The following is a 55,323-nucleotide window of genomic DNA, read 5'->3' as shown; positions in this document are numbered from 1 at the left end:
TCGTCACGCCCGCGGTAGCCTCCGCGCTCGTCGCGACCAGCGCCCTCGGACCGGCCACCCGCACGGCCGGAGCCGGCGGTGCGGTCGCGTGACGCGCCTCCAGGCCCACCCGCGCCGTCCCGACGACCTGCGCCGTCCCGGCGACCCGCGCCGTCCCGGCCCGCGCCACCCCGTGGGCCGCCTCGTCGTTCTTCCTCATACGCGGCCATCGGGGATCCCTTCGTTCTGCTCGAAGCCGCCGGCACCGTCGTCCAGGAGGGGCGAGATGAGCGGCAGCTCGTCGAGCGAGTTGATGCCGAGCTGCTGCAGGAGCAGAACGGACGTGACGTAGTTGATGGCGCCGGTCTCGGCGTCGGTGAACGACTCCTCGATGAGGCCGCGCGCGACGAGCGTGCGGACGACGCCGTCGACGTTGACGGCGCGGATCGAGGCGATCTGCGACCGGGTGATCGGCTGCTTGTACGCGACGACCGCGAGGGTCTCGAGCGCGGCCTGCGACAGGCGGGAGGGGCGTTCGGCCTCGACGAACTGCTCGACGACGTCGTCGAGGTCCTGCCGGACGTAGAAGCGCCAGCCGCCGCCGACCTCGCGGAGTTCGAACCCGCGGCGGATCGTGCCGTCGACCCCGTCGAAGTCCGCCACGAGACGCTCGATGGCCTGCCTGACGACGGGGACGGGAGCCCCCACGGCCGCGCCGAGGGACACGAGCGACTGGGGTTCGTCGGCGATCATCAGGATCGCCTCGAGCTGTCGGTCGACGGGGATCTCCGGCCGGGCGGCACGCTCGTGCGCCTCGTGGATCTCGCGCTCGATCGCGCGGGCGTCGGCCATCTCGTCGGCGCCGCCGGGTTCGGCACTGGACGAGTCGTGCACGTCATCCGTCATAGTCGGCTCCCAGGTTGGCGAGGCTCTCGTCGGACCAGTCCTCGGCGGTCCAGCGCAGCGTCAGCTCCCCGAGCGGTTCGAACTGTTCGAACGAGATGGATGCGTTCCGGTACAGCTCCAGGATCGCAAGGAAGCGAGCCACCACGATACCCGTCTCCGAGACACCGGCGACCAGTTCACGGAACGAGACGTCCTCGTCGGCACGCGTGCGGAGGATCGAGACGACGATCGCGGCCTGCTCCCGGATGCTGACGAGCGGAGCGTGCAGGTGGTCGAGTCCGACCGTCGGGAGTTCCCGGGGCGCGAACGCCAGGGTCGCCAGCGCGGCGAAGTCCTGCACCGACAGGGTCCAGACGAGCTCGGGGGTCCGGGCACGGAACCGCTCCTCGAGCCGGACGCTCCGCACGTGGCGTCGGGACTCGGTCAGCCAGCGGGAGCCGAACCAGTCGGCGGCCTGCTTGAACGCCCGGTACTGCAGCAGTCGGGCGAACAGGAGGTCGCGGGCCTCGAGCAGGGCGACGTCCTCGGCGTCGACGAGCTCGCCCTGCGGCAGGAGTCCGGCGATCTTGAGGTCGAGCAGCGTGGCGGCGACGACGAGGAACTCGCTGGCCTCGTCGAGTTCGTCCTGGGACTCGGCCTGGCGCACGTACTCGATGAACTCGCCCGTCACGGCGCCGAGGGAGACCTCGGTGATGTCGAGCTCGTGCTTCGTGATGAGCGAGAGGAGCAGGTCGAACGGGCCGTCGAAGTTGCGGAGCCGGACCCGGAAGCCGGCCGCGGTCTGCGTGCCGACGGGGGCCGGCTGCCCGGCAGGTCCGGGGTCAGGCGACGGCGCCACGCTCGACGAGCTCCCTGGCGAGCTGCCGGTACGCGTGTGCGGCCGCGTGGTCCGGCGCGGTCTGCGTGATCGGCCGCGCCGAGACCGTGGCGTCCGGGAACTTCACGGTCCGGCCGATGACGGTGTCGAGCACGCGGTCGTCGAAGGTGTCCACGACGCGCTCCATGACCTCGCGCGAGTGCAGCGTGCGCGAGTCGTACATCGTCGCGAGGATCCCGTCGAGCTGCAGCGCCGGGTTGAGGCGGTCGCGCACCTTGTCGATCGTCTCGATGAGCAGCGCCACACCACGCAGGGCGAAGAACTCGCACTCGAGCGGGATGAGGACGCCGTGCGCCGCCGTCAGGGCGTTCACGGTCAGCAGCCCGAGCGACGGCTGGCAGTCGACGAGGATCACGTCGTAGTCGTTCGCGACCTTCCGGAGCACGCTCGCGAGGATCTGCTCGCGCGCGACCTCGTTCACGAGGTGCACCTCGGCCGCGGAGAGGTCGATGTTCGCCGGGATCACGTCGAGGTAGGGCGTGTTCGTCGGCTGGATGACCTGGTTCGGGTCCTTGATCGACCCCATCAGCAGGTCATAGACGGTGGGGATGTCGTGGGTCCGCACGCCGAGGCCGGCCGACAGCGCGCCCTGCGGGTCGAAGTCCACCGCGAGGACCTTGCGCCCGTACTCCGCCAGCGCCGCGCCGAGGTTGATCGACGTCGTGGTCTTGCCGACGCCGCCCTTCTGGTTGCACAGCGCGATGATGCGAGCGGGACCGTGGCCGTCGAGCTCCTCGGGCACCGCGAACTGCCGGACGGGCCGTCCGGTCGGACCGTAGGTGGTCTCGCCGGTTCCGGGGGTGGTCGTCGGGTTCGTGCTCACCCCGTCATCGTACCGGCGACCGGCCGCCGGGCCGGGCCGCACCGCCGGGCCGGGCCGCACCGCCGGGCCGGGCCGCACCGCCGCAGGTCGGGGCCAGGAGGCGCGACTCACGCTGGGCGCAGCGCCACCCGCATGCTGTCCACGCGTTCCGCGATGACGGCGTCCGCCGTCCAGCGCTGCTGGAGGCGCCCCACGAGCTCCTGCACCTGCGTCTGGTCGAGTCCGGGGTGGAGCGCCAGCCCCACCGTCAGTTCCGCACCGGCGAACCGTCCGAGCGGGTCCCCCGGGGCCAGCTCGACCCGCGCCACCGCAGGCTCCCCCACGACGGAGTCGGCGAAGGCCCGCGCCACTTCCGGGTCCTCGAAGCAGGGCGTCCACGGCAGGTCCTGCCCGATCGCCCACACCGCGGGGCGACGGAGCACGAACTCGGTCGGCGCCGTCGGGTCGAGGACCACGAGCTGGGTCTCCTCGCTCGCCGCAGCCATGGCCACCCGCCGCGAGTCCGCCGGCACCGGTCGGGCGTCCGCGTCCCAGGATCGCATCGCCTCGACCGAGGTGAAGGCCGGCATGACGCTGCGACCGTCCGGGCCGGCGACCGTCACGATGGAGAGCTCCTGCGTCTTGTCGACGAGCTTGCCGGTCTCAGTGTGCCCGATGTCTCCGGCCTCGGCGATGAGCGGGATGAGCAGCCGGGCGGTGCGGAGCGCGTCGACGACCACCCGCTGCGACCCCCCGTCCGGCAGCGCCGTGATCGCGGCGACGACGGCCGGGTCGGCCAGACCGTCGTCGTCGTCGAACGTCGTGTCGTGCTGGTCGAACGTGCGCCCGGCCCAGGCGAAGCCCGCGGAGTCCGCCGCCCCACCGGGGGTGTGCGCGTCGTCCGGGTGCCCGTCGCCCGCGGGCCCGTCGGGTCCGGTGCCGCGACCGTTCGAGATGCCCGCCACGCGCCTACTCCGAGGCGATGTCGAGCGCGGCCGGGAGCGTGAACGCCCCCGAGTAGAGCGCCTTGCCGATGATCGCGCCCTCGAGTCCGTGCGGCACGAGCGCACGCAGTGCACGGAGGTCGTCGAGCGTCGAGATCCCGCCGGAGGCCACGACGGGCTGGTCGGTGCGGTCGCAGACCTCGCGGAGGAGGTCGACGTTCGGCCCCTGCAGCGTGCCGTCCTTCGTCACGTCGGTCACGACGTAGCGGGCGCAGCCGGCTTCCTCGAGGCGGTCGAGGACCTCCCACAGGTCGCCGGCGTCCTCCGTCCAACCCCGACTCGCGAGCGTCGTGCCGCGCACGTCGAGCCCGACGGCGATCTGCTCGCCGTACGTCCGGATCACGCGGGCCGCCCACTCCGGGTCCTCGAGCGCGGCGGTGCCGAGGTTCACGCGTGCGGCACCGGTCGCGAGGGCCGCCTCGAGCGAGGCGTCGTCGCGGATGCCGCCCGAGAGCTCGACGGCGACGCCCTCGACCTCGCGGATGGCGTGCGCGATGACCTTCCGGTTGTCGCCGCGGCCGAACGCCGCGTCGAGGTCGACGAGGTGGATCCACTCGGCACCCTGGTCACGCCACGTCCGGGCTGCCGACACCGGGTCGCCGTAGGAGGTCTCGCTGCCGGCCTCGCCCTGGGTGAGGCGCACCGCCTGGCCGTCGACGACGTCCACGGCGGGCAGCAGGACGAGGGGCGGGGTGGTGGAGAGCTCGGTCATGGTCCTGTCTTCGTTGCGGGGGTCGTCGGGCGCGTCGTCGTTCGCGACGTGTCGCCGCGGGTCTCAGAGCGACTGCACCCAGTTGCGGAGCAGTCGGATGCCCGGCTCGCCGGACTTCTCGGGGTGGAACTGGGTGGCGGTGAGCGGACCGTTCTCGACCGCGGCGACGAACCGCTGCCCGTGCTCGGCCCAGGTCAGGCGCGGTGCGCGGAACGGCCCGTACGCCTCGAGCGGGAAGTCGGTCACGCCGTACGAGTGCACGAAGTAGAAGCGCTCGTCGTGGAGACCCTCGAACAACACCGAGTCCGCAGGAGCGTCGACCGTGTTCCACCCCATGTGGGGCAGGACGTCGGCCTGGATCTGCTCGACCGTGCCCGGCCACTGACCGAGGCCCTCGACGTCGGCACCGCGCTCGATGCCGCGCGAGAAGAGCACCTGCATGCCGACGCAGATCCCGAGGACCGGACGGCCGCCGGCGAGACGGTGGTCGACGATCTCGCCGCCCCGGACGCCCTCGAGCTGCTCGACGACGGCTCCGAACGCCCCGACGCCGGGGACCAGCAGCCCGTCGGCCCGGAGCGCCGCCTGCTTGTCCGACGTCAGGGTGACGTCGGCGCCGGCGCGTTCGAGGGCCTTGGCGGCGGAGTGGACGTTGCCCGACCCGTAGTCGAGGACGACGACGTTCGGCTTCGCCCCGGCGGTCACAGCGTGCCCTTGGTGGACGGGATGCCGTCCACGCGAGGGTCGAGTTCGACCGCCGTGCGCATCGCCCGGGCGAACGCCTTGAACTCGGCTTCGGCGATGTGGTGCGGGTCGCGGCCCTCGAGCACGCGGACGTGCACCGTGATGCCGGCGTTGAAGGTGATCGCCTCGAACACGTGGCGGACCATCGAGCCGGTGAAGTGGCCGCCGATCCGGTGGAACTCGAAGCCCGCGGGCTCGCCGGAATGCACGAGGAACGGCCGGCCGGAGACGTCGACCACGGCCTGGGCGAGCGCTTCGTCGAGCGGCACGAGGGCGTCCCCGTACCGACCGATGCCGGCACGGTCGCCGAGGGCCTGCTTGAGCGCCTGGCCGAGGACGATGCCGGTGTCCTCGACGGTGTGGTGGACGTCGATGTGGGTGTCGCCGGTCGACCGCACGCGGAGGTCGATGAGCGAGTGCTTGCTGAACGCCGTCAGCATGTGGTCGAAGAACGGCACGCTCGTCGAGATGTCGGACGTGCCGGTGCCGTCGAGGTCGAGGTCGAGTTCGATGCTCGACTCGCTCGTGCTCCGGCTGATCGTGGCGGTGCGCGCGGTCATGCTGCAACCCTAACCGGCGGCTGATCAGCGGCGACGCGGCGCATGGCGTCGAGGAACACGGTGGTCTCCTCTTCCGTGCCGGCGCTCACCCGCAGGTGGTTCGGGATGCCGAGGTCGCGCACGATCACGTCCTGCTCGAGCAGCGCTTCGAACGCGGCGTGCGGGTCGGCGACGCCGCCGAACAGGACGAAGTTCGACCACGTCTCGTACGTGCGGTAGCCCATCGCCCGGAGTTCGTTCACCATGCGATCGCGCTGCTGCGTGATGTCGTCGACCATCGCGAGCATCGCGGGGGCGTGCCGGAGCGCCGCCACCGCTGCCGCCTGGGTCAGCGCGGAGAGGTGGTACGGCAGCCGGACGAGTCGGATCGCGTCGATGACGGCCGGGTGGGCGGCCATGTAGCCCACGCGGGCACCGGCGAACGCGAACGCCTTGCTCATCGTGCGGGACACGATGAGACGCTCCCGCCCGGGCAACAGGGTGAGTGCGCTCGGGGCGTCGGCAGGCATGAACTCGGCGTAGGCCTCGTCGACCATCACGATGCCGTCGGTCGCGGCGTAGGCGGCCTCGATCGTCTCGATCGGGAGCGGCGTACCCGTGGGGTTGTTCGGCCCGCAGAGGAACACGATGTCCGGCTGGTGCTCACGGATGGCGGCCACCACCGTCTCGGGCGCGATGCGGAACTCGTCGTCGCGCTGCGCCGGGATCCAGGTCGTGCCGGTGCCCGACGCGAGGATCGAGTGCATCGAGTAGGTCGGAGGGAACCCGAGCACGGTGCGGCCCGGCCCACCGAAGGCCTGGAGCAGCTGCTGGAGCACCTCGTTCGAGCCGTTGGCCGCCCAGATCTGCTCCGGACCGAGCGCCTGCCCCGGCGCGAGGTCGCGCTGGAGGTAGTCCGCGAGGGACTGCCGCAGCTCGGTGAACTCACGGTCGGGGTAGCGGTTCACGGTCGTCAGCGCCTGGCGGATCGACGACACGATGTCCTCGGCGACGTCGGCCGGCACCGGATGCGTGTTCTCGTTGACGTTGAGCTGCACGCGCACGTGCTTCTGCGGGGCGCCGTACGGGCTCTGCCCGCGCAGGTCGTCTCGGATCGGGAGGTCTTCGAGCGTGAATGCCACCGATCCATCGTAGGCCGCCCGAACGGTCTGGTTACCGGCCGTCCGGACGGTGCTAGTGCGCGGCGGTGTACTGCGCCGGGATCGAGATCTCCTGCCCGGCCTGCAGCCCGGAGCCGTCGAGCGCGTTCAGGCTAACGACGTCCTGCACGAAGTCGCGCGGGTCGGCGTTCGGGGCGGTCTCTTCCGCCAGCTGCCAGAGCGTCTCGCCTGGCTGGATGGTCACGGTCTCGAAGTGGGCGTGCGACTCGGTGTTGCCGGCCGATGCCTGTCCGCCGTTCAGCATGGCGAGTGCCACACCGATCAGCAGCGGGATCGCGGCGAGCGTCGTCAGGACGACCCGGCCGCGACGCGTGAGGCGCAGGCGCGTACGCACGGCGGGCGCGGTGCGCTGGATGTCAGCGATGGCGATGGTGCTCATGTCGTTCTTGCCTTCCCGTTCGGGTGAACCGAAGTCCTGTACCGAACATAGTTTCGAATGACGAGCCGCACAAGTCCTGCGCGGAGATTTCTGGGGGGTTTTCTGCCGACACGCTCGAACAGGTGTTTGTCCGGCGATGACCGGTCGGATACTGTTTCGATCGACTGGGACAAGTCAAGCGGGCACCACCGACATTCCCGCGGGCACGGCCCCGGCACCGACGAAGGGCGAGACGACGTGGCGGACGAACTGCGGGGCCAGAAGCCGCTGACCGCGAAGCAGCAGGCGATCCTCGACGCGATCCGTGCGTCGATCGCCAGCCGGGGCTACCCGCCGAGCATGCGCGAGATCGGTGACGCCGCGGGCTTGTCCTCGCTGTCGAGCGTCTCGCACCAGCTCGGCCAGCTCGAGCTCGGCGGGTGGATCCGCCGCGACCCGAACCGCCCCCGCGCGCTCGAGGTCCTCGTCGACGAGCCGACCCCCGACGTCGAGGGCCCGGACGTCGACGCGACGACGCTCGTCCCGCTCGTCGGTCGGATCGCCGCCGGTGTGCCGATCACGGCCGAGCAGCACGTCGACGAGATCGTGCCGCTCCCCCGGCAGCTCGTCGGCACGGGTGACCTCTTCATGCTCAAGGTCGTGGGCGAGTCGATGATCGACGCCGCGATCTGCGACGGCGACTGGGTGGTCGTCCGGTCGCAGCAGACGGCCGAGAACGGTGACATCGTCGCCGCCATGCTCGACGAGGAAGCGACCGTGAAGGTCTTCCGCCAGCGGGACGGCCACACGTGGCTGCTCCCCCGCAACACCGCGTTCGAGCCGATCCTCGGCGACGCCGCCACCGTGCTCGGCAAGGTCGTGGCGGTCCTCCGCTCGATCTGACGGCGCAGGCGCCGCGTGCCTCTGCGCTGAGCGCAACCAAAGCCGGTTCGAACCACACGATGACGTGGTTCGAACCGGCTTTCGTTGTGCGGCGCCGAACGGAACCGCGCAGCCGCGGTGGGTGCGGGGCGGGCGTGCGCCGCGCCTCCTGGACCGCACGCCGAGCGACCGCACCGCGCGCGACAGCACGCCGCACGACCGCACGCCGCGCGTCAGCGCAGGGCGCGCCTCAGGACGCGACGGGCGCGACCACGAACGGGTCGAGCTCCGCGACCTGCCGCTGGAACACGCGCACCCGCAGGCGCGTGCCGTCCTCGACGTAGTCGACGGTCTCGACCGCACCCGCGTCGTGCAGCGACGACACCAGGTCACCGCGGTCGTACGGGACCACCACGGTGAGCTCGACGTCGGGTTCGGGGAGACGGGCCTCGATCACGTCGAGGAGGTCCTGGATGCCCTCGCCCGTGCGCGCCGAGACGAACACCGCGTCCGGCACGAGGCCGACGAGCACGAGCCGCTGCGACTCGTCGATGAGGTCGGCCTTGTTGAAGGCGACGATCTCGGGGATCTCGCGGGCGCCGACGTCGCCGATGACCTCGCGCACGGTCGCCAGCTGGGCGGCCGGGTCGGGGTGCGAGCCGTCGACCACGTGCACGATGACGTCGGCCTCGCCGACCTCTTCGAGGGTGGAGCGGAATGCCTCGACGAGCTGGTGCGGCAGGTTGCGCACGAAGCCGACGGTGTCGACGAAGGTGAACTCGCGGCCCTTCGCGCTCTCGGTCCGGCGGACCGTGGCGTCCAGCGTCGCGAAGAGCTGGTTCTGGACGAGCACGCCGGCGCTCGTCAGCCGGTTCAGCAGCGAGGACTTGCCCGCGTTGGTGTAGCCGGCGATCGCGACGCTCGGGACGTCGTTGCGGTGTCGGTCGGCCCGCTTCGCCTCGCGCGCGGGGCGGAACCCGGCGATCTGGCGACGGAGCTTGGACATCCGGGTGTGGATGCGACGACGGTCGAGCTCGATCTTCGTCTCACCGGGACCACGCGAACCCATGCCCGCACCGCCGGACACCTGGCCACCGGCCTGGCGGGACATCGACTCACCCCACCCGCGGAGTCGCGGCAGGAGGTACTCGAGCTGGGCGAGCTCGACCTGCGCCTTGCCCTCGCGGCTCTTGGCGTGCTGGCTGAAGATGTCGAGGATCACGGCCGTCCGGTCGATCACCTTGACCTTCACCACGTCCTCGAGCGCGCGGCGCTGGGACGGGGCGAGTTCGGTGTCGGCGATGACCGTGTCGGCGCCGGTGGCCTTGACGACCATCGCGAGCTCTTCGGCCTTGCCCTTGCCGAGGTACGTGGAGGGGTCGGGGTTCGGCCGGCGCTGCAGGAGCCCGTCGAGCACCACGGCACCCGCGGTCTCGGCGAGGGCGGCGAGCTCACGCAGGGAGTTCTCGGCGTCCGAGGCGTCGCCGTGCGGGTACACGCCGATCAGGACGACCTGCTCGAGCCGGAGCTGCCGGTACTCGACCTCGGTGACGTCCTCGAGTTCGGTGGAGAGGCCGCCGACACGGCGGAGGGCAGCCCGGTCTTCGCGGTCGTACTGGTCGCCGTCGCCCGTCCAGGCGTGGTCGTCGACCGATCGGGTCTGGATCGCCTGCGCGGGGGCGAAGATCGAGGAGCTCGCGCGGGAGTCGGCGTTGCGCAGGACCCGCTCGACGACACCAGCAGCGCTGTCGTCGGTGGTCTCTGCGTCTCGGTTCGTGGTGTCCGTCATCTTCTCCACAGGGTACCGCTCGGGGCCTCGGGACACACGGGGTTGCCGGTACGGTTCATCCATGGCGAACGACCACTACTTCTCCGCGAACCCGTCGTCGGACACCCGCGAACGCCAGATCCACGTCACCCTCGCCGGTCGCCCGCTCACGCTGACCACCGCCGCGGGGGTCTTCAGCCCGGACGGGCTCGACCGTGGCACGCGAGTGCTGCTCGGCTCGGTGCCGCCGCCCGCGCACGAGGGGGCACTGCTCGACGTCGGCTGCGGCTGGGGTCCGATCGCCATCACCATGGCCCTCGACTCCCCCGCCGCCCAGGTGTGGGGCGTCGACGTGAACGAGCGGGTGCTCGGTCTCGCCCGTGCGAACGCTGCTGCTGCGGGGGCAGACAACGTCACCGTCGCACTGCCGGACGAGGTACCGGCCGACCTGCGGTTCCGGACGATCTGGTCGAACCCGCCGATCCGGGTGGGCAAGGACGAGCTGCACCAGATACTGCTGACGTGGCTGCCCCGGCTCGAGGTCGGTGGGGACGCGTGGTTGGTCGTGTCGAAGGACCTCGGGGGCGATTCGCTGCAGCGGTGGTTGCGGGAGTCGCTCGACGCTGGGTTCCACGTGTCGCGGGCGTCGACGGACAAGGGGTTCCGGGTGCTGCGGGTGCACCGCGCGGCCGAGTAGGCGCCGCCGGGCGCGTGCCGCGCGGTCCGAGTGGAACCACGATTCCGACATCGAACCAGCGCGGGCGAGCGGTTCGATGTCGGGAACGTGGTTCGACACGTCACGCGACCGGCCAGCGCGGCCAGCGGGCCTCGACCGCGCAGCGCGGCCAGCGCGCCGCAGCCGGCCAGCGCGACCGACCCGCCCGTCCGCACCACGGCAGTGGTCAGGAGGCGCGACCCACGTGACGAGCGTCGGCGCGCCGAACCGCGCCTCCTGGCCGGAAGCCCGCCCGGGTCAGACCGTCAGGTCACCCGAGAACACGAGTTCCGCCGGCCCGGACAACGCGACGTGCTCGCCGTCCTCCGCCGCGAAGATGCGCACCGTGACGACCCCACCCGGCACGCGCACGCGCCACGTGTCCGGCGCCCCGTTGCCCGCCCAGTACCGCGTCGCGAGGGCCGCGGCGACGGCCCCGGTGCCGCACGACAGGGTCTCGCCGCTGCCGCGCTCGTGGACGCGCATCGTGATCTGACCGACGCCGTCCTGCACGAGCGGGTCGCCCGGCAGCACGAACTCGACGTTCGCGCCGGCCGCGGGCACCGGATCGAGCACCGGCACGTACGTGAGGTCGACCTCGGCGAGTTCGTCCTCGGTCGCGACGGCGACCACCACGTGGGGGTTGCCGACGTCGATGCCGAGCCCGGGGCGTGCACCGTCGAGGTTCTTCGCCCGCACGAGCACGTCGTCCGCGCCACCGCCCTCGATGCCGAGCCCCCAGCGTCCGAGGTCGGCGGAGAAGCCGTTGGTCGTCCGCTGGATGTCGACGAGTCCCTTGCGGCTGCCGACCGTCAGGGTCTCGCCGGGGGTCAGGTCGACGAGCCCGGACTCCGTGAGGTAGCGCGCGAACACGCGGATGCCGTTCCCGCACATCTCGGCGACCGTGCCGTCGGCGTTGTGGTAGTCCATGAACCAGGTCGCCGCGGGGTCCTCGGCGACGAGCGCCTGCCCTTCCGGCAGCGCATCGGACCGGACTGCCCGGATGACGCCGTCGCCGCCGACACCGAACCGGCGGTCGGCGATGGCACGGATCCGCTCGGGGGTCAGGTCGACCGACGCGTCGGGGTCGGCGAACAGGACGAAGTCGTTGCCGGTCCCCTGGCCCTTGGTGAAGTGCAGCTCGGTCACGGGACGATCCTACGGGCAGCCGCTGTCAGCGCAGCCCGGTCCGCGCCGGTGACGTCGAGGAGCTCCGCGTCGGCGTACCGCCGGAACCACGACACCTGCCGGCGGGCGTACTTGCGCGTCGCGATGCCCGTCGCCTCGACCGCCTCTTCGACGGTCGCGTCCCCGCGGAGCACCTCGAGCGCCTGCGAGTACCCGATCGCCGCCCGCGCGGTCCGCCCCGACTCGAGGCCCTGCTCGCGCAGCCCCCGGACCTCGTCCACGAGACCGGCGTCGAACATGCGCGCCGCGCGCTCGTGCAGCGCGGCGACGAGCTGCGCTCGTTCGCGGTGCAGGTGCAGGATCCGAGCGGGTCGCCAGGCGCGGGGCGCGGACGGGAGGCTCGGCGTGACCACCTCGGATCGGCTCGCGATCTCGAGTGCACGGATCAACCTCCGCGGGTTGCGTGCGTCGATGGTCGCCGCGGCCGCCGGGTCCAGACCGCGGAGTCGTTCCAGCAGGATGCCCGGCCCGAGTTCCTCGTGCTCGCGCTCGAGGTGGGCGCGGAGCTCGGGGTCGGTCCCGGGGAACGCGAGGTCGAAGAGCACGGCCGAGACGTACAGCCCGCTGCCGCCGACGAGCAGGACGACGTTCCCGCGGCCGTGGATGGCCTCGACCTCCGCCCGCGCATCACGCTGGTAGGCGGCGACACTGGCCTCGTCCGTGACGTCGAGCACGTCGAGCTGGTGGTGCGGGATGCCCCGGCGCTCCTCGACGCTGAGCTTCGCGGTGCCGATGTCCATGCCGCGGTAGAGCTGCATGGCGTCGGCGTTGACGATCTCGGCGGGGCGGCCTACGGCGCGGAGGCGTTCGGCGATCGCGATCCCGAGGTCGGACTTGCCGGTGCCGGTCGCCCCGACGACCGCGATCAGGTCGCCGGCGCCGGCGCGCTCCTCGTCAGCGGCCGACACGGATGCTGGGCAGACCGAGCGACACCGGCCGCGGGCCGTCGGCGGCCCCGACGGGTGCCGGCGTCGGGACGCCACAGCTCTCCGACTGGGCACGGTCCCACGCGTCGCCCGCGCGGGTCCGGCGGATCCGCAACGGTGCGTCCCCGTCGGCGATCAGGAAGTGCGGGGCCGAGCGGGTGACCTCGACGGTGACGACGTCCCCGGGGCGCGGCACGTCCGATCCGCCCGGCACCGAGAAGTGCACGAGTCGGGAGTCCTCGGCGCGGCCCGACAGCCGGTGCGTGGCGTCGTCCTTCTTGCCCTCGCCGGTGGCGACGAGGACCTGGACCGTGCGCCCGACCTGCTTCGCGTTCTCTTCTGCCGTGATGTGCTCCTGCAGGGCGACGAGGCGCTCGTAGCGCTCCTGCACGACGTGCTTCGGCAGCTGCTCGTCCATCGTCGCCGCGGGCGTCCCCGGCCGGATCGAGTACTGGAACGTGAACGCCGAGGCGAACCGCGACTGCTCCACGACGCGCAGGGTGTCCTCGAAGTCCGCGTCGGTCTCGCCGGGGAAGCCGACGATGATGTCCGTCGAGATCGCCGCGTGCGGGATCTTCGCCCGGACGCGGTCGAGGATGCCGAGGAACTGTTCGCTCCGGTAGCTGCGGCGCATCGCCTTGAGGACGCGGTCCGACCCGGACTGGAGCGGCATGTGCAGCTGGGGCATCACGTTCGGCGTCTCGGCCATCGCGTCGATGACGTCGTCCGTGAAGGCGGCGGGGTGCGGGCTGGTGAACCGGACCCGCTCGAGGCCCTCGATCTGACCGGCGGCACGGAGCAGCTTGCCGAACGCCTGGCGGTCCCCGAACTCGACGCCGTACGAGTTGACGTTCTGCCCGAGCAGGGTGACCTCGATCGCGCCGTCGTCGACGAGTGCCTGGATCTCGGCGAGCACGTCACCCGGGCGGCGGTCCTTCTCCTTGCCGCGCAGCGACGGCACGATGCAGAACGTGCAGGTGTTGTTGCAGCCGACCGAGATCGACACCCAGCCACTGTGCGTCGAGTCGCGCTTGGTCGGGAGGGTCGACGGGAAGACGTCCAGCGACTCGAGGATCTCGATCTGCGCTTCGTCGTTGTGGCGGGCACGCTCGAGCAGCGTCGGCAGTGACCCCATGTTGTGCGTCCCGAAGACGACGTCCACCCACGGCGCCTTCTCGAGGATGACGTTCTTGTCCTTCTGCGCCAGGCACCCGCCGACCGCGATCTGCATGCCGGCGTGCTCGCGCTTGATGCCCGCGAGCTGCCCGAGGTTGCCGTACAGACGGTTGTCGGCGTTCTCGCGCACGGCGCACGTGTTGATGACGACCACGTCCGCCTGCTCGCCGTCGGCGGCGACGTACCCGGCGGCCTGGAGCGACCCGCTCAGTCGCTCGGAGTCGTGCACGTTCATCTGGCACCCGTAGGTGCGGACTTGGTAGGTGCGGGGGCGCGCTGCGACGGTGGCCATGGTCGTCCCAGTGTAAAACCGTCGCGACGCTACTCGAAGCGGACGGAGCCGCGAGGTCCCGCCGGCGGACGCCCACCGCCGTCGAGCGCACGCTCGACCGCGATCCGCACGATGCCGCCGTTGTAGCCCTTGCGCATCAGGAAGCCCGAGAGCCGTCGCTCCGCCGTCGCTCGGTCGAGCCCGCGGAGCTGCCCGGCACGCTTCTGCGCGAGGTCGATCGCCCGGACGAACTCGTCGTCCTCGTCGTCGGCGGCTGCCTCGAGCGCCGCGTCGATCGCGACCTGGTCGATGCCGCGGCGCCGCAGTTCGGCGACGACGCCCTGGCGCCCCAGACCCTTGCGGTCGTGGAGGCGGTCGACGAGGTCGGTCGCGAGCGCCACGTCGTCCACGAGTCCGACGCGGGTGAGCCGCTCGATCTCGTACTCGACGACGTCCGGGTCGAGTTCGTTCTTGGTCAGCATCGTGCGCAGCTCGGACTCGCTGACGCCCTTGCGACCGAGCGCGCGCATGCTGAGCCGCTCGGCGTCGGCACGCTGTTCGTCGATCGGCCGTGGGGCGTCTGCGGGGTCGAGTTCGGCACCGCCGTCGATCGCGAACACGGACGCCGTCGTGGCGTCCGCCGTCCGGTCGTCGTCGTAGCCGTCCTGCTCGGCACGGGCACTGCGGCCGCTGCCGTCCCCGACGACGGGCGAGAGCCACTCCGCCTGTGCCCGAGCGCCCTGGATCGGCAGCGGGACCGGTGCGTCGGCATCGGCTCCGCCGCCATCAGCCACGGCATCCGTGTCGTCCGCCGTCTCCGGCCCAGCCGCGGATCGGCGACGGGACCGCGCACCGCGCGCACCGAACAGGTCGGTGACCGGTGCGAGGTCCTCGTCGCCGTCGTGGTCGGTCGTCACGCGCCCTTGCGCTCCGCGATCTTCGGCGCGATCGACTCGACGGGAGCCTCGACCGCCTCGGCCGACGCACCGCCGACACCGAGCTTGGCGAGGATCTTGCCCTCGATCTCAGCAGCGATCTCGGGGTTCTGGATCAGGAACGACCGCGAGTTCTCCTTGCCCTGCCCGAGCTGGTCGCCGTCGTACGTGTACCAGGCACCGGACTTCTTGACGATGCCGTGGTCGACGCCGAAGTCGAGCAACGAGCCCTCGCGCGAGATGCCCGTGCCGTACAGGATGTCGAACTCGGCCTGCTTGAAGGGCGGGGCCATCTTGTTCTTGACGACCTTGACGCGGGTGCGGTTGCCGACCGCGTCGGTACCGCTCTTGAGCGTCTCGATGCGACGGATGTCGAGGCGGACCGACGCGTAGAACTTGAGCGCCTTACCGCCGGCGGTGGTCTCGGGGCTGCCGAAGAACACACCGATCTTCTCGCGCAGCTGGTTGATGAAGATCATCGTGGTCTGCGTCTGGTTCAGGCCACCGGCGAGCTTGCGGAGTGCCTGCGACATGAGGCGGGCCTGCAGACCGACGTGCGAGTCACCCATCTCGCCCTCGATCTCGGCGCGGGGCACGAGCGCCGCGACGGAGTCGATGACGACGAGGTCGATGGAGCCGGAACGGACGAGCATGTCGGCGATCTCGAGCGCCTGCTCACCGGTGTCCGGCTGGGAGACGAGCAGCGCGTCGATGTCGACGCCGAGCTTCTTCGCGTACTCGGGGTCGAGCGCGTGTTCCGCGTCGATGAAGGCCGCGATGCCGCCGGCGCGCTGGGCGTTGGCGATGGCGTGCAGCGTCAGGGTCGTCTTACCCGACGACTCCGGGCCGTAGATCTCGATGATGCGGCCACGCGGGAGCCCGCCGATGCCGAGCGCGACGTCGAGGGCGACCGAACCGGTCGGGATGGTGGCGACGGGGGCGCGCTCGTCCGAGCCGAGGCGCATGACCGTGCCCTTGCCGAACTGACGGTCGATCTGGGCGAGAGCGGTCTCGAGGGCCTTCTCGCGGTCCTGGGGTGAGGGCATGGTGTGCTTCCTTCGTGCTCGGTGTCGGCCGCCTGTAGGCTGTCGCGTCCACCCGGCCGGTGGTGCAGGGCCGGTGCTTCAGCGACAAGGCTTCGGGCTGTTCCCGTTGACTCGAACCTAGGGCGGGCCACCGACATCACTGCCGACGACCGCGCGATCTGTGGACGAACTCTCCGGACAGCGCCGCTGTGGAGGAAGCTACCACCGATCGAATATCCGTTCGAGCAACACGCCGAACAGAGTTTCGGACGGAGACCGCGCGTCAGTCCCGCGGTTCCGCCAGCCCCTTGCCGTGCCGCTTCTCGAGCGGGACGTCCTGCGACTCGCACAGCGCCTCCCACACGCGGCGCGCATCGATGCCCGCGTCGAGCGCCTCGGCCGCCGAGCGTCCGCCGAGTTCCTCGAGCACCACGTCACGACTGACGACGGCACCGTAGGCATCGCCGAACACCTGGTCGACGGCCCGCCAGAACTCACTCACACGCATCATCCCAGCGTAACCGCGCCGCCCCGCGGCCAGAGCACGGCCCTGGAACGCCGAACGCCCCCGCTGGCGGACCAGCGGGGGCGTTCGGGAAGCGGTGGCGTCAGCGCACCGCGAGGTCGTTGTCGAACTCGGCGACGAGGTCGTCCGGGAGTGTGTCGGGCACCGGGGTGAGCCCCTCGACCACCGCGAGACGGTCGCCGACCTCACGCATGATGGTCGAGATGGGGGTGTCCAGCGCGTCCGCGACGGACGCGAGGATCTCCGAGCTGGCTTCCTTCTGCCCACGCTCGACCTCGCTGAGGTACCCGAGAGCCACGCTGGCCTTGGACGCGACCTGACGGAGGGTCCGGCCCTTCTGCAAGCGGAAGTCCCGCAGAACGTCGCCGATTTCCTGACGAACGAGAACCATGAGAACTCCTCCTCTCTGTCGTCTCCGCGCCCGCTCGGTCCTGATGGCCGAGTTCGGGTTCAGCAACAGTAGCGTTGCCGGTTGCAGCATGCTAACCACGCCGGCTGCTCTACTGCTGGAGATTGCGTGAGATGTAACCCAGTGGAAACGGGACCTATTCCCGGGCCCGGATCGTGGACGACATCTGTGCCAGGAGTTCGGAGACGGTCGCCCAGCGGATTGCATCGCGATCGCCGTCGAGGTGCAACTCGTACGCCTGGGCACCGTCGGCGTCCGCGATGCCGACGAAGACCGTCCCCACCGGCTGGCCGTCCTGCGGGTCGGGTCCGGCGACACCGGTCGTGCTGATGCCCCAGGTCGCGGGTGCGCCGTCGACCGCGAGTGCTGCTCGCACGCCCGAGGCCATCTGCCGAGCCACCTCGGGGTCGACGGCACCGTTGGACGCGAGCAGCGCCGACGAGACGCCGAGCACGGTGTGCTTCACGGGCGTCGCGTAGGCCACGACTCCCCCGCGCACCACGGCGCTGGCACCCGGCACGCCGATGAGGGTCGCGACGACGAGTCCGCCGGTGAGCGACTCCGCCACGGCGACGGTGTCGCCCCGTTCGGTCAGGCGCGCGACGAGGTCGCGAGCGGCCGTCCGGACCTCGGGTCCGGTGTCGGGTCCTGGAGGCGCGGTGCCGGTGGCGTCGTCGACCGCCGTCACGCGGTGGTCCGGTTGTGCTTCCACGCCTGGTACAGGTAGTCGATGCCGCTCAGGATGGTCGCCAGGAAGGCCGCGGTCATCAGGATGCCGTTCACCCAGTGCGCCCAGTCCCCCACGAGGTTCCACCACGGGAAGAGCGCGGCGGTCAACGCGACGGCCTGCAGCACGGTCTTGATCTTGCCGCCCCGGCTCGCCGGGATCACCCGGTCCGAGAGCACCGCGAACCGGAAGACCGTGATGCCGATCTCGCGCACCATGATCAGCACGGTCACGTACCAGGGGAGCTCGCCGAGGATCGACAGCGCGACGAGCGCACCGCCGATGAGGACCTTGTCCGCGATCGGGTCGACGAGCTTCCCGAAGTCCGTGACGAGGTTCTGCCGTCGGGCGATGATGCCGTCGGCGCTGTCCGTGACGATGGCGACGACGAACACGACGGCCGCCCAGATGCGCAGCGGCCCGTCGGTGCCGGCGTCCGTCAGGAGCAGCACGAAGAACAGCGGCGCCATGAGGATGCGCACGACCGTGATGATGTTCGCGACGTTGCCCGTCGACGCCGGGCCGGGGCCCTTGCGCAGGAGTCGTCCGCGCCACGGGAAGCGTGCGCCGTGCGTGGTCTCCGTGCTGTCCGAGGCGGTCATCGCACTCACTCCCTGCCCGTCAGTCCCCACGCGTCCTCATCGGGCTCGTCGTCTGCTTCATCGTACCCGCGCGTCATGTCCGCCACCGGGTCGGCACCGTAGCGGTCGCCGTCGTCGGTCGGGGCCGACGCCGGCGCCGGCGCCACGGGAGCCGGACCGGCTGCGGGGGCGGCCGGGGCAGCACCCGCTGGTGGCTCCTCGCCCCGGAGCTTCGCGAGCACGGCCGGCAGCTGGTCGGTCGTCACGAGGACGTCGCGCGCCTTCGATCCCTCGGACGGGCCGACGATGTCGCGGGACTCCATGAGGTCCATCAGACGGCCGGCCTTGGCGAACCCGACACGGAGCTTGCGCTGGAGCATCGAGGTCGACCCGAACTGCGTCGACACGACCTGCTCGACCGCCGCGAGGAGCAGCTCGAGGTCGTCGCCGATGTCCGCGTCGATCTCCTTGCGCTCCACCACGGCCTGGACGTCCTGGCGGTACTCCGGACGGGCCTGGCGGGTGACGTGCTGGACGACCTCGGCGACCTCGCTCTCCTGCACCCAGGCACCCTGGACGCGGAGCGACTTCGAGGACCCCATCGGCAGGAAGAGCGCGTCGCCCTGCCCGATGAGCTTGTCGGCGCCCGGCTGGTCGAGGATGACCCGGGAATCGGTGACGCTGGTCACCGCGAAGGCGATCCGCGACGGCACGTTCGCCTTGATGAGCCCGGTGATGACGTCGACCGACGGACGCTGCGTCGCGAGCACCAGGTGGATACCGGCGGCACGGGCGAGCTGGGTGATGCGGACGATCGACTCCTCGACGTCACGCGGCGCGACGAGCATGAGGTCGGCGAGCTCGTCGACGACGACGAGCAGGTACGGGTACGGCTTGAGCTTCCGCTCGCTGCCGGCCGGCAGGACGATCTCGTTGTTCGCGATCGCCTTGTTGAAGTCGTCGACGTGCCGGAACCCGAACGACGCGAGGTCGTCGTACCGCATGTCCATCTCCTTCACGACCCACTGCAGCGCCTCGGCCGCCTTCTTCGGGTTCGTGATGATGGGCGTGATGAGGTGCGGGACGCCGGCGTAGATCGAGAGCTCGACGCGCTTCGGGTCGACGAGGACCATGCGGACCTCGGACGGCTTCGCCCGCATGAGCAGCGACGTGATCATCGAGTTGATGAACACCGACTTGCCGGACCCGGTGGAGCCGGCGACGAGCAGGTGCGGCATCTTCGCGAGGTTGGCCACGACGAAGCCGCCCTCGACGTCCTTGCCGACGCCGATCGTCATCGGGTGCTTGGACTTGCGAGCGGCGTTCGAGCGCAGGACGTCACCGAGGGAGACGGTCTCGCGGTCGGTGTTCGGGATCTCGACGCCGATCGCGCTCTTGCCCGGGATCGGCGACAGGATGCGGACCTCGTTCGAGGCGACCGCGTACGACAGGTTCTTCGACAGGGCGGTGACGCGCTCGACCTTCACGCCGGGGCCGAGCTCGATCTCGTACCGGGTCACCGTCGGCCCACGGGAGAACCCGGTGACCTTCGCGTCCACCTTGAACTCGGTGAGGACGCTCGTGATGGCGGCGACGATGTCGTCGTTCGCCTGGCTGCGTGCGACCGACGGCGTGCCGGAGCTCAACGTAGTGGCGGCCGGCAACCGGTAGGGCGCGGCCGGGTCTTCATCGGGGCCGGCCACCGGGGGCAGGCCGTCCGTGTCGTCGGCGGCGTCGACCGCGAGGTCCTCGGCGGGGAGCGACGGCGAGACCACCGGCGACACCGAGGCGTCCGGGCGGACGACCTCGGCCGGCGCGGGGCGTTCCGGCACCGGGGTCCCGAAGTCACGCAGGGCCTGTTCGGCGATCTGCAGGTCCTGCTCGACCGAGTCGTTGAGGTTAACCGAACCGGGCTCGGCCGGCGTGTGGTCGACCAGACCGGCGGCGGCACCCGCGTTCGGGCCGGGTGCCGGCGCGGCTGCGGCGGCCGGGGGCACGGCTGACGTCGCACCGCTGATCACGGGGCTGTCGTACGCGGGGTCCTCTTCGCGACCGGACTTGTTCCGGCGCCACCACGGGATGGTCCCGCCCTCGGCGTCGGACTCGGCGGCCTTGTCGTCCTCGAAGCCGAGGTCGTCGAACAGCTGGAAGTCGGTGTCGCCCTTCGCGCCGCGCTTCTTCGTCGGCTTGGTCCGTGCGGCGGGCGCCTCGGCGACGGGCTCGTCCGTCTCCGTCGCGGGGGCCGGCGCGCCGAACAGGTACGCGTAGAGCTCGTGCAGGCGCCGACCGATCTTGTTCGGCGGCGTCTTGGTGATGATGAAGAGCGAGAGCACGAGCAGCAGCACCGCGACCGGCACCGCGACCCACTCGGTGGCGACCGCGACGAGCCAGGCGATCACGACCCAGCCGATGACACCGCCGGCGGTCGCCAGTGCGGGCATGCCGTCCGAGGCGCTCGGCTGCCCGCCGAACACGTGGCAGAGCGCCGCGATGGACACGAGCAACAGGCCGAGCCCGATCCCGATCCGGGTGTTGTCGTGCACGGACGCCGGGTGCCGGAAGAGCCACCCGGCGAAGACGACCATGATCACGGGCAACGCGAAGGCCAGTCGGCCGAAGAGCCCGCCGAACGTGTACGCGTCGAGCGCCACCGAGACGGCGTTCGACGGGTTGAGCCACTCGACCACCGCGCCGGCGACCGCCAGCACGAAGAGCAGGAACGGGAACCCGTCGCGCCGCTGGTCCTTCTCGAGCGTCTCCGTGCCGAGCAGGCGGAAGACCGCGCCGACGCCGTGCGCCATCGCGAGCCAGAACGTCACGAGGGGGTTCTGTTCGCGGAAGACCGGGGTCGGTGCGGCCTGCGGCAGCTTCTTCGTCGTGGCCTGGGTGCGCGACGAGCCACGCGTCCCGCTTCCACGGGACGACGAGGACGCGCGCGAGCGCGTGGTCGACTTGGTGCCTCCGGCCATGGGCAGAACCCTAATCCCCCCTCAGGACAAACCGAGCGCGGCCCGCCGCAGCATCCGCGACGGATGCCACGGCGGGCGCGGTGTCAGTACCGGATCGCGTCGATGACCTTCACCCGGACCGCGAGCACCGCGGGCAGGAAGCCGGCGAGCGCGCCGACGAACACCGCCGACCCGACGCCGATGAGCGCCGCCTCGAGCGGGAACGGCGCCCCACCGACCTCGACCCCGCTCGTGATCAGTCCGCGCACGGTGTCGTTCCCGAGGACCGCGGCGCCGATCATCACGCCGATGCCGCCGGCCACCGCGGTACCGAGGACGTTCTCGAGCAGGACCGCCACGAAGATCCGCCCCGCCGAGGCGCCGACGCCACGACGGATGCCGATCTCACGGATGCGCTGGCGGACGCTCACGAGCGACACGTTGAGCAGGCCGAGGCCACCGAGCACGAGGACGAGCACCGCGACTCCCGCGATGACGTAGCGCATCGCGCCGAGCGGGTCGCCGTCCACCGAGCCCGCGGCGTCCATGCGGCCGGCGTCCACCGACACGTCGCCGCCGACCGCGCGCTCGGCGTCGCTGGCGATGCGGTTCGCGAGCGCCTTCGCACCGTGCTCGGGGATCCAGACCTCGAACGTCCGCTGGTTGCCGTCGTCCGCACCGGGCGTGACGCTCGCCGTCGCGACGGAGTTCGCCAGCTGGTAGAACATCGGGTCGGTGTCGTACTCCGACGACACGTACTGCCCGATGACGACCGCGGTGACGCCGGGGGTGCTCGGCATCCGGACGGTCGGGTGCGTGACCACGTCCGCGCCACCGAGCCGGTCGAGGAACGCCTGGTTGACGACGATCGCCGGTGCCAGGCGGTCCCGGTCGGACTCGGAGAACCAGTCCCCCGCGGCGATCCGCAGCCGGTGGATCTCGGCCCACGGCGGGTCGACCGTCATGCCCTGGACCTCGGCGACACCGTCCGGGAACTGGATGCGACGGGACGTGTACGACGCCTAGGTCGCGTACTGCACGTCGTACCGGTCCGCGGCCGCGCGGAGTTCCCGGTCGACCGCGTCCGCCGTGGCCGCCGCGGCCGCACCGGTGCCGTCGCCGGAGCCGGGCGTCCCGGTGATGCTGTAGGTCGCGGGACGTCCGCCGTACTGCTCGTTGAACGCCGCGGTCACGCGCTCCGCGAGCGACCCGAACCCGACGACGACGGCGAGCGAGGCCACCGCGATGGTGACGCCGACGAGGCTGAGCACGACCCGGCCACGGTGGACCCGGAGTTCCTGCCAGGACTCGACCAGCGTGCCGACGACGGTCGTCACGACCCGGTTCACGGCGTCACCCCGACGACCTCGGCGGCGATCCCGGCGACGGACACGTCCGTGGGGTCGACGACCAGGCCGTGGTCGATGCGGTGGACGACGTCCGCTCGTGCGGCGACGGCGGCGTCGTGGGTGATCGTCACGAGCGCCGCCCCGGTCTCGCCGGCGACGGTCTCGAGGAGCTCCATCACGACACGACCCGTGTCGACGTCGAGTGCGCCCGTCGGTTCGTCCGCGAGGATCAGGCGCGGCGCACGCACGAGGGCACGGGCGATCGCGACGCGCTGCTGCTCACCGCCCGAGAGGCGGTGCGGCTGCGTGTCGGCGCGGTCCGCGAGTCCGACCCGGTCGAGCATCTCGAGTGCGAGCCGACGCCTGGCCCAGAAGGCGCGTCCGGTCGCGTAGAGCAGGGGGACCTCGACGTTCTCGAGCGCGGTGCGCCCCTGCAGGAGGTTGAACTGCTGGAACACGAACCCGACGTCCTCCCCGCGGATCCGGTCCCGCCGGAGCGACCCGGCACGACCGACGTCGACACCGCCGAACTCGTGGACGCCGTCGGTCGGGGTGTCGAGCAACCCGAGCACGTTGAGCAGGGTGGACTTGCCCGACCCCGAGCGCCCGACGATCGCGACCCGGCTGCCCGCGTCGACGTCGAGGTCGACGCCACGCAGGATCTCGAGCTCGGACCCGTCCGGGAGCTCGACCGACTTGCGCAGCCCGCGCACCCGGACGAGGGACGCTGCCCGCGCGCTCATCCGACCACCACGGAGCCGTCGTCGGCGAACTCGTCGCCCTCGACCTGCTCCTTGCCCGGGACGAACTGCAGGACGGTGTCGCCCTCCGACAGCCCCGACCGGACCTCGACGCTCTCCCCGTCGTTGAGGCCGAGCGCGACGGTCTTCTCGGCACGCTTGCCGTCCTCGCCCACGACCGTGACGACGCCCTTCTGCGCCGTGCCCTGCACCGCGGTCGTCGGGAGCGTCAGGACGCCCTCCGCCTTCCCCGCGGGGACCGCGACCGTGACCTCGAGTCCGGGGAACACGGTGACCCCGCTCGGCACGTCGCACGCGAGTTCCGTGCCCCCGGCCGAGGCGTCACCGGAGCCGTCGTCGCCGGCGTCGCCGGCGTCCGCGGAGGACGCCGCAGCACTCGTCAGCGTGAGGTGGGTGCAGGTGAACGGCGCCGGGCCGTCGGTGACGGTGACGGTCGCCTCGGACGGACGCGAGGTGAGGCGGTAGAGCTGGGCGGCATCGAGGGTCGCGGTCGCCCGGTAGGCCTCCGGTGCCACGCGTGCCACGGTGTCACCGATGGCCACGGGCTGCTTCGTGACGAGGTCGAGTCCGGACACGGTGCCGGACGCCGGCGCGACGACGGTCGAGAAGGTCACGGTCGGGGGCAGCGGTTCGCCGTCGTCGGTCGTCCCCGTCGACGGGGTCTCGACCCGGACGTCGATCACCGGGGCGCCCTGCTCGACGTGCGCGCCGTTGCCGGCGAACACCTTGTTCACCGTGCCCTCGACCGAGGAGCGGACGGCCGTGGCGGCCACCGACCGGATCGTGCCGGTCGCCTCGACGTCGTTCACGATGTCGCCGGTCGCGACCGTGACGGTCGGGTCCTCGATCGCGCCGGTCGGGACGGTCTCCTCGCCCTCGGGCTGGGCTGCGAAGAACGCGAGGCGGACGAGGGACACCGCGATGGCGGCGAACACGAGGAACTTGAGGCCGGGCCACACCCAGCGACGCAGGACAGTCACCCCGGAACACTATTGTCTGACATACCGACAGAAGATCATCCTGTGGGATGAAACCGGTCAGCCGACAGGCCGGAACGTGCCAGGAGGCTCGGTGCACGTCCGTCAGGAACGTGCACCGCGCCTCCTGGACACGGCCACTGCGACCACCGCGACGTCCGCGGTGGTCGCGACGAGCACTACGCCTCGATGACCACCGGCACGATCATCGGCCGACGACGGTGCTTCGTGTTCACCCATCGACCCACGGTCCGGCGGACGACCTGCCCGAAGGCGTGCCCGTCGCGCGTGCCGTTCGCGGCCGCCTCGGCGAGCGCCTTCGCGATCTGCGGACGGACGTCGTCGAAGACCGAGTCGTCCTCGGCGAAGCCGCGCGACTGGATCTCCGGGCCGACCACGCACTGGCCGGTGGTGAAGTCCACCGCGGCGAAGATCGAGATGAAGCCCTCTTCCGCGAGGACCCGGCGGTCCTTGAGGTCGGCGTCGGTGATCTCGCCCACGGTCGACCCGTCGACGTAGACGTACCCGATGTCGAGCTGGCCGGCGACCCGGACCTCGCCGTCCTTCAGGTCGACGACGATGCCGTCCTGGCCGAGGATGACGTTCCGCGGCGGCACACCGGTCTGGATCGCGAGGTCCGCGCTGGCGTACAGGTGGCGGTGCTCGCCGTGCACGGGCAGCACGTTCTTCGGCCGGAGGATGTTGTAGCAGTAGAGCAGTTCGCCGGCCGACGCGTGTCCGGAGACGTGCACCTTGGCGTTGCCCTTGTGCACGACCTTCGCGCCGAGCTTGGTGAGCCCGTCGATGACGCGGTACACGGCGTTCTCGTTGCCCGGGATCAGCGACGAGGCGAGGATGACGGTGTCGCCCTCGCCGATCTCGATCTGGTGCTCGAGGTTGGCCATGCGCGCGAGCACGGCCATCGGCTCGCCCTGCGACCCGGTCGACATGTAGACGATCTGGTCGTCGGGGACGTTCTTCGCCTTCTTCGTGTCGATGAGCACGTTCTCGGGAACCCGGAGGTAGCCGAGGTCGGCGGCGATCGTCATGTTGCGGATCATCGAGCGGCCCATGAACGCGACCTTGCGGTTCGCGGCGGCGGCGGCGTCGAGGACCTGCTGCACACGGTGCACGTGCGACGAGAAGCTCGCCACGACGACCTTCTTGCGGGCGCGCGTGATGATGTTCTCGAGCACGGGTCCGATGTCGCGCTCGGGCGCGGTGAAGCCCGGCACGTCGGCGTTGGTCGAGTCCGGCAGGAACAGGTCGACGCCCTGCTCCCCCAGGCGTGCGAAGGCACGGAGGTCGGTGATGCGGTCGTCCAGCGGGAGCTGGTCCATCTTGAAGTCGCCCGTGTGCAGGACACGACCGGCGGGGGTCGTGATCGCGACGGCGAGGGCGTCCGGGATGGAGTGGTTGACGGCCACGAACTCGAGGTGGAACGGGCCGAGCTGCTCGGTCTGGTCCTCGGCCACGACGAGCGTGTACGGCTTGATCCGGTGTTCCTTGAGCTTCGCCTCGACCAGGGCCAGGGTCAGCGTGGAGCCGATCAGCGGGATGTCGTCGCGGAGCTTCAGCAGGTACGGGACGGCGCCGATGTGGTCCTCGTGGCCGTGCGTGAGCACGACGCCGAGGACGTCGTCGAGGCGGTCCCGGATCGGCGCGAAGTCCGGCAGGATCAGGTCGACCCCGGGCTGGTGCTCCTCGGGGAAGAGCACGCCGGCGTCGACGATGAGCAGCTTGCCCTCGTACTCGTACACGGTCATGTTGCGACCGATCTCGCCGAGTCCCCCGACGGGGATGACGCGGAGGGTGCCGGCTTCGAGCGGCTGCGGTTCGGAGATCTGTGTGGGCATTCGGTCCTACGGATTCGGGCGACGCGCGTCCTGCGCGCCGCGTGTTCGCTAGCGGGTGGTGCCTGGCACCTTCGGAAGAGCACCGCCGGCCGCTGCGTTGCGGTCGGGGCGGAAGTTGGAGAAGTCGGCGCCCGGGATGTCCCGGACGGCTTCGAGCGAGGTCTCGATGGCGTACGCCTCGGAGTCCTCGGGGCCGACGAGCGGCAGCCGGACGCGCGGGCTGCCGGTGCGGCCGAGCCCGTGCAGGATGTACTTCGCCGCCACGGTACCCGGCACGTGCGTCATCACGGCACGGACGAGGGGTTCGACGCGCTTGTGCTCGGCGGTCGCGGTGGCCAGGTCGCCCCGGTTCACGGCGTCGACGATCGTGCGGTACGGCGTCGACGTGATGTTCGCCGTGACGCCGATGAGCCCCGTCGCGCCGATCGACAGGTGCGGGAGCACGTTCGTGTCGTCGCCCGAGAAGTACATGAGGTCGGTGTTGTTGAGCACCCGGGACACCTCGGCGAAGTCGCCCTTGGCGTCCTTCACCGCGAGGATGTTCGGGTGGTGCGAGGCCCGCACGATCGTCTCGTACGTGATCGGGATGCCCGTGCGACCGGGGATGTCGTACAGGATCACCGGCAGGTCGGTCGCGTCGGCGATCATCCGGAAGTGGGTGAGCACACCGGACTGCGTCGGCTTGTTGTAGTACGGCGTGACGATCATCACACCGTCGGCGCCGGCCTTCTCGCTCTGCTTGTACAGGTGGATCGCGTGTGCGGTCTCGTTCGACCCGCCACCCGTGATGATCTTCGCGCGCCCGGCGGCGACGGACTTGCCGACCTCGACCAGCCGGAGCTTCTCGGGGTCGGTCAGCGTGCTCGTCTCACCGGTCGTGCCGGTGACCACGATGCCGTCGGCGCCGGCGGTGATGCAGTCGTCGATGTGCTGCTCGACGCCGGGCCAGTCGACCTCGCCGTCGGCCGTGAACGGGGTCACGAGGGCGACGAGGACCTGACCGAAGGGATTCTCACGCAGGGACACGGGCACCAGCGTACCGGGGATGCGCGCGAGGGCTGCCGTCCGCGTGGACGGTGCGGCCCAGGAGGCGCGGCTCGACCCCGCCCCGCACGCTGCGGCCGCGCGGCGCGTGGCCGGCCGGCGCTGGCGCGGCGCGGCCCGGAACGTGTCGAACCAGGTTTCCGACGTCGAACCATCGCCGATGCCTGGTGCGATGTCGTTTCCGTGGTTCCACGCCCCGGCGAGCGGCGCTACGCGCGCCGGCGCCACTCGAGGAAGCGGTAGCGCGTCCCGTCGACGCGCGACTCCTGCCACGGCCCCTCGTCGACGAGCGACCACCCGGCAGCCCCGGCGAGCGTCGGCGCCACGGTGTCCCCCGGCACCTCGACGTCGATCACCGTCTCGGAGACCCGGTCGGCGAAGGGCACCCCCGCCGCGTACACCTGCCCGCCGCCCATGATCCACACGGGCTCGTCGGTGTCCAGCGCGGTCGCCAGGTCGTGCACGACCTCGGCCCCGTCGGCCGTCCACGAGGCGTCTCGCGTCAGCACGACGTTCCGCCGCCCGGGCAGCGGCCGGAAGCGCTCCGGCAACGACTCCCACGTGCGGCGCCCCATCACGACGGTCGCGTCGCCGGTGACCTGCCGGAAGTGCGCGAGGTCCTCCGGCACGTGCCACGGCATCCCGCCGTCGGCCCCGATCACGCCGTTCGTCGACCGCGCCCAGACCATCCCGACACCACGGACGGGTTCGGTCCACGAGGACGACATCAGACGGCGACCGCGGCCGTGATCGCCGGGTGGTGGTGGTAGCCGACGACCGTGAAGTCCTCGTACTCGTAGTCGTCGATCGAGTCCCGCGGCGCGAGCTCGAGTGTGGGGAGCGCGTACGCGGTCCGAGACAGCTGCTCCTCCACCTGCTCGACGTGGTTGTCGTAGACGTGGCAGTCGCCGCCGGTCCACACGAACTCGCCGACCTCGAGCCCGGTCTGCGCCGCGATCATGTGGGTGAGCAGCGCGTACGAGGCGATGTTGAACGGGACGCCGAGGAACATGTCCGCGCTCCGCTGGTAGAGCTGGCAGGAGAGCTTGCCGTCGTTCACGTAGAACTGGAAGAACGCGTGGCACGGGGCGAGCGCCATCTCGGGGATGTCGGCGACGTTCCACGCCGAGACGATCAGGCGGCGGCTGTCCGGGTTCGTCGTGATCTGCTCGATGACCTGGGCGATCTGGTCGAAGTGCTCCCCCGACGGCGTCGGCCACGAGCGCCACTGCACGCCGTACACCGGGCCGAGGTCGCCGTCCTCGTCCGCCCACTCGTTCCAGATCCGGACGCCGTGCTCCTGCAGCCAGCGGGCGTTGCCGTCGCCGCGCAGGAACCAGAGCAGCTCGTAGGCGACGGACTTGAAGTGCACCCGCTTCGTCGTGACGAGCGGGAAGCCCTTCGACAGGTCGTACCGGAGCTGTGCGCCGAACAGGCTGCGGGTCCCCGTCCCGGTGCGGTCGCCCTTCGGAGTCCCTTCGGTGAGGACACGCCGCAGCAGGTCCTCGTAGGGGGTCGCGACGGTGGGGTCGGGCTGCACGGTCTCGCTGTCGGTCACGACCACGAGCCTACGACGAGCCGGAGACATTCACGGGCAGTTGAGTAGCGTGAGCGACATGACGACAGCGCCGCTCTCGATCCTGCTCGCCGGTGCGTCCGGCTTCATCGGTACGCCCCTCGTCCACGCCCTGCGCGAGGCCGGGCACCACGTCACCACCCTCGTCCGACGCGAGCCGCGCACGGCGAGCGAGTTCCGCTGGTCCCCGGGCACCCGGAAGCTCGACCCGGCGATCCTCGACGGCGCCGACGTCGTGATCAACCTCGCCGGCGCGAACATCGGCAAGCTCCCCTGGACCGAGACCTACAAGCAGGAGATCCTGCAGTCGCGGGTGTCCGCCACCGAGACCCTCGTCGAGGCCATGCGCCACGCGACGAACCCGCCGCCGCTGTTCCTCTCGGGGTCGGCCTCGGGGGTCTACGGCGACCGCCCGGCCGACGTCCTGCAGGACGACGCGGCCGCCGGCACCGGCTTCCTCGCCGAGGTCTGCACCGCGTGGGAGGCCGCCGCGAACGCCGCTCCCGAGGGTGTCCGCGTCGTGACGCTCCGCACCGGCATCGTCGTCGGGAAGGGCGGCGGCGCGCTCGCACCGCTCGTCCCGCTCACGAAGACCGGGCTCGGCGGCCGCCTCGGCACCGGTGGGCAGCACTGGCCGTGGATCGCCCTCGAGGACGAGGTGGGCGCGATCGTGCACCTCGCGACCAGCCCCGACGCCGCGGACGTCGTCGGGCCGGTGAACCTCGCCGGCCCCGAGGCCGCCGTCGCCGACCGCATCACCAAGCGCGTCGCCGAGGACCTGCACCGGCCCTACCTCTTCCGGATCCCGGAGTTCGCGCTCCGGCTGCTCCTGCAGCAGGCGGCCGACGAGATGCTCCTGTCGAGCCAGCAGATGGTGCCGACGAAGCTGCTCGAGTCAGGCTACGCGTTCCGGTACCAGCGCGCCGAGGACGCGGTCGACGCCGCGTTCTGACGCGACCGGCTGCGGGCCCGGAGGCGCGGTGCGGGCCCGCACCGCGCCTCCTGTCAGGACACGCGTGCCCTGGTGAGCGCTTCGCGCATCGCGGCCCGCGCCCGCTTGCGGTCACCCGCGGCGTCGTAGACGACGCCGAGTCGGTACCACCCGCGCCAGTCCGCCGGGTCGGACTCGACCGCGGCCTTGTACTCGGGGAAGAGCTCGTCGGCGGCCTCGCGCGTGGGACGCCCCGAGGGACGGACCGGGACGACGTCCGAGGGAGCGCCGCCCTCCTGCTCGAGCCGGGCGCCGAGCCGGGTGATGCGCAGGCCGAAGCGGAACTCGAGCACGAGCAGCAGCGCACCGATCGCCGCGACGACGAAGAGCGCGACGCCGATGCCGATGCCGATCGGGATACCCGTCGCGATGAACGCCACGGCACGCTGCCCGACGAGCACGATGTACAGCGCCAGCAGCACCGCCATGAGCGCCGCGCCCCAGAAGGGCGAACGGAGGGACCGGGTCAGGCGCACGACGGTCAGCCGATGCCGAGGACGCTGCCGAGGCCGACCGTGAGGCCGCGCATCGACCCCACGGCGGACAGGGCTGCACGGATGCCGGCGACGTAGGCGACGTCGTCGTTCGTGTCGTGCCGGATGGTCAGGGTCTCGCCGGGGCCGCTCAGCACCACGTCCTGCACGGCCTTGACGCCCGGCAGACGGAGCGAGTGGATCGGGACGCTCGCGACCTGCTGCCCCCGCGCGCGCTGGTCGACGTGGGGTGCGTCGACCGGACCGACCTCGCGCCGGGCGTCGGCGATGAGCTCGGCCGTGCGGACCGCGGTGCCCGACGGGGAGTCGATCTTGCCGGCGTGGTGCGTCTCGACGATCTCGACCGAGGGGAACCACGGCGCGGCGATCGTCGCCAGGTGGGTGCCGAGCACGGACCCGATCGAGAAGTTCGGGACCACGAAGACGCCCTGCTCCGGACGCGACTCGAGCCCCGCGCGGAGCGTCGCGAGTCGGTCGCCGGACCACCCGGACGTGCCGACGAGCACGTTCGCGCCGCTCACGAGGGCGTTGTCGACGATCGCGGGGCTGAGCGCCGGGACGGTCACGTCCACCACGATCGCCGCGCCGCCGAACACGTCGGGACCGGCCTCGTGCGCCCCGTCCTTGGAGGACAGGCTCGCGACGAGCTCGAAGTCGGGCAGTTCCTCGACCACGGCGGCCACGAGGCCCCCGAGACGACCGGTGGCGCCGACGACGGCGACGGGAGTGACCATGTCCACCATCCTAGGATCGACGCATGACGCTCGAGGTCAGGACCGTGCCGGCAGACATCCCCGAGGTCGACGCCCTGCTCGACGCGTACCTCGACGAGCGCGAGGCCACGTTCCCGAGCGCGCAGGGGTCGTACTCGCGGAAGCGCACCCCGGCGGCCGAGTTCACGCCGCCGGTCGGCACCTTCGTCGTCGCGTACGACGGAGGTCGCGCGGTCGGGTGCGGCGGCCTCCGTCGGCTCCCCGACGACGGCGACGACGTCCGGTTCGAGGTGAAGCACGTCTTCGTGACTCCGGAAGGACGTGGACGCGGCGTGGCGACGGCGGTCATGGACGCGCTCGAGGCACGCGGTGCGCAGCTCGGCGCGACGGCGATCGTGCTGGACACGAACGACTCCCTCGTCGCCGCCGGTGCGATGTACCGCGGTCGGGGCTACGAGCGGGTACCCGCGTTCAACGACAACCCGAACGCGACCGCCTGGTACCGCAAGCCGGTGCGCTGAGGCGATCCGCGCCTCCGCTCCGAACGGCAGGGCATGGTCCTGCTCCTCCGTGCCCTCGACTCCCCGACCCGCCTGCCGTTCCTCTCGATCTCGCTCGTCCGGGTCGCGCTCGGGCTGTTCTTCGCCGCGTCCGGGTGGAACAAGACCGTGACCGCTCCGGGTCGCGCGGCGATGGCGGAGACGATCCGCTCGATCGGCGCGCCGGTGCCCGAGCTCACAGCTGCCGTGGTCGCGGGCTGCGAGCTCGTCTTCGGCGTGCTGCTCGCCGTCGGCCTCGTGACGCGGGCGGCTGCGGCCGTCCTCGGCGTGATCAGCACGGTCGCGCTCACGACCGTGGCGGTCCACCAGCTCGGGCCGGCGGACGCGGTGACCTGGTACGGCGACCTGCTCTACCTGCCCGAGGTGCTGTACCTGCTCCTCGCGGTGGTGCTGGTCGCGCTCGGCGGTGGGCCGTTCGGGCTGGACCGGGTGCTCCGAGCGCGGGTCGCCGCACCCCGGGTGCGCAGGGCCCGTCAGACGGGCTGACCGACCGGCAGGCCCGTCCTCAGCTCGACGGGCAGGTGCGCCAGGTCGTTGAGCGCGACGACCTCGGCCGGCTTGGCCGAGCGGATCCGGATGATCGTCAACGCCGTGTGCGCCACGTTCGTCCCCATCCAGCGCCACTCCGGTGCCTGGAACGCCTCGCGCACGAACCAGCCGATGACGGCGTTGTGCGTGATGAGGAGGTCGTGCCGGTCTTCGCGGGCAGGGGTGAACCACTCCGCCACCGCATCGCCCATCTGGGCCTGCCCCGCGACGATCTCCTCTTCCGTGATGCCGCCGTACCACCCCTGGTAGGCGTGCGGCATGTCCGGCGTCGGACCCGACGGGATGCAGTCGAAGAGCAGGGTCGACGGCTCGGGCTCGATCGCCGGGAGCCGCTGCGACAGGAACGACGCGGTCTCGCTCGGCGCTTCGAGCGGCGAGTGGTAGACGCCGTCGAACGGCACCCCGCCGAGACGGTCCGCGACGAGCATCGCCTGCCGCTTGCCGCGCTCGGACAGCTTGCCGTCCCGCAGCCCGTGTTCGGCGTCCTGGTGTTCGCCGTGCCGGACGAGGTAGAGGTAGTGCGACATGTCGGTGCTCAACCGCCGATCCCGATCGCGGCCGCGAGCTCGTCCTGCTGCACCGCACCGACCACCGAGGTGATCGTGGGCCGGGTCAGGAGGTCGCGGGCCAGGTCGAGGACGTCGTCGGTGCTGACCCGGTCCACGCGCTCGAGGGCGGTGGCCAGGTCGGTGAACTCCCCCGTGCCGAGCTCGGACCGGCCGAGTCGGGTCATCCGGGCGTCGGAGTCCTCGAGCGAGAGCGTGAGCGCCCCCTCGATCTGCCCCTTCGCGCGACGGAGCTCGTCGCTGGTGATGCCGTCGTCGACCATCCGGCGGAACTCCGCGTCGACGATCTCGACCACCCCGGCCACGTTGTCGGGGGCGCACCCGGCGTAGACGCCGAAGGCACCGTTGTCGAGGTAGGCGGGCGCGAAGGAGCTCACCGCGTAGGCGAGTCCGCGGCGCTCGCGCACCTCTTGGAAGAGTCGGGAGCTCATGCCGCCGCCGAGCACGGCGTTGAGCACGCTGAGGACCGGCCGCCGTTCGTCGCGGAGGTCGAGGCCCTGCGACCCGCGGAGCATCGAGACCTGTTCGGTCGGACGGTGCACGACCGAGAGTTTGGGGATCGCCGGGTCCGCCACTGGCTGCGGGGTCCGCCGTGCCAGCGGAGCAGCGTTCGGGACGCCCTGGAACACGGCCTCGACGAGCTCGCAGAAGCGGTCGTGGTCGATCGCCCCGGCGGCGGTGACGACGATGCCGTTCGGCGCGTAGTGCTCGCGGTAGTGGGCGAGGACCTCGTCCCGCTGCACGGCGCGGATGCTCTCCGGCGTGCCGCCGATCGGCCGGCCGAGGGCGTGCCCGTCGAAGGCCGCGGCGAAGAACGCCTCGCCGGCGACGTCGGCCGGGTCGTCCGCCGCCATCGCCAGCTCTTCGAGGATGACCCCGCGCTCGATGTCGAACGCCGCGTCGTCGAGGACGGAGCCGGTGACCATGTCCCCGATGACCGAGACGGCCATCGGGACGTCGGCGTCACGGACCCGTGCGTAGTAGCACGTGTACTCCTTGGCGGTGGCGGCGTTGTGCTCGCCACCGACGGAGTCGAACGAGATCGCGATGTCGAGGGCCGACCGGGTCCGGGTGCCCTTGAACAACAGGTGTTCGAGGAAGTGCGTCGAGCCGTACTGGCCGTCGCGTTCGTCGCGGGAGCCGACCCCGACCCAGAAGCCGAGGCTCGTCGAACTCGCTCCGGGCATGGCCTCGGTCAGGACCCGCACGCCGGACGGGAGGACGGTTCGGCGGACGAAGGCGCCCCCGGACGTCAGGAACGACGTGTCCGGGGCCTCGAGCGGCAACGGCACTGGGTGGTTCATCGCAGACGAGCCTACTGACCCCGGAGCGCCCGCCGCCCAGTTTCCACAGCCGCTCACGGTGTCACTCGAAGTGGGGTACAGATATGGAGGATAGAAAGACTCGTCTGTCTGTCCTCCTTGTGGTACAGTTCTCGTACCGGATCGGAAGCCCCCCTATATTCCGATCCGGTGGCTCGGGACATCAGTCCTCGCGCGGCACGAGTCCCCCCGCTCCGCCGCGGAGCCGATGAGCCCAAGGAGAGCCACGCTGTGACGGTCGATTCCCCCCAACCGACCGTCCAGCGTCTCCCTGGCCCGAGCACGAACCTCGCGTCGCCGGACGGGTCGAGCGTCCCCCCGGCTCCCCGTTCCGGCGGCGCGAAGGTCCGGATCCTCGAGACCGCCACGCGGCTCTTCTACGAAGAGGGCATCCACGGCGTCGGCGTCGACCGTCTCATCTCCGAGGCGAGCGTCACGAAGGCGACGTTCTACAAGCACTACGGGTCGAAGGACAACCTGATCCTGGCCTACATCCGGACGCAGCACGAGCGCGTGCAACAGCGGATGGAACAGCTCATCGCCGATGCCGGCTCGCCCGAGGCAGCCGTCCGGGCCTGGGTCACGGCCCTCGCCGACGAGGTCAACGACCCCGACTTCCGCGGCTGCGCGTTCCTCAACGCCGCCGCCGAGTACCACGACCCGCGCGACCCCGTGCGCGAGGTCGTCGCGACGCACCGCGACTGGTACACCGAGCGACTGGCCGACCTGCTGCAGGAGTCCGGCCATACCCTGCCGGGCGACGGTGCGGACGAGCTCATGCTCGCGCGCGACGGCGCCATGTCCGGCGCGTACGCCGGTGACGCGATCGCGGCGACGGCGGCCCTCGGCCGCGTCGTCGAGCGCGTGCTCGCCGCCTGACGACGCACGTCGCGTCGACGAACGCGACCGTCTGTCGGCCTGGAGGCACGGGTCGGCCCCGCACCGCGCCTCCCGTCCGCCGGTGGGCACCGAGCGACATCCGAGCACGCGGGTGTTGGCTGGGGGCATGGCCAACGACCCCAACTGGAACCTCCCCGAGGTCCCGACCTTCACCCTGACCAGCCCCGACTTCACCGACGGCGGCGTGCTCCCGACGTCCGCCCGCGGCACCGACGTCGGCGGCGAGGACCGCTCCCCCGCGCTCGAGTGGTCGGGCGCTCCGGAGGGCACGCAGAGCTTCGTGCTCACGGTGTACGACCCCGATGCCCCGACGGGGTCCGGGTTCTGGCACTGGAGCCTCACGGACGTCCCGGCGTCGGCGACCTCGCTGCCGGCCGGTGCCGGGACCGACGACGCGCTGCTCCCCGCCGAGGCGCTGCGCCGCCGCAACGAGTTCGGCACGGACACGTTCCTCGGCGCGGCACCGCCCGCCGGGCACGGGCCGCACCGGTACTTCTTCACGCTGAGCGCGCTCGACGTGCCCGTCCTCGAGGCGCCCGCGGACGCGACGCCCGCCGTGGTCGGCTTCGTGCTCCGCGAGCACCTGCTCGGCCGCGCGCAGCTCGTCGGCACCCAGGAGACCCCCGCCGCGTAGTCCCGCAACGGCGAACGGCCGCCGCCCCGGAAGGGACGGCGGCCGTTCGTGCGTCAGGACGCGGGAGGGATCAGCCCTCGGCCGGGGCCTCGGCGTGGGACTCGTGTCCCTTGCCGCCCTCGGTGTCCACCTCGTCGGCGACGACCGGCGCGAGCGACAGCTTGCCGCGGTCGTCCACCTTGGTGACCTCGACCAGGATCTTCTGGCCGACGCCGAGGACGTCCTCGACGTTCTCCACACGCTTGCCACCGGCGAGCTTGCGCACCTCGGAGACGTGGAGCAGACCGTCGCGGCCCGGGAGCAGCGACACGAACGCACCGAACGTGGCGATCTTGACGACCGTGCCGAGGAACTGGTCCCCGATCTCCGGGTTCGTCGGGTTCGCGATCGCGTTGACCTGGGCGCGAGCGGCCTCGGCCGACGGACCGTCGACGGCGCCGATGTACACGGTGCCGTCGTCCTCGATCGAGATGTCGGCGCCGGTCTCGTCCTGGATGCCGTTGATCGTCTTGCCCTTCGGGCCGATCAGCTCGCCGATCTTGTCGACGGGGATCTGCACCGAGATGACACGAGGAGCGGTGTCCGCCATCTCGTCGGGGGCGTCGATCGCCTCGTTCAGCACGCCGAGGATGGCCGAGCGGGCCTCCTTGGCCTGCTTCAGCGCGGCGTCGAGGACCGACGACGGGATGCCGTCGAGCTTCGTGTCCAGCTGGATGGCCGTGACGAAGTCCGAGGTGCCGGCGACCTTGAAGTCCATGTCGCCGAGCGCGTCTTCGGCACCGAGGATGTCGGTCAGCGCCGCGTAGCGGGTCTGGCCGTCGACGGTGTCGGAGACGAGGCCCATCGCGATGCCCGCGACCGGGGCCTTGAGGGGCACACCGGCGTTGAGGAGCGACAGGGTCGAGGCGCAGACGGAACCCATCGACGTCGAACCGTTGGAGCCGAGGGCCTCGGACACCTGACGGATGGCGTAGGGGAACTCCTCGCGCGACGGCAGCACCGGCACGAGGGCGCGCTCGGCGAGGAAGCCGTGCCCGATCTCGCGACGCTTCGGCGAACCGACACGACCGGTCTCACCCGTCGAGTACGGCGGGAAGTTGTAGTGGTGCAGGTAGCGCTTCTTCGTGACGGGCGACAGCGAGTCGATCTGCTGCTCCATCTTGAGCATGTTCAGCGTGGTGACGCCCAGGATCTGGGTCTCGCCGCGCTGGAAGATCGCCGAACCGTGGACGCGCGGGATCACGGCGACCTCGGCGTCGAGCGGACGGATGTCGGCGAGGCCGCGACCGTCCATGCGGACCTGCTCGGTCAGGATCCGGCCGCGGACGACCTTCTTCGTGACCGACTTGTAGGCACCGCTGACCTGGCCGTTGGCGCTCTCGGGGAGCTCGCCGGCCGTCACCTTGGCGGCGATGGCCTCCTTGACGCGGGCCTTCAGGGCGTCGTCGGCGTCCTGACGCTCGAGCTTGCCGGCGATCTTGTAGACGTCGCCGAGCTCGGACAGCGCGATGGCCTCGACCGCGTCGTAGACCTCGGGGGCGTACGGCGGGAAGACCGGGTAGTCCTGGATCTCCTTGGCCGACTGGGCGGCCATCTTCGCCTGCGCCTCGACGAGCTGCTTGAGGAACGGCTTCGCCGCCTCGAGCCCCTGCGCGACGACGGCCTCGTCGGGCTTGGTCGCGCCGCCCTGGATGAGGTCCCAGCTGTGCTCGGTGGCCTCGGCCTCGACCATCATGATGGCGACGTCCTCGTTGCCGGCCTCGTCCGTGACGACACGTCCAGCGACGGTGAGGTCGAAGACGGCCTCGGCGAGCTGCGACGCCTTCGGGAACGCGACCCACTGGTCACCGATGAGCGCGAGGCGCACACCGGCGATCGGGCCGGAGAACGGCAGACCGGAGATCTGCGTCGACGCGGACGCGGCGTTGATCGCGAGCGCGTCGTAGAACTCGTCCGGAGCGATGCTCAGGACGGTGATGACGATCTGGACCTCGTTGCGGAGGCCGTCGACGAACGACGGGCGCAGCGGCCGGTCGATGAGGCGGCAGACGAGGATCGCCTCGGTGCTGGGACGGCCTTCACGACGGAAGAACGAACCGGGGATCTTGCCGGCGGCGTACGAGCGCTCCTCGACGTCGACGGTCAGCGGGAAGAAGTCGAACCCTTCACGCGGGTGCTTGCCGGCGCTGGTGGCCGAGAGGAGCATGGTGTCCTCGTCGAGGTACGCGGCGACCGCGCCCTGCGCCTGCTGTGCGAGCCGACCGGTCTCGAACCGGACGGTGCGCTTGCCGTACTTGCCGTTGTCGAGAACGGCCTCGGCGAACTTGATCTCGGGACCCTCCAAAAGGGTGCCTCCTTGATGTGTTCGGCAGGCTGGGGCCACGGCACCCGATGGTGCGTGCGCGCCGAAGGGATCGGGACGCATGTCTGGCCAGCAGTAGAAGCACTCGGGAAACCGTCCGGCCCGCGAGCCACCACCGATGACCAGCTCCGTGCCCGGCCTGCGCAGTGTTTGTCGTAACGCCCGGGGAAACGGTCCCTGGACGTGATGGACTTTACCAGTCCTCAGGGATTCGGCGGCGAGGCTCACGGCGAACCGGAGTGTCCTCGCTAGCCTGCTGCCATGCGCCTCACCCCCTCCCGGGGCTGGTTCGTCGCGGCCGCAGTGGTCGTCGGCGCGCTCGTCGCCCCCGTCGTCACCGCTGTCCCGGCGAACGCGACGGAGTACCCGAGCTGGCAGGACGTCGAGCACGCGAAGGGCAACGAGCAGACCAAGAAGGCCGAGGTCGCCAAGGTCCAGGCGGCGCTGGAGTCCGCCCAGCAGGCCGCAGCCGTGAAGTCGCAGGCCGCGCTCGTGGCGTCCCAGCGTGCGGACGCGGCCGAGTCGGCACTGGCATCGGCCACCCAGGCCGCCACGAGCCTCCAGACCCAGGCGGACCAGGCGGCGAAGACCGCGGACCGCGCCCAACAGCGCGCCGGCCAGCTCGCCGCGAACCTCTACCGCGACGGCAGCTCGAGCCAGATGACCACGCGCATCGCGACGGCGAAGGACCCCTCCCAGCTGCTGTACCAGCTCGGCGCGCTCGACCAGCTGTCGTCGACGTGGGCCGGCGTGATGGACGACGCCTCGGTCGCCGCGAGGACCGCGTCCTCGCTGCACGACCAGGCCACCCGTGCCGAGGACGAACGCGCCGACCTGGCCGACGCCGCCGAGACGAAGGCGAGCGCGGCGAAGGACGCCGAGGCCGCCGCCGACGCCGCGGTCGACGACACGCAGCAGCACAGCGACGAGCTGTACGCCCAGCTGGCGTCGCTCAAGGACACCACCGCGAAGACCGAGCAGCGCTACCAGCTCGGCGTGCAGGTCGCGGCGCAGAAGGCCGAACAGCAGCGGAAGCGCGAGGAGGCCGCCGCGGCGGCAGCAGCCGACGCGGCACCGAGCCCCGCCGTCCCGTCGACGAGCGGCGGCGGTTCGTCCTACCCGAGCACGGGCGGCGTCGTGGTCGACCCGGCGGGTGCCCAGGCCTACGCCCGCAGCGCCATCGGGTCGTACGGGTGGGGGTCGGACCAGTTCTCGTGCCTGGTGTCCCTGTGGACGCAGGAGTCCGGCTGGCGTGCGAACGCCCTGAACGTCTCGAGCGGGGCGTACGGCATCCCCCAGTCGCTCCCGGCGGAGAAGATGTCCGTCGCCGGCGCGGACTGGCGCACGAACGCGGCGACCCAGATCAACTGGGGCCTCGCCTACATCCACGACGCCTACGGCTCGCCGTGCGGGGCGTGGAACCACGAGATGAGCGTCAACCCGCACTGGTACTGATCAGCCGTCGTCGGCGGGCCAGCCCCCGATCCGTACGACGGTGCCGTCCGCAGCGACCAGGCGTGCCGCGCGACCGCTCCGCCGGAGCATCTCGGTGGCACCGTGTCCACGGACGACCGCGGCGGTCGTCATCGTGTTCGCCGTGACGCACGACGGCGCGACGACGGTCACCGAGCGCCAGACCGGTTCGGCCGGCAGCCCCCACCGCGGGTCGAGGATGTGGTGCCGGGCGTGGCCGTCCTGCTCCCACCGGCGCTTCTGGGTGCTCGAGGTCGCGACGGACCAGCCGGAGGCGATCCGCACGTGGTCGGCGGGATCGTCGTCGAGGTCCTGCACCCGGACCTGCCAGCCGCCGGACGGGTCGGGCCCGGCGGTCGCGACGTCCCCGCCGAGCGAGACGAGCGCGCCGATGCCGAGGCGGGCGGTGATGCTCGCCGCGGCCATGTCGGCAGCGGCGGCCTTGGCGGTGGCACCGAGGTCGAGCGTGACGCCCTGGGGCACGCGCAGGAAGGTGCCGGACAGCAGGACCCGCTGCCACGCCGGGCGGCCGTCGAGCGCTCGGGCCACGGCTTCGGGCGTCGGCACGGGTGGGGCGTCGGCGAACGCGGCGTCGTAGCCCAGCGACGCCATGCGGGCGCCGAGGGTCGGGTCGACGTCGCCGTCGGAGGCACGTGCGGCGTCGAGCGCCTGGTGCACGAGTGCGGCGAGGAGCGGGGAGACCTCGGCGCCGCGCACGAGGTCGGCGGCGCGGGCGACGAGCTCGGAGTCGCTGCGGAAGCGGCTGCACGCCGCGTCGACAGCGGCGGTGACCTCGACGACGCACGCCCGTGCGGCGGCGAGGTGGCGGCGGTCACGGTGGTCGAGGACGACGCGGGCGGTGGTGGTCCAGAGGTCCCACTCGGCTGCGGCACGCACGGTCACGATCCCGCCGTGGTCGCGTCCGAGGAGCCGGAGCCGCCGGTCGTGCCCTGGCTCACGCCCTGGTCGGTCGAGGTCCCGGCGTCGGTCGAGGTCCCGGTGTCGGACGAGGTCCCGGAGTCCGTCGAGGTCCCGGCGTCACTCGTCGACGAGTCGGCCGAGCCCGTCGTGGCCTGCTCGTGCCCGAACCACACCCCGGCCCCGGTCAGCGCCGCGACCACGAGCCCGCCCACGCTGACGAGCGCACTCGTCGTCCAGCCGGGTCGCCGGCCGTTGCCCCTGGCGTCCATCGGTCCTCCTCGTCGTCACGATCCGTCGTCACGACGAGGTTCCCGAGCCGACCGGTGAGCGGGCCGGGCAACGGCTGCACCCCCGCCCGACGACCCCTGTGGCCGGCCTAAGAGCGCACGGCCGAGTGGCCGAGCCCACCGAGCAGGGACGCGAAGTCCGCCGTCGCGGGGAGCGCGTCGGCTTCCTGCGGGGTCCGACGGGAGGCGCGGATCGCCCAGGCAAGGTCCTCACCGGCCCGGCGGATGCGACCGTCCAGTGCGGCCGAGTCACCCTCGCTCCCCCAGTCGTCGGTGGCGGCGAACACACCGGTGGGGACGACCGCGGCGCGGAGGTACGCGAACACCGGACGCAGCGCGTGCTCGATCGCGAGCGAGTGCCGTGCGGTGCCGCCGGTGGCTCCGAGCAGGACCGGCATGTCGGCGAGCGAGTCCTTGTCGAGCACGTCGAGGAACGACTTCGCCAGACCGCTCACGCCGGCGGTGAAGATCGGCGTGACGAACACCACGGCGTCGGCCTCGACGACCGTCGCCATCGCGGCGGACAGCGCCGGTGCGGCGAACCCGGTGAGCATCGCGTCGGTGATCTCGTGCGCCAGCGGACGCAAATCGACGTGCAGGACGTGCGCCGCGCCTCCTGGCAGGCCGGGCGGGCTCGGTGCGGCGAGCGCCGCGATCGTGGCCTCGCCCAGGCGGTCGGCGAGCAGGCGGGTGGAGCTGGGCTCGGAGAGCCCGGCGGAGACGACGGCGATGGTGGTCATGGTGAGTCCCGACTTTCGATGCGTTTGCATGAACATCGTACCCAACCGCACGTCCCCCGCAACCATTCCCGGGGAACGGAGAACGCCCCGGTCCTCGTGTGAGGGCCGGGGCGTTCGGTCAAGCCGTGGGTCGGTCGACTAGCGACGCAGGCCGAGACGCTCGATGAGCGCACGGTAGCGGGCGATGTCGACGTCGGAGAGGTAACCGAGGAGACGGCGACGCTGACCGACCATGAGCAGCAGACCACGACGCGAGTGGTGGTCGTGCTTGTGCTCCTTGAGGTGCTCGTTCAGGTCGTTGATACGACGCGTCAGAACGGCGACCTGGACCTCGGGGGAACCGGTGTCGCCCGGGTGGGTCGCGTACTCTTCGATGATCTCCTGCTTGACCTTCGCGTCAAGTGCCATGCGTAGATCCCCTTTCAGTCCGTTGCGCGGTGCCCGTGCCTGATGCACGAGCGCTCTTTGTCCGCGGCCGTTCGACGGCAACCGCGCAAGACTACCAGATCGCTAGACGGTCCTGGCGCGCAGCCGACGCCGACGCGGTGCCGGCAAGAGACTGCGGACGAGGCCGACGAGCGTCGCGCCGAGCAGGCCGCCGAGGCCGTTCGACAGGACGTCGCGTGGATCGGCCACGCGGTAGGGCAGGTAGGTCGCCTGCGCGAACTCGATGCCGGTGGAGAGCACGACCGCGACGACCGCACCGAGGATCCACCACCGGCGCGGGAGCCACAGCGCGGCGAGCATCCCCACGGGCACGAACATCGCGATGTTGGCGAGGAACTCCACGCGGTCGTAGCTGAACCACGTGCCGTGCGGGAGCTGCTGCACCCAGGCGATCGCGTGCAGGACGAGGGAGTTCTGCGCCGCCGAGAAGACCTGCGGGGTCAGCGTCATCCGCCAGATCACCCAGGCGTACGCCGCGGTCAGGGCGAGGAGGAGGAGCTTCCGGAACATCCGGCCAGTCTGGGACACGGTCCTGGCAAGAACCGGCGGCGACGCTGGGTGAACGCCCGGCGGGACGGGCCAGGCCTGGGCACGCCGGGGTCGCACCTGCGAGCATGGGCGCATGCCGAGTCTCGAGGGAACCCGTGCACGCCGCAGCCCCGGCCGTCGTCAGTGGACGTGGATCGGGCTCGCCGCGGTCGTCGTCGCCGCGCTCGTCGTGACGCTCGTGCTGGTGCTCCCCCGCGGCACCGAGACCACCGGCAGACAGGTCGCCGAGCGGAAGACCGCGTCCGAGGCGTTCCCCGGCGGCCTAGCGGAGCAGCCCGAGGCCGAGAACCAGCCCGGCAAGCGGGAGTCCGAGGCGCGTGCCGACGGCGACGACACCACGGCCAGGAAGATCGCCGTCATCGCGGACGAGCCGATCGCCACCTGGCTGACGAACACCTCGGTGTCCGAGACGCGCCAGACCATCCGGGACGTCGTCCGCAGCGCCGAGCGGCAGCGGAAGACGCCGGTGTTCGTCCTCTACAACGTCCCGGACCGCGACTGCGGCAGCTACTCCAAGGGCGGGACCGCCGCGGACGAGTACCTGCCGTGGGTCCGGTCGGCGGTGCGGGCCATGGCGGGTTCCCGGGCCGTCGTGCTCGTCGAGCCGGACGCCATCGCCCAGATCCAGGTGTGCAAGCGCCTCGAGCAGGACCGCCTGCCCCTGATCCGCAAGGCCGTCGACGAGCTCAGCGGCCACGGCCTCACCGTGTACCTCGACGGCGGGAACGAGAACCGCGTGCCGACGGCGACGATGGCGAAGTGGCTGCGCGAGGCCGGGGTCGACCGGGTGCAGGGCTTCTTCACGAACGTCTCGAACTTCTACCGGGTCGACCAGGAACGCGCCTACGCCGACCGGCTCGCGGACGCGATCGGCGGCGACCCGCACTTCGTCATCGACGTCTCGCGCAACGGTCAGGGTTGGCGCGGCACGTGGTGCAACCCGGACGGCGCCGGCCTCGGCCAGGCCCCGCACGTCACCCGCGGTTCCACCCGGCTCGACGCGCTGCTGTGGGTGAAGACGCCGGGGCTGAGCGACGGCACCTGCAACGGCGGGCCGGCCGCCGGACAGTGGTGGGAGTCGTACGCCCTCGGGCTCGTGGAGAACCGCAAGCAGGACTGACCGCGGTGTCGGTGCCCGGTGGTTGCATGACGCCATGACCCCGACCGACCGCATCCGATCCGTCGTCCCGCCCTACCTGCTCCGCGCCGTCGCCGACGCCCAGGGCTTCCCACGCGCGGCCTCGGCGGCACGGACGGCGCTGGCGTCGCTCGACAGCGTCCAGCGTCCGAAGCACGAGCACCGGGTGCGTCCGCAGGGCGTGAGCGGCACGGTCGACCGGTCGCCGCAGCGGACCATCTCCGACGCGCACGGCAGCACCACGCTTCCGGGCACCCCGGTCCGGCGCGAGGGCGACCCGGACTCCGGCGACCCCGCGGTGGACGAGGCGTACACGGGCCTCGGCGACACCCACGCCTTCTGGCTCGAGGTCTTCGGCCGGGTGTCGATCGACGGCGCAGGCCTCCCCCTCGACGCCACGGTGCACTACGGGCAGGACTACGACAACGCCTACTGGGACGGCAGCCGGATGGTGTTCGGCGACGGCGACGGCGAGGTCTTCAACCGCTTCACGATCGCGGTCGACGTCATCGGCCACGAACTCGCGCACGGCGTGACCCAGTACACCGCCGACCTCACGTACGAGGGGCAGTCCGGGGCGCTGAACGAGTCGATCAGCGACGTCTTCGGCTCGCTCGTCGCCCAGTACGCCCGACGCCAGAGCGCCGACCAGGCGTCGTGGCTCATCGGCGAGGGGCTCTTCACGCCGGCCGTGCACGGCGTCGCACTGCGGTCGATGCGGGCTCCGGGCACCGCCTACGACGACCCGGCGCTCGGGAAGGACCCGCAGCCCGCGACGATGGCCGGGTACGTCGACACCACCGAGGACTCCGGCGGCGTGCACACGAACTCCGGCATCCCGAACCACGCCTTCTACCTGGCGGCCACGGCGATCGGCGGCAACGCGTGGGAAGGCGCCGGAGCCGTCTGGTGGGACGCCCTCACGTCCGACGCCGTCACCGCCTCGATCGACTTCGCCGGGTTCGCCACCGTCACCGTCGACGCCGCACGCACGCGCTTCGGGGACGGGTCGGCGCAGCACACCGCGGTGCAGGACGCCTGGCGCACGGTCGGCGTGCTCGACTGAGCCGGGCTGCCGGCGTACCGTCGGGGGCATGCACATCGACGTCCGCCGCAGTGGGGGCATCGCCGGCACCACCCGGGGTTGGCGCGTCGACACCGATGCCTGCGACGACCCGGGCGGGTGGTCGGAGCTCGTCGGTGCCCTGCCCCGCGACGCCCCGAATGCCCCTGCGCCGGGCGTCCGCGACGACTTCACGTGGACGATCACCGTCGAACGGACGACGGTCACGATCCCCGGTACCCGCCTCGACGGCCCGTGGGCGGCACTGGTGACGCGCGTGCGAGCCGAGGGCACCCCGACCTGACGGACGTGCGCCGCGCCTCCCGTGCGCTCGCGCGCCCGCTCGCCCGCTCGCCCGCTCGCCCGCTTCGTGAGCAGAAACGGTCGGGTCGCCCGCGCGCACCCGACCATTCCTGCTCACGAAGTGACGCGCGCGGCGCTCACGAAGTGACGCGCGCCGCCCTCACGACGTGACGCGCGCGGCGCTCAGGCGACGTCGACGACGGTCAGGCGGCGCGTCGGGCGCGTCATGGCGACGTACACGGCGGCAGCCGCGCGCGCCGCGTCCGCACCGACCCGCTCCGGGTCGACCAGCAGCACGCCGTCGAACTCGAGGCCCTTCGCATCGGCGCCCGTGAGCACCGTGACGGACCCCGGCCGGGGCGACCCGAGCGACCGGACGTCCACCTCGGTCCGGGCCAACCGCTCGCGGACCGCGTCCACGTCGGCCTCGGGCACGATGACGCCGATCGTGCCGGCGCCGATGTGCTCCCGCTCGCTGCCGACGATCGCGGCGACCGTGTCGAGCACCTCGGCCCGGCTGGACGTGACGCGCACCACGGGGTCGCCGTCGCGCACGGCCTCGGTCCGGGTCACCGCGAGGCCGGCGGCGTCCGCGAAGGCCCCGGCGGCCTCGACGATCGAGCGCGGCGTGCGGTAGTTCACCGTGAGTTCCTCGACGCGGTGCTCGATCGGCACCTGGGGCGCGCGGCCCCGACGACGGCGGGCGAGGGCGCCGACGACGTCGTCCCACGTGCGGGCGGCCCCGGGCGAGGACCCCTGCGCCATGTCGCCCACGATCGTGAACGAGCGGAGCGGGTTCCGGCGGGCGAGCACCCGCCACTGCATCGGGGAGAGCTCCTGCGCCTCGTCGACGACGATGTGGCCGTAGGTCCACTCGCGGTCCTCGGCGGCGCGCTCGGCGGTGGAACGGGGGTCGCCGCCCTCGGCAAAGGAGCCGGCGACCTGCTCGGCGGTGACGATGCCCTCGACGCCCATGTTCTCGATGGCCTGGCGGGCGTTCTCGATGTCGCGGTTGCGGCTGGCCTTCGCCGCACGCTTGGCCGCCCCGCCCGTGGGGTCGAACGGGCCGAGGAGCTCGGCGGCCTCGTCGAGGAGCGGGACGTCCTCGACCGTGAACGCGGCTCCCCGCTCCCGCAGCAGCAGGGCCCGGCGCTCCGGGGTCCAGTGGGGGGTGAGCGAGGCGAGCCAGTTCGGCCGCGCGTACAGGTCCTCGAGGAGCTTCTCCGGCGGCAGCGGCAGCCACGCGGTGTTGAGGAGCACGCGGGCGTCGTACGACGACCGGATGTCCTCGCGCAGGACCTTCTCGTCCGCCTCGTCGACGGTGGTCCCGCGCTGGCGGAGCTGCTCGGCGAGCAACCGCGTCATGGCGTCGAGCGCGGTCTTGTTGAACGTGACGCGGGCGGCGTTGTGGGGCTTCCCGCGGTCCTGCGCACGCTTCATGGCGTCGGCGACGAGCTCGGGCGGCACGACGAGCCGCTCCCCCTCGACGTCGAGCGTGACCGACTCGGTCGGGACGACCTGGCGGGACCGCACCGCGCGACGGAGCAGCTGCGCCATCTCGGCCGAGCCCTTCACCGCGGCGACGTCGCGCTGGTCGTGCTTCGTCGCGTGCACGCCCGGGTAGAGCGAGCCGAGCGAGGCCATCACCACGCCGGTCTCGCCGAGCGACGGGAGCACCTGCTCGATGTAGGTCAGGAACGCCGGCGACGGGCCGACCATGAGCACGCCGGACCCCCGGAGCCGCTCGCGGTACGAGTACAGCAGGTAGGCCGCACGGTGCAGGGCCACGGCGGTCTTGCCCGTGCCGGGGCCGCCCTGGACGATGAGCACGCCCTCGAGCGGGGAGCGGATGATCCGGTCCTGCTCGCCCTGGATCGTCGCGACGATGTCCGTCATCCGGCCGGTGCGCTCGGCGGTGACCGCGGCGAGGAGCGCGCCCTCGCCTTGCAGGTGCGTGCGCTCGTCGTCGTAGAGCGTGGCGTCGAAGACCTCGTCCTCGATGCCGACGACGCTGCGCCCGTCGAGGGTCAGGTGCCGGCGGGCGCGCATGCCCATCGGGTGCGCGGCGGTCGCCTGGTAGAAGGCGCTGGCACCGGGGACGCGCCAGTCGAGCAGGAGCGGTCGGTGGTCGCGGTCCCGCAGGCCCACGCGGCCGATGTAGCGGAACGAGTCCTCGTCGCTGTCCGGCTCGGACACCTCGAGCCGCCCGAAGACCAGGCGGTCGCCGACGCGCTCGAGCGTCGCGATGGTGTCCTCGTAGAGCCGGGCGTACGCGTCGCGTTCACTGCGGCTCTGGTGGTTCCCGCCGACCGCTTGACGACGGGTTTCGGCGAGACGCTGCTCGGCCTCGGCGGTCAGCTCGTCGAGACGGCCGAACAGGCCGTCCACGTAGCCGCGCTCGCGGTCGATCTCGGTCGGTTCTGACACACACAACCCTTCGGGACAGGGGAACCCAGTGTAGTCCCCCCATCCCGAAGTGAGGCTTCCTACATCTCTTCGTGCGTGTCCGGGTCGCCGTCCCAGAGGCGTCCGCGCTCGAGGCCGGAGATCGCTGCGACCTCGGCGTCGGTCAGCTCGAAGCCGAAGACGTCGAGGTTCTCACGCTGCCGGGCCGCGTCGCCGGACTTCGGCACCGGGACGGCACCGATCTGGACGTGCCAGCGGAGCACGACCTGCCCGGGGGTGACCCCGTGCGCGGCGGCGGCGTCGACGATCGGCTGCTCCGTGAGGAGTTCCGACCGCTTCGCCAGGGGGCTCCAGCTCTCGGTCACGATGCCGAGCTCCTGGTGCACCTTCCGCAGTTCGCCCTGCGGGAAGTACGGGTGCAGCTCGACCTGGTTCACGGCCGGGGCGACACCCGTGGCGTCCACGATGCGACGCAGGTGCTCCGGGGTGAAGTTCGAGACGCCGATCGAGCGGACCTTGCCGCTGTCGCGGAGGTCGACGAAGGCCTTCCAGGTGTCGACGAACTTGTCCACGGACGGGTTCGGCCAGTGGATCAGGTAGAGGTCGACCGAGTCGAGGCCCAGGTTGCCGAGGGTCTCGTCGATCGAGCGGTGCGCCTCGTCGTAGCCGTGGTGGCGGCCGGGGAGCTTCGACGTGACGACGAGGTCCTCGCGCGCCACCTCGGACTCGCGGACGGCCTTGCCGACGGCGTCCTCGTTGCCGTAGTTGAGCGCGGTGTCGAGCAGCCGGTAGCCGCCCGCGATCGCCGTCCCGACAGCCGCCGTGCCCTCGTCGCCGTTCAGCCCGTAAGTGCCGAGGCCGAGCTCCGGGAACCGGTGTCCGTCGTTCAGCTCGATGGTCGGTGCGCCGACCTGCATCAGCGGACCCCGAGCAGGTCGATGACGAAGATCAGGGTCTTGCCGGACAGGAAGTGGCCACCGCCGGCGGGGCCGTAGGCGAGCTCCGGCGGGACGACGAGCTTGCGGCGCCCGCCGACCTTCATGCCGGGGATGCCCTCCTGCCAGCCGCGCACCAGGGCGGCGAGCGGGAAGTCGATCGGCTCGCCGCGGTTCCACGAGCTGTCGAACTCCTCGCCGGTCTCGTACTCGACACCGGCGTAGTGCACCTTGACGGTCGACCCGGCGGAGGCCACGTCGCCGGAGCCCTCGACGATGTCGGTGATGACGAGCTCGGTGGGGGCGGGGCCCTCGGGGGCGTCGAACTCGGGCTTGCTGTTCAGGTCAGTCATGCCCGCCAGTCAACCAGAGAGCGCGGACATGGCCCCGCACGTCCACGGACGGCGCCGCAGCCCCCAGAATGGTTCCACCGTGACATCATCCACACCGACCGGCGAGCGCCGACGCCGTCTCCTCGCCGACCTCACCCCGCTCCGCCGCTCCCCCGCGTTCGCCCGGCTCTGGCTCGGCACCGCCATCGCCGGCATCGGCACGCAGATGACCACCGTCGCCGTCGGCCTCGAGGTCTACGACATCACCGGCTCCACCTTCGCGGTCGCCCTCGTCGGTGTGATCGCGCTCCTGCCGATGATCGTCGCCGGCCTCTACGGCGGGATGCTCGCCGACGCGTTCGACCGGCGCACCGTCGCACTCGTGTCCGCCGTGATCGCCTGGGCCGCCGTGGCCCTGATCGCCACGCACGCCTGGCTCGGACTGCACAGCGTCGCCCTGCTCTACGTCCTCGCCACGGTCAACGCCGTCGCCGCGACCGTGAGCAACGCGTCCCGCTCCGCGATCGTGCCCCGGCTCGTGGGCACGGACCTGCTGCCGGCGGCGAGCGCCCTCGGCGGCATCGCGTCGGGGTTCCAGGTCACGGTGGGTCCCGCGGTCGCGGGCGTGCTCATCGCGGCCGTCGGCTTCGCCCCGACGTACACGATCGACGTGGTCCTGTTCACGTTCGCGTTCCTCGGGGTGTTCACCCTGCCGCGGATGGCCGCCGACCGGGACGCGCTCCGTCCGGGGCTCAGCTCGCTCGTCGAAGGGGCGCGGTTCCTACGACGGTCGCGCAACATCACCATGACGTTCGTGCTCGACATCGTCGCGATGACGTTCGGGCAGCCCCGCGTGCTCTTCCCCGCGATCGGTGCGCTCGTGATCGGCGGCGGGTCGATCACCGTCGGCACCCTCACCGCGGCGTACGCGATCGGAGCCCTGCTCTCGAGCGTCTTCTCCGGTCCGCTCGGACACGTCCGCCGCCAGGGCGAGGCGGTCGGCTGGGCGATCACCGCCTACGGTGGCGCCATCGCGGCGTTCGGCGTGGTCATCGCCTGTGCCCACGCGCTCGGCGGCCGCGAGGGCGACGCGTTCAGCACCGGCATCCTGCCCGCGCTCGGCCTCGCGGCACTCTTCCTCGCGGCGGCCGGCGGCGCGGACAACGTCAGCTCGGTGTTCCGGAACACGATCCTGCAGGCCGCTTCCCCGGACGGCATGCGCGGACGCCTGCAGGGCATCTTCATCGTCGTCGTCACCGGTGGACCGCGGCTGGGCGACCTCTACGCGGGGCTGGTGGTCGCCGCCGGCATCGCGTACCCGCCGATCATCGGCGGCGTGCTCATCATCGGCCTGGTCGCGCTGCTCCTCCGCGCGGTGCCGTCCTTCCGCCGGTACGACGCACGGCACCCGCACGCGAACTGACGAGCGGAGCGGCCGCCGGACGCGACCGTCGACCGGACGGGAGGCGCGGTGCGGGCTGTCACCGCGCCTCCTGGCCCGCAGGTGTCGGGTACCGTACAACGCATGCCGGACAGCGCATCGCGCGACCTCCAGCGGACGGGAGTCCGCGCCGTGGTCCGGCGCACCTACCACTCGGTCATCCGGCACCGCGTCGTCGACGCGGCGGCGTCGCTGACGTTCTTCGCGCTGCTCACGGTGTTCCCGACGACGCTGACCGTGGTGTCGGCCCTGTCGATCGTGGACCGGCAGGGCGACAGCCTCGAGGACATCATCGGGATCCTCGGGTTCATCGTCCGCCCCGAGACGGCCTCGCACCTCGAGGGTCCGCTCCGGCAGCTCCTCACCCTGGACAACCCGTGGCTCGGCTTCGCGATCGGCGTCGTGCTGACGCTGTGGTCGCTCTCCGGGTACGCGACGGCGTTCGGCCGGGCGATGAACACCGCCTACGAGGTCGAGGAGGGGCGTCGCATCTGGAAGTTCCGCAGCATGATGCTCCTCGTCACGCTGCTCGTGATGGCCGGCGGTGCGATCGCGATCGTGATCCTGCTCGGCACCCCGACGATCTCCGCCGCGGTCATCCGGTCCTTCGGGTGGGCGCCGTGGATCGACGACCTCTGGAACGTGGTGAAGTGGCCGATCCTCGCCGCCGACCTCGTCGTGATGGTCGCGGTGCTGTACTACGCGACGCCGAACGTGAAGACGCCGCAGCTGCGGTGGGTGTCCGCCGGTGCCGGGTTCGCCATCGTGACGTGGGCGCTCGCGACGCTCGGGTTCTCGCTCTACGTCGAGACGATCGGCGGCGGCAACAAGGCCTACGGGTGGCTCGGTGGCGCGATCCTGCTGCTCGTGTACCTGTACATCTCGAACTTCGTCCTCGTGGTGGGCGGTGAGCTCGACTCCGAGGTGATCCGGATGCGCCAGCTCCTCGCCGGGATCGAGGCCGACGAGTCCATCCGGCTGCCGCTGCGGGACGTCACGCGGAACTTCACGCTCGCCCGGTGGCGGGACGCCGACATCGCCGCCGCACACCACGTCCGGACGATCGCGGCGCAGCGGGCGGCCGAGGACGACGCCGATCCTGCCCAGGCCGAGGCGGCGGAGCACCTGCGGGACCTGTCCCGGCAGGTGCGGGTCGGCGAGCCGCCGATGCCGTAGGCGCCGGGTGAACGCTGCTCGCACGGTGCGAGCCCGCGATCGCAGTGTGCGAGGTTCCGACCGGTGTGGGAGCGCGATTGCCCCGCACCGTGCGCGGAACCTCGCACACTGCGGAGGCGCGGCGCGGCGCCGCGCGTCAGCGCTCGCGCGCCGCCCGGTCGAGCATCTCCTCGGTGACGACCGGGATCGCCCCCGTGGCCAGCTCGATGCCCGACAGCCGCGCCGGGCTCAGGACGCGCTGGACCTGGTCCTCCTCCATGAGCCCCGCCGCGGTCACGAGCGTCGAGATGGGCGTCGAGGTCGTCAACGCCGTGTGCGCGATCGACGCCGCGGCCGCGTACCCGATGTACGGCGTGAGCGCGGTGACGACGCCGACGTTCGTGTCGACCTGGGCCGCGAGCTTCGCCTCGTTCGCCTCGATCCCGGCCACGCAGTTCACCCGGAGGGTCGCGCACCCGCTCGCCATCCACTGCAGCGACTGCAGGATCGAGTGGGCGATGATCGGCTCGAACGCGTTGAGCTGCAGCTGCCCGCCCTCGGCCGCCATCGTGACCGTGGTGTCCGCCCCCACGACCGCGAACGCGATCTGGTTCACAACCTCGGGGATGACCGGGTTCACCTTGCCCGGCATGATCGAGGATCCTGCCTGCCGCGCCGGGAGCGTGATCTCCCCCAGGCCGGCCTGCGGACCCGAGGCCAGCAGCCGCAGGTCGTTGCAGATCTTCGAGAGCTTCGCCGCGCTCCGCTTCACGGTGCCGGACAGGGTCATGAACGCGCCGGCGTCGCTCGTCGCCTCGATGAGGTCCGGGGCCGTCACGATGTCGAGCCCGGATGCGACCTGCAGCTGGCGGCGGACCTCGTCGCGGTACTGGGGGTCGGCCGTGATGCCCGTGCCGATCGCCGTCGCGCCGAGGTTCGTCTCGGCGAGCAGCGGCATGACCGTCTTGAGCAGGAGGACGTCCTCCTGGATGGTGTGCGAGAAGCCGGTGAACTCCTGCCCGAGGGTCATCGGCACCGCGTCCTGCAGCTGGGTGCGTCCGACCTTCAGCACGTCCTGGAAGGCGTGCCCGCGCTCCGCGAAGGCGTCGGACAGCGCCTCGAGTTGCGACACGAGCCGCCGCACGCCGAGGATCATCGCGAGTTTGATGCTCGTCGGGTACGTGTCGTTCGTCGACTGGCTGCGGTTGACGTGGTCGATCGGGTGCAGGTACCCGTAGTCGCCCTTCTCGCGGCCGAGGAGCTCGAGGGCACGGTTCGCGAGCACCTCGTTCGTGTTCATGTTCGTCGAGGTACCGGCACCGCCCTGCACGATGTCGACGACGAACTGGTCGCGGAGCGAACCGTCGCGGACCTCCTGCGCGGCACGGTCGATGGCGTCGGCACGCTCGGCGTCGAGCACCCCGATCGCCTTGTTCGCCCGGGCGGCCGCCTGCTTGACGGTCGCGAGGGCCTCGATGAGGTCCGGGTAGACCGCGATCGGCACCGAGGTGATGGGGAAGTTCTCGAGGGCGCGGAGGGTGTTGATGCCCCAGTACGCGTCCGCTGGGACGTCACGCGACCCCAGGGAGTCGGTCTCGGTACGGGTCTGTGCTGCTTCGTTGCCGGTCACGCCCACGAGGGTAGCCCGTCCGGCCGGTCGGGGCCGGGCCCCGGCCCGGGCGGGCGCGTCGCGACGTGCGAGGACGTCGCGGGTGGCGCGGTGGACGCGCGCGGTGACGGCCTGGAGGCGCGGTGCGGGTCGGCACCGTGCCTCCAGGCCGTCAGGGGGTCGCGCCCAGGGCGCGCACGCCGGTCGGCGCGGGATGCGTCAGTGGAACTGCGGGACGATGAGGTAGATGCCGTAGAGGACGGCCGCGCCGGAGACGACGAAGCAGGCGACGGACAGCGTCCGGAACCAGCGCACGGCGGTCGTGACGTTCGACGGGTGCGGGAACCCGACCGTCGCCGGACCGATCGTGCCGTCGTCCTTCACGGTGAACTTGCCGGCGCGGGTGTCGGCGGCGCTCCAGAAGCGGAGGCCGATCGAGTACACGGTGACCACGAAGCACGCGCCGACGAGCGACACGATCGCGACCGTCAGGAAGGCGAACCAGTCGATCCCCATCAGCGTCGTCCTCCCTTGCGGCCGGCCATGCGGCGCAGGGTGCGCTCGCGGCTCAGCTCGGCTCGACGCGCGGCGACGGTCTCGGCGCGCTTCTTCCGCTGCAGGTCACGCAGCTCCTTGCGGGTGAACACCGCGTTGGCGGCGACGTCCACCTCGATCGCGGCGGCCTGCTCGTGCGGCTTGCGGAGCGACCACAGGTAGAGCCCGAGGATCACCGCGGCGCCGACGACCGCGTCGATGACGAGGCCCGTGACGCCGAGGCGGGCGATGCCGGACGCGACCGCGCCGACGGCAGCGGCTGCCGGGAGGGTGATGAACCAGGCGATCACGATCTTGCCGGCGGTGGACCACTGGATCTTCGACCCGCGGCGACCCAGACCGGCGCCGATGATCGAGCCGGAGGACACCTGCGTGGTGGACAGCGCGAAACCGAGGTGGCTCGAGGCGAGGATCGTCGCCGCGGTCGACGCCTCGGCCGCGAAGCCCTGCGTCGCGCGGATCTCGGTGATGCCGGACCCGAGCGTGCGGATGATGCGCCACCCGCCGGTGTACGTGCCGAGGGCGATCGCCAGGGCGCAGGCGATGACGACCCAGAACTGGACGCCCTGCTCGGACGACTGCGCACCCGAGGCGATGAGGGTCAGCGTGATGACGCCCATCGTCTTCTGGGCGTCGTTCGTGCCGTGCGCGAGCGACACCATCGAGCTCGTGAAGACCTGGCCGATGCGGAAGCCGCCGCGCTCGTTCGGGAAGACCGGGCGCCGGGTGATCCGGTACGCGATCCGGGTGGACAGGAACGAGACCAGCGCGGCGATCACCGGCGAGAGGAACGCGGGGATGATCACCACCGTCAGCAGGGCCGCGTAGTTGACGGCGTTGAACCCCGCACCGACGATCGCGGCACCGATGAGCCCGCCGAACAGCGCGTGCGAGGACGACGACGGCAGGCCGCGCAGCCACGTGATCATGTTCCAGACGACCGCCCCGATGAGCCCGGCGAAGATCATCTCCGGGCTGATCGCCACGCCTCCGGGCCCCTCGTTGATGAGGCCGTGCGAGATCGACGTCGCCACCGCGGTGCTGAGGAACGCACCGACGAGGTTGAGCGCCGCGGCGACCGTGACGGCCACCTTGGGCTTCATCGCACCGGTGGCGATCGGGGTCGCCATCGCGTTGGCGGTGTCGTGAAAACCGTTTGTGAAGTCGAAGAAGAGGGCCAACGCGATGACCAGGACGACTATGAGTGTGATGTCCACCGCGGGCAAGTGTCCCAGGCTGGACGCCGCCTGGCAAACCCTGTCGGACACCTGCTGTTCATGTCACCTTCGGACTCGTTCAGATCCGGAACCATTCCGATGGGAGAATGGACGGCATGGACACCGTCGAGCTCCTCATCCTGTTGGTCGGATCGCTCGCGGTGACGGGGTTCGCTCGGGCCAAGGGACTGCCGGCGCCGCTGCTCGTGACGGCCGTCGCCCTGGCCGCGTCGTTCCTGCCGGGCCTCCCGCCGATCGAGATCGACTCCGAGGTCATCCTGACGATCATCCTGCCGCCGCTGCTCTACTCGGCGGCGCTCGACGTGTCGTGGCAGAGCTTCCGGCAGTCGATCAAGCAGATCCGTCGACTCGGCATCTTCCTCGTGATCATCACGGCACTGGCCGTCGGCCTCGCGGCGTACATCATCATCCCCGACATGGACTGGCCCGCGGCGATCCTGCTCGGCGCGATCGTCGCCCCGCCGGACGCGGTGTCGGCCGCCGCGATCGGCCGGAAGCTCGGGCTCCCCCGCCGCGTGATGACGGTGCTGTCCGGCGAGAGCCTCATCAACGACGCCGCGTCCCTGACGCTCGTGCGCGTGTTCACCCTGATCGCGGCGGGCACCTCGCTCACGATCTGGCAGGACCTCGGGATCTTCGGCCTCGCGATCGGCGTCGGACTGGCGGTCGGCATCGTCCTCGGCGTCGCGGTGCACTGGATCCGGATGCGGATCAACGACCCGGTGGTCGAGACGATCATGAGCATCCTGCTGCCGTTCGTCGCGTACATCCTCGCCGAGGACCTCTCCGGCTCCGGGGTGATCGCGGTGGTGACCGCCGGCCTCTACATCGGCTACAACTCGCCGAAGGAGGGCTACGCGACCCGGCTGCAGGAGCGCCCGCTCTGGACGAGCATCGA

The 55,323-nt window shown here is 71.6% G+C and carries 59 protein-coding genes (2 of these 59 running past the window's edge); 15 read left to right on the top strand and 44 right to left on the bottom strand.

Annotation, left to right across the window (positions count from 1 at the left end):
* Positions 1-92 carry the end of a hypothetical protein gene (locus tag WFH25_RS12400; RefSeq protein WP_336697887.1) on the top strand. The gene continues 700 nt to the left of window position 1, outside the view, so 92 of the gene's 792 nt are visible here — the last part of the coding sequence; its start codon lies off the left edge, out of view; its stop codon occupies positions 90-92.
* Between the two features lie 103 nt (positions 93-195).
* On the opposite strand, the gene scpB is transcribed toward WFH25_RS12400, so the two are convergent.
* The 9 genes from scpB to WFH25_RS12355 all read right to left on the bottom strand — a co-directional run bounded on the left by scpB (position 196) and on the right by WFH25_RS12355 (position 7,123).
* Positions 196-885: an SMC-Scp complex subunit ScpB gene (scpB, locus tag WFH25_RS12395; RefSeq protein WP_336697886.1), complete on the bottom strand. Its 690-nt coding sequence runs from the start codon at positions 883-885 to the stop codon at positions 196-198.
* Positions 875-1,723, bottom strand: coding sequence for a segregation and condensation protein A (locus WFH25_RS12390; protein WP_336697885.1), 849 nt, complete (start codon positions 1,721-1,723; stop codon positions 875-877). Before WFH25_RS12390 ends, scpB begins: the two co-directional genes overlap by 11 nt.
* On the bottom strand, positions 1,707-2,585 hold the full coding sequence (locus WFH25_RS12385) for a ParA family protein (protein ID WP_070416496.1): 879 nt from the start codon (positions 2,583-2,585) through the stop codon (positions 1,707-1,709). Before WFH25_RS12385 ends, WFH25_RS12390 begins: the two co-directional genes overlap by 17 nt.
* Before the next feature lie 107 nt (positions 2,586-2,692).
* Positions 2,693-3,529 carry an SseB family protein gene (locus WFH25_RS12380; RefSeq protein WP_336697883.1) on the bottom strand — a complete coding sequence of 279 codons (837 nt, stop codon included), beginning with the start codon at positions 3,527-3,529 and terminating at the stop codon, positions 2,693-2,695.
* 4 nt (positions 3,530-3,533) lie between these two features.
* Entirely contained in the window at positions 3,534-4,280 is a 747-nt protein-coding gene (priA, locus tag WFH25_RS12375; RefSeq protein ID WP_071301666.1) for a bifunctional 1-(5-phosphoribosyl)-5-((5-phosphoribosylamino)methylideneamino)imidazole-4-carboxamide isomerase/phosphoribosylanthranilate isomerase PriA, read from the bottom strand.
* A gap of 63 nt (positions 4,281-4,343) precedes the next feature.
* On the bottom strand, positions 4,344-4,985 hold the full coding sequence (hisH, locus tag WFH25_RS12370; protein ID WP_070416498.1) for an imidazole glycerol phosphate synthase subunit HisH: 642 nt from the start codon (positions 4,983-4,985) through the stop codon (positions 4,344-4,346).
* Positions 4,982-5,584, bottom strand: a complete 603-nt coding sequence (hisB, locus tag WFH25_RS12365) for an imidazoleglycerol-phosphate dehydratase HisB (protein WP_336697882.1) — start codon at positions 5,582-5,584, stop codon at positions 4,982-4,984. The genes hisH and hisB overlap by 4 nt, the downstream gene beginning before the upstream one ends.
* A complete protein-coding gene (locus WFH25_RS12360) occupies positions 5,581-6,705 on the bottom strand; it encodes a histidinol-phosphate transaminase (RefSeq protein WP_336697880.1) in 1,125 nt (374 codons plus the stop codon). The genes hisB and WFH25_RS12360 overlap by 4 nt, the downstream gene beginning before the upstream one ends.
* A gap of 52 nt (positions 6,706-6,757) precedes the next feature.
* Entirely contained in the window at positions 6,758-7,123 is a 366-nt protein-coding gene (locus WFH25_RS12355) for a LysM peptidoglycan-binding domain-containing protein (protein ID WP_336697878.1), read from the bottom strand.
* A gap of 237 nt (positions 7,124-7,360) precedes the next feature.
* Here WFH25_RS12355 and lexA point away from each other — a divergent pair, with 237 nt between their 5' ends.
* Positions 7,361-8,005 carry a transcriptional repressor LexA gene (gene lexA, locus WFH25_RS12350; RefSeq protein WP_070416502.1) on the top strand — a complete coding sequence of 215 codons (645 nt, stop codon included), beginning with the start codon at positions 7,361-7,363 and terminating at the stop codon, positions 8,003-8,005.
* Between the two features lie 229 nt (positions 8,006-8,234).
* Here the strand turns inward: lexA and hflX are convergent, their stop codons facing one another.
* Positions 8,235-9,773 carry a GTPase HflX gene (gene hflX, locus WFH25_RS12345; protein WP_070419127.1) on the bottom strand — a complete coding sequence of 513 codons (1,539 nt, stop codon included), beginning with the start codon at positions 9,771-9,773 and terminating at the stop codon, positions 8,235-8,237.
* A 61-nt stretch (positions 9,774-9,834) separates the two neighbouring features.
* On the opposite strand from hflX, the gene WFH25_RS12340 reads away from it, so the two are divergent.
* Positions 9,835-10,449: a class I SAM-dependent methyltransferase gene (locus WFH25_RS12340; protein ID WP_071301669.1), complete on the top strand. Its 615-nt coding sequence runs from the start codon at positions 9,835-9,837 to the stop codon at positions 10,447-10,449.
* A 276-nt stretch (positions 10,450-10,725) separates the two neighbouring features.
* Here the strand turns inward: WFH25_RS12340 and dapF are convergent, their stop codons facing one another.
* The 18 genes from dapF to WFH25_RS12250 all read right to left on the bottom strand — a co-directional run bounded on the left by dapF (position 10,726) and on the right by WFH25_RS12250 (position 28,724).
* Positions 10,726-11,616: a diaminopimelate epimerase gene (dapF, locus tag WFH25_RS12335; protein ID WP_336697874.1), complete on the bottom strand. Its 891-nt coding sequence runs from the start codon at positions 11,614-11,616 to the stop codon at positions 10,726-10,728.
* Positions 11,613-12,563 carry a tRNA (adenosine(37)-N6)-dimethylallyltransferase MiaA gene (miaA, locus tag WFH25_RS12330; protein WP_336697873.1) on the bottom strand — a complete coding sequence of 317 codons (951 nt, stop codon included), beginning with the start codon at positions 12,561-12,563 and terminating at the stop codon, positions 11,613-11,615. The genes dapF and miaA overlap by 4 nt, the downstream gene beginning before the upstream one ends.
* Positions 12,550-14,049: a tRNA (N6-isopentenyl adenosine(37)-C2)-methylthiotransferase MiaB gene (miaB, locus tag WFH25_RS12325; protein WP_336697872.1), complete on the bottom strand. Its 1,500-nt coding sequence runs from the start codon at positions 14,047-14,049 to the stop codon at positions 12,550-12,552. Before miaB ends, miaA begins: the two co-directional genes overlap by 14 nt.
* A gap of 29 nt (positions 14,050-14,078) precedes the next feature.
* Complete coding sequence (locus WFH25_RS12320; RefSeq protein WP_336697871.1) at positions 14,079-14,945, bottom strand: regulatory protein RecX; 867 nt, start codon at positions 14,943-14,945, stop codon at positions 14,079-14,081.
* Positions 14,942-16,009 (bottom strand): recombinase RecA, encoded by a 1,068-nt coding sequence (recA, locus tag WFH25_RS12315; RefSeq protein ID WP_070416506.1) that lies wholly within the window; start codon positions 16,007-16,009, stop codon positions 14,942-14,944. The genes WFH25_RS12320 and recA overlap by 4 nt, the downstream gene beginning before the upstream one ends.
* A 262-nt stretch (positions 16,010-16,271) precedes the next feature.
* The gene (locus tag WFH25_RS12310; RefSeq protein WP_022907383.1) at positions 16,272-16,496 is read right to left on the bottom strand and encodes a DUF3046 domain-containing protein; all 225 of its coding nucleotides are present in this window, start codon (positions 16,494-16,496) and stop codon (positions 16,272-16,274) included.
* 100 nt (positions 16,497-16,596) lie between these two features.
* Complete coding sequence (locus tag WFH25_RS12305; protein ID WP_058742950.1) at positions 16,597-16,905, bottom strand: helix-turn-helix domain-containing protein; 309 nt, start codon at positions 16,903-16,905, stop codon at positions 16,597-16,599.
* A gap of 154 nt (positions 16,906-17,059) precedes the next feature.
* Positions 17,060-17,611, bottom strand: a complete 552-nt coding sequence (locus WFH25_RS12300; RefSeq protein WP_336697870.1) for a CinA family protein — start codon at positions 17,609-17,611, stop codon at positions 17,060-17,062.
* Positions 17,608-18,261: a CDP-diacylglycerol--glycerol-3-phosphate 3-phosphatidyltransferase gene (gene pgsA, locus WFH25_RS12295; RefSeq protein ID WP_083294987.1), complete on the bottom strand. Its 654-nt coding sequence runs from the start codon at positions 18,259-18,261 to the stop codon at positions 17,608-17,610. The genes WFH25_RS12300 and pgsA overlap by 4 nt, the downstream gene beginning before the upstream one ends.
* Positions 18,258-21,200, bottom strand: coding sequence for an FtsK/SpoIIIE family DNA translocase (locus WFH25_RS12290; RefSeq protein ID WP_336697869.1), 2,943 nt, complete (start codon positions 21,198-21,200; stop codon positions 18,258-18,260). Before WFH25_RS12290 ends, pgsA begins: the two co-directional genes overlap by 4 nt.
* An 83-nt stretch (positions 21,201-21,283) precedes the next feature.
* On the bottom strand, positions 21,284-22,144 hold the full coding sequence (locus WFH25_RS12285) for an ABC transporter permease (RefSeq protein ID WP_336697868.1): 861 nt from the start codon (positions 22,142-22,144) through the stop codon (positions 21,284-21,286).
* 57 nt (positions 22,145-22,201) lie between these two features.
* Entirely contained in the window at positions 22,202-22,528 is a 327-nt protein-coding gene (locus tag WFH25_RS12280) for a hypothetical protein (protein WP_336697867.1), read from the bottom strand.
* Entirely contained in the window at positions 22,525-23,271 is a 747-nt protein-coding gene (locus tag WFH25_RS12275; RefSeq protein ID WP_071295431.1) for an ABC transporter ATP-binding protein, read from the bottom strand. Before WFH25_RS12275 ends, WFH25_RS12280 begins: the two co-directional genes overlap by 4 nt.
* On the bottom strand, positions 23,268-24,269 hold the full coding sequence (locus tag WFH25_RS12270) for an HlyD family efflux transporter periplasmic adaptor subunit (RefSeq protein WP_336697866.1): 1,002 nt from the start codon (positions 24,267-24,269) through the stop codon (positions 23,268-23,270). Before WFH25_RS12270 ends, WFH25_RS12275 begins: the two co-directional genes overlap by 4 nt.
* Before the next feature lie 176 nt (positions 24,270-24,445).
* Positions 24,446-26,122, bottom strand: coding sequence for a ribonuclease J (locus tag WFH25_RS12265; RefSeq protein WP_070416509.1), 1,677 nt, complete (start codon positions 26,120-26,122; stop codon positions 24,446-24,448).
* A gap of 48 nt (positions 26,123-26,170) precedes the next feature.
* Positions 26,171-27,148 (bottom strand): 4-hydroxy-tetrahydrodipicolinate synthase, encoded by a 978-nt coding sequence (gene dapA / locus WFH25_RS12260; protein ID WP_336697865.1) that lies wholly within the window; start codon positions 27,146-27,148, stop codon positions 26,171-26,173.
* A gap of 227 nt (positions 27,149-27,375) precedes the next feature.
* Positions 27,376-27,894 (bottom strand): dihydrofolate reductase, encoded by a 519-nt coding sequence (locus tag WFH25_RS12255; protein WP_336697864.1) that lies wholly within the window; start codon positions 27,892-27,894, stop codon positions 27,376-27,378.
* Positions 27,894-28,724 carry a thymidylate synthase gene (locus WFH25_RS12250; RefSeq protein ID WP_336697863.1) on the bottom strand — a complete coding sequence of 277 codons (831 nt, stop codon included), beginning with the start codon at positions 28,722-28,724 and terminating at the stop codon, positions 27,894-27,896. The genes WFH25_RS12255 and WFH25_RS12250 overlap by 1 nt, the downstream gene beginning before the upstream one ends.
* Positions 28,725-28,782: 58 nt before the next feature.
* Here WFH25_RS12250 and WFH25_RS12245 point away from each other — a divergent pair, with 58 nt between their 5' ends.
* Positions 28,783-29,694 (top strand): TIGR01777 family oxidoreductase, encoded by a 912-nt coding sequence (locus WFH25_RS12245; protein ID WP_336697862.1) that lies wholly within the window; start codon positions 28,783-28,785, stop codon positions 29,692-29,694.
* Between the two features lie 53 nt (positions 29,695-29,747).
* Here WFH25_RS12245 and WFH25_RS12240 read toward each other — a convergent pair whose 3' ends face one another.
* Both WFH25_RS12240 and WFH25_RS12235 read right to left on the bottom strand, forming a co-directional pair.
* Positions 29,748-30,209 carry a tetratricopeptide repeat protein gene (locus WFH25_RS12240; RefSeq protein ID WP_402736958.1) on the bottom strand — a complete coding sequence of 154 codons (462 nt, stop codon included), beginning with the start codon at positions 30,207-30,209 and terminating at the stop codon, positions 29,748-29,750.
* A 5-nt stretch (positions 30,210-30,214) separates the two neighbouring features.
* Complete coding sequence (locus WFH25_RS12235) at positions 30,215-30,961, bottom strand: 4-hydroxy-tetrahydrodipicolinate reductase (RefSeq protein WP_071301748.1); 747 nt, start codon at positions 30,959-30,961, stop codon at positions 30,215-30,217.
* Between the two features lie 23 nt (positions 30,962-30,984).
* Between WFH25_RS12235 and WFH25_RS12230 the strand changes: the two genes are divergently transcribed.
* Positions 30,985-31,461 carry a GNAT family N-acetyltransferase gene (locus tag WFH25_RS12230; protein WP_336697861.1) on the top strand — a complete coding sequence of 159 codons (477 nt, stop codon included), beginning with the start codon at positions 30,985-30,987 and terminating at the stop codon, positions 31,459-31,461.
* A 33-nt stretch (positions 31,462-31,494) separates the two neighbouring features.
* Positions 31,495-31,986 carry a DoxX family protein gene (locus tag WFH25_RS12225; protein WP_336697860.1) on the top strand — a complete coding sequence of 164 codons (492 nt, stop codon included), beginning with the start codon at positions 31,495-31,497 and terminating at the stop codon, positions 31,984-31,986.
* Here WFH25_RS12225 and WFH25_RS12220 read toward each other — a convergent pair.
* Complete coding sequence (locus WFH25_RS12220) at positions 31,974-32,576, bottom strand: histidine phosphatase family protein (RefSeq protein ID WP_070419134.1); 603 nt, start codon at positions 32,574-32,576, stop codon at positions 31,974-31,976. The genes WFH25_RS12225 and WFH25_RS12220 overlap by 13 nt on opposite strands.
* A gap of 8 nt (positions 32,577-32,584) precedes the next feature.
* The gene (locus WFH25_RS12215) at positions 32,585-33,919 is read right to left on the bottom strand and encodes a M16 family metallopeptidase (RefSeq protein WP_336697859.1); all 1,335 of its coding nucleotides are present in this window, start codon (positions 33,917-33,919) and stop codon (positions 32,585-32,587) included.
* 249 nt (positions 33,920-34,168) lie between these two features.
* Here WFH25_RS12215 and WFH25_RS12210 point away from each other — a divergent pair, with 249 nt between their 5' ends.
* Together WFH25_RS12210 and WFH25_RS12205 are read left to right on the top strand one after the other, a co-directional pair.
* Positions 34,169-34,816, top strand: a complete 648-nt coding sequence (locus WFH25_RS12210; RefSeq protein WP_336697858.1) for a TetR/AcrR family transcriptional regulator — start codon at positions 34,169-34,171, stop codon at positions 34,814-34,816.
* 127 nt (positions 34,817-34,943) lie between these two features.
* Positions 34,944-35,471 carry a YbhB/YbcL family Raf kinase inhibitor-like protein gene (locus WFH25_RS12205; protein ID WP_336697857.1) on the top strand — a complete coding sequence of 176 codons (528 nt, stop codon included), beginning with the start codon at positions 34,944-34,946 and terminating at the stop codon, positions 35,469-35,471.
* 70 nt (positions 35,472-35,541) lie between these two features.
* On the opposite strand, the gene WFH25_RS12200 is transcribed toward WFH25_RS12205, so the two are convergent.
* Entirely contained in the window at positions 35,542-37,815 is a 2,274-nt protein-coding gene (locus WFH25_RS12200; RefSeq protein WP_071295422.1) for a polyribonucleotide nucleotidyltransferase, read from the bottom strand.
* A 279-nt stretch (positions 37,816-38,094) separates the two neighbouring features.
* On the opposite strand from WFH25_RS12200, the gene WFH25_RS12195 reads away from it, so the two are divergent.
* Positions 38,095-39,288: a coiled-coil domain-containing protein gene (locus tag WFH25_RS12195; RefSeq protein ID WP_309888057.1), complete on the top strand. Its 1,194-nt coding sequence runs from the start codon at positions 38,095-38,097 to the stop codon at positions 39,286-39,288.
* Here WFH25_RS12195 and WFH25_RS12190 read toward each other — a convergent pair whose 3' ends face one another.
* The 5 genes from WFH25_RS12190 to WFH25_RS12170 form a co-directional block, all read right to left on the bottom strand.
* A complete protein-coding gene (locus tag WFH25_RS12190; protein WP_336697856.1) occupies positions 39,289-40,203 on the bottom strand; it encodes an FAD:protein FMN transferase in 915 nt (304 codons plus the stop codon).
* Between the two features lie 2 nt (positions 40,204-40,205).
* Positions 40,206-40,496, bottom strand: coding sequence for a hypothetical protein (locus tag WFH25_RS12185; RefSeq protein WP_336697855.1), 291 nt, complete (start codon positions 40,494-40,496; stop codon positions 40,206-40,208).
* 107 nt (positions 40,497-40,603) lie between these two features.
* A complete protein-coding gene (locus WFH25_RS12180; RefSeq protein ID WP_336697854.1) occupies positions 40,604-41,254 on the bottom strand; it encodes a CE1759 family FMN reductase in 651 nt (216 codons plus the stop codon).
* Positions 41,255-41,392: 138 nt separating this feature from the next.
* On the bottom strand, positions 41,393-41,662 hold the full coding sequence (gene rpsO, locus WFH25_RS12175) for a 30S ribosomal protein S15 (RefSeq protein ID WP_070416523.1): 270 nt from the start codon (positions 41,660-41,662) through the stop codon (positions 41,393-41,395).
* Positions 41,663-41,764: 102 nt separating this feature from the next.
* Positions 41,765-42,211, bottom strand: a complete 447-nt coding sequence (locus WFH25_RS12170; RefSeq protein WP_175473608.1) for a VanZ family protein — start codon at positions 42,209-42,211, stop codon at positions 41,765-41,767.
* Positions 42,212-42,323: 112 nt separating this feature from the next.
* Between WFH25_RS12170 and WFH25_RS12165 the strand changes: the two genes are divergently transcribed.
* The 3 genes from WFH25_RS12165 to WFH25_RS12155 are packed head-to-tail and all read left to right on the top strand — an operon-like array spanning position 42,324 to position 44,755.
* The gene (locus WFH25_RS12165) at positions 42,324-43,370 is read left to right on the top strand and encodes a glycoside hydrolase family 6 protein (protein WP_336697853.1); all 1,047 of its coding nucleotides are present in this window, start codon (positions 42,324-42,326) and stop codon (positions 43,368-43,370) included.
* Between the two features lie 34 nt (positions 43,371-43,404).
* Positions 43,405-44,454, top strand: a complete 1,050-nt coding sequence (locus WFH25_RS12160; protein WP_336697852.1) for a M4 family metallopeptidase — start codon at positions 43,405-43,407, stop codon at positions 44,452-44,454.
* Positions 44,455-44,482: 28 nt separating this feature from the next.
* Positions 44,483-44,755 carry a protealysin inhibitor emfourin gene (locus WFH25_RS12155; RefSeq protein WP_336697851.1) on the top strand — a complete coding sequence of 91 codons (273 nt, stop codon included), beginning with the start codon at positions 44,483-44,485 and terminating at the stop codon, positions 44,753-44,755.
* 182 nt (positions 44,756-44,937) lie between these two features.
* Here the strand turns inward: WFH25_RS12155 and WFH25_RS12150 are convergent, their stop codons facing one another.
* Genes WFH25_RS12150 through WFH25_RS12140 form a run of 3 tightly spaced genes read right to left on the bottom strand, consistent with a single transcriptional unit; the run spans position 44,938 to position 48,448 of the window.
* Positions 44,938-47,181, bottom strand: coding sequence for a HelD family protein (locus WFH25_RS12150; RefSeq protein ID WP_175473609.1), 2,244 nt, complete (start codon positions 47,179-47,181; stop codon positions 44,938-44,940).
* A 59-nt stretch (positions 47,182-47,240) separates the two neighbouring features.
* The gene (locus tag WFH25_RS12145) at positions 47,241-48,077 is read right to left on the bottom strand and encodes an aldo/keto reductase (RefSeq protein WP_336697850.1); all 837 of its coding nucleotides are present in this window, start codon (positions 48,075-48,077) and stop codon (positions 47,241-47,243) included.
* A complete protein-coding gene (locus tag WFH25_RS12140) occupies positions 48,077-48,448 on the bottom strand; it encodes an FKBP-type peptidyl-prolyl cis-trans isomerase (RefSeq protein ID WP_092094011.1) in 372 nt (123 codons plus the stop codon). The genes WFH25_RS12145 and WFH25_RS12140 overlap by 1 nt, the downstream gene beginning before the upstream one ends.
* Before the next feature lie 79 nt (positions 48,449-48,527).
* Here WFH25_RS12140 and WFH25_RS12135 point away from each other — a divergent pair, with 79 nt between their 5' ends.
* Positions 48,528-49,850 carry an MFS transporter gene (locus WFH25_RS12135; protein ID WP_083403314.1) on the top strand — a complete coding sequence of 441 codons (1,323 nt, stop codon included), beginning with the start codon at positions 48,528-48,530 and terminating at the stop codon, positions 49,848-49,850.
* Positions 49,851-49,952: 102 nt separating this feature from the next.
* Positions 49,953-51,044, top strand: coding sequence for a YihY/virulence factor BrkB family protein (locus WFH25_RS12130; RefSeq protein ID WP_071301686.1), 1,092 nt, complete (start codon positions 49,953-49,955; stop codon positions 51,042-51,044).
* Between the two features lie 136 nt (positions 51,045-51,180).
* On the opposite strand, the gene WFH25_RS12125 is transcribed toward WFH25_RS12130, so the two are convergent.
* The 3 genes from WFH25_RS12125 to WFH25_RS12115 all read right to left on the bottom strand — a co-directional run bounded on the left by WFH25_RS12125 (position 51,181) and on the right by WFH25_RS12115 (position 54,404).
* Entirely contained in the window at positions 51,181-52,653 is a 1,473-nt protein-coding gene (locus tag WFH25_RS12125; protein WP_336697849.1) for an aspartate ammonia-lyase, read from the bottom strand.
* Between the two features lie 198 nt (positions 52,654-52,851).
* A complete protein-coding gene (locus WFH25_RS12120; protein ID WP_309779063.1) occupies positions 52,852-53,148 on the bottom strand; it encodes a hypothetical protein in 297 nt (98 codons plus the stop codon).
* Positions 53,148-54,404, bottom strand: coding sequence for an inorganic phosphate transporter (locus tag WFH25_RS12115; RefSeq protein WP_336697848.1), 1,257 nt, complete (start codon positions 54,402-54,404; stop codon positions 53,148-53,150). Before WFH25_RS12115 ends, WFH25_RS12120 begins: the two co-directional genes overlap by 1 nt.
* A gap of 116 nt (positions 54,405-54,520) precedes the next feature.
* Here WFH25_RS12115 and WFH25_RS12110 point away from each other — a divergent pair, with 116 nt between their 5' ends.
* Positions 54,521-55,323, top strand: the 5' end (the start) of a protein-coding gene (locus WFH25_RS12110; RefSeq protein ID WP_071295413.1) for a cation:proton antiporter. The gene runs 886 nt beyond the window's last position; the window shows 803 of its 1,689 coding nt (coding positions 1-803); the start codon lies at positions 54,521-54,523; its stop codon lies off the right edge, out of view.

Origin of the sequence: Curtobacterium sp. USHLN213 (assembly GCF_037144815.1) — a bacterium.
Taxonomy (GTDB): Bacteria; Actinomycetota; Actinomycetes; order Actinomycetales; family Microbacteriaceae; genus Curtobacterium.
The sequence above is the reverse complement of the archived record's forward strand: the minus strand, read 5'-3'. Positions and strand labels throughout refer to the sequence as shown.

Excerpts from the sequence above, each read along its gene's own strand:
- WFH25_RS12145 (WP_336697850.1), bottom strand. The coding sequence starts at position 48,077 with ATGCAGGTCGGCGCACCGACCATCGAGCTGAACGACGGACACCGGTTC.
- WFH25_RS12195 (WP_309888057.1), top strand. The coding sequence starts at position 38,095 with ATGCGCCTCACCCCCTCCCGGGGCTGGTTCGTCGCGGCCGCAGTGGTC.
- WFH25_RS12290 (WP_336697869.1), bottom strand. The coding sequence starts at position 21,200 with ATGGCCGGAGGCACCAAGTCGACCACGCGCTCGCGCGCGTCCTCGTCG.
- WFH25_RS12215 (WP_336697859.1), bottom strand. The coding sequence starts at position 33,919 with ATGAACCACCCAGTGCCGTTGCCGCTCGAGGCCCCGGACACGTCGTTC.
- WFH25_RS12165 (WP_336697853.1), top strand. The coding sequence starts at position 42,324 with ATGCCGAGTCTCGAGGGAACCCGTGCACGCCGCAGCCCCGGCCGTCGT.
- hisB (WP_336697882.1), bottom strand. The coding sequence starts at position 5,584 with ATGACCGCGCGCACCGCCACGATCAGCCGGAGCACGAGCGAGTCGAGC.
- WFH25_RS12310 (WP_022907383.1), bottom strand. The coding sequence starts at position 16,496 with ATGCGTGTGAGTGAGTTCTGGCGGGCCGTCGACCAGGTGTTCGGCGAT.
- WFH25_RS12205 (WP_336697857.1), top strand. The coding sequence starts at position 34,944 with ATGGCCAACGACCCCAACTGGAACCTCCCCGAGGTCCCGACCTTCACC.
- WFH25_RS12235 (WP_071301748.1), bottom strand. The coding sequence starts at position 30,961 with ATGGTCACTCCCGTCGCCGTCGTCGGCGCCACCGGTCGTCTCGGGGGC.
- miaB (WP_336697872.1), bottom strand. The coding sequence starts at position 14,049 with ATGGCCACCGTCGCAGCGCGCCCCCGCACCTACCAAGTCCGCACCTAC.
- WFH25_RS12230 (WP_336697861.1), top strand. The coding sequence starts at position 30,985 with ATGACGCTCGAGGTCAGGACCGTGCCGGCAGACATCCCCGAGGTCGAC.
- WFH25_RS12255 (WP_336697864.1), bottom strand. The coding sequence starts at position 27,894 with ATGTCGTCCTCGTGGACCGAACCCGTCCGTGGTGTCGGGATGGTCTGG.
- WFH25_RS12340 (WP_071301669.1), top strand. The coding sequence starts at position 9,835 with ATGGCGAACGACCACTACTTCTCCGCGAACCCGTCGTCGGACACCCGC.
- rpsO (WP_070416523.1), bottom strand. The coding sequence starts at position 41,662 with ATGGCACTTGACGCGAAGGTCAAGCAGGAGATCATCGAAGAGTACGCG.
- WFH25_RS12285 (WP_336697868.1), bottom strand. The coding sequence starts at position 22,144 with ATGACGGTCGACCCGCCGTGGGCCGAGATCCACCGGCTGCGGATCGCC.
- WFH25_RS12160 (WP_336697852.1), top strand. The coding sequence starts at position 43,405 with ATGACCCCGACCGACCGCATCCGATCCGTCGTCCCGCCCTACCTGCTC.
- WFH25_RS12225 (WP_336697860.1), top strand. The coding sequence starts at position 31,495 with ATGGTCCTGCTCCTCCGTGCCCTCGACTCCCCGACCCGCCTGCCGTTC.
- WFH25_RS12220 (WP_070419134.1), bottom strand. The coding sequence starts at position 32,576 with ATGTCGCACTACCTCTACCTCGTCCGGCACGGCGAACACCAGGACGCC.
- WFH25_RS12120 (WP_309779063.1), bottom strand. The coding sequence starts at position 53,148 with ATGGGGATCGACTGGTTCGCCTTCCTGACGGTCGCGATCGTGTCGCTC.
- WFH25_RS12275 (WP_071295431.1), bottom strand. The coding sequence starts at position 23,271 with ATGAGCGCGCGGGCAGCGTCCCTCGTCCGGGTGCGCGGGCTGCGCAAG.
- WFH25_RS12355 (WP_336697878.1), bottom strand. The coding sequence starts at position 7,123 with ATGAGCACCATCGCCATCGCTGACATCCAGCGCACCGCGCCCGCCGTG.
- WFH25_RS12155 (WP_336697851.1), top strand. The coding sequence starts at position 44,483 with ATGCACATCGACGTCCGCCGCAGTGGGGGCATCGCCGGCACCACCCGG.
- recA (WP_070416506.1), bottom strand. The coding sequence starts at position 16,009 with ATGCCCTCACCCCAGGACCGCGAGAAGGCCCTCGAGACCGCTCTCGCC.
- WFH25_RS12130 (WP_071301686.1), top strand. The coding sequence starts at position 49,953 with ATGCCGGACAGCGCATCGCGCGACCTCCAGCGGACGGGAGTCCGCGCC.
- WFH25_RS12180 (WP_336697854.1), bottom strand. The coding sequence starts at position 41,254 with ATGACCACCATCGCCGTCGTCTCCGCCGGGCTCTCCGAGCCCAGCTCC.
- hflX (WP_070419127.1), bottom strand. The coding sequence starts at position 9,773 with ATGACGGACACCACGAACCGAGACGCAGAGACCACCGACGACAGCGCT.
- WFH25_RS12170 (WP_175473608.1), bottom strand. The coding sequence starts at position 42,211 with ATGTTCCGGAAGCTCCTCCTCCTCGCCCTGACCGCGGCGTACGCCTGG.
- priA (WP_071301666.1), bottom strand. The coding sequence starts at position 4,280 with ATGACCGAGCTCTCCACCACCCCGCCCCTCGTCCTGCTGCCCGCCGTG.
- scpB (WP_336697886.1), bottom strand. The coding sequence starts at position 885 with ATGACGGATGACGTGCACGACTCGTCCAGTGCCGAACCCGGCGGCGCC.
- WFH25_RS12245 (WP_336697862.1), top strand. The coding sequence starts at position 28,783 with ATGACGACAGCGCCGCTCTCGATCCTGCTCGCCGGTGCGTCCGGCTTC.
- WFH25_RS12185 (WP_336697855.1), bottom strand. The coding sequence starts at position 40,496 with ATGGACGCCAGGGGCAACGGCCGGCGACCCGGCTGGACGACGAGTGCG.
- WFH25_RS12305 (WP_058742950.1), bottom strand. The coding sequence starts at position 16,905 with ATGGTTCTCGTTCGTCAGGAAATCGGCGACGTTCTGCGGGACTTCCGC.
- WFH25_RS12140 (WP_092094011.1), bottom strand. The coding sequence starts at position 48,448 with ATGACTGACCTGAACAGCAAGCCCGAGTTCGACGCCCCCGAGGGCCCC.
- WFH25_RS12265 (WP_070416509.1), bottom strand. The coding sequence starts at position 26,122 with ATGCCCACACAGATCTCCGAACCGCAGCCGCTCGAAGCCGGCACCCTC.